The sequence below is a fragment of the Runella zeae DSM 19591 genome (assembly GCF_000423565.1).
Lineage (GTDB): Bacteria > Bacteroidota > Bacteroidia > Cytophagales > Spirosomataceae > Runella > Runella zeae.
In genome coordinates, this window is record NZ_AUIF01000058.1 from 1 (window position 1) to 47,874 (window position 47,874).

The following is a 47,874-nucleotide window of genomic DNA, read 5'->3' on the forward strand; positions in this document are numbered from 1 at the left end:
ACATGAATAGATATACATTTATACATGACTCAATATACATTTTTACATGAATGGATATACATTTATTATTTCATAAATAATTAAAAACCAACGAGTTATGCTTGTTTTTATGACTGCTAAAAAACTTAATAAAAAACTTTTTAAAAACATTCTTTAAAAAACTTATATAAAAAAGAGGTTTTTGATTTTTGTTCTTTTATTTTTTGAATCAATGGGGAAAAGAAAATTTATTGAAGAACACGATAAAAACTAATATTTTAGTTTTTATCTTTAACCAGCTTAAAATGTAAAAACACTTTTTATTTAAAAAATAAACAAAACTATTTATTGCTCGACATGAATGAACATACATTCCTAAAAGAGAATCAAATTGAACCGTCGATACGGGGCAATTTTGAATGATAATCAGAGGGATAAATAAGTGATTTTCAATAGTTTAAGTACTTTTTACAATCATAATTTGTCTGTATTTTTGAATCGTAAACAAACACTTAAACGCTTATCACAATGAAAACAGCATCAAAAAATGCCAGTAAAAACCTATTGTCTCATGCTACGACTTGGGACAAAATCTGCTTTCCAGTTGAAACCGTAGCCTTAGAAGGACTTTTGCCCGAAAACTATCATGTTGTAGCGACTGACCGCCAACGAGCAATTGTAGGCCAAAAGACAGACGGTAGCAGCCAAGTTTACGCTATCCAAAGCAAGAGTTACTCTTTAATTCCCAATTCTCTGATTAAATCTGTTGCCGACGAATGTTTAGGTATTGACTATGAACTTAGCGTTCGGTACAGCTTACAAGGTGAGTTTTCGATTGGGATTGTACTGCCCGATTCGCTGGTAATTGGTAAAACAGGGAATGATACCATCCGCAAACAATTGACCTTTACAAACTCCTATAATGGGAAAACACCTTTTACCATTCAGGGACATGAGATGAGAGGTATAAAAAGCGCCACTATGAGGGTTTCCTATTACCGACAAATATGCTCAAACGGAATGATGGGTTGGGCTGACGAGTTTATTTCATTAGATGAATACCTTAATTGGCTAACAAACGGGATGCCAGCTAATGTCAAAGTGAAAGGTTTGGAAGAACGGTTTGAGCAGAAAGATGAAGAACAATTCCTTCGGATTTTTTCACATAAGGGCATTAGTATAGATAAGTTTCAACAATTTTTAGTGGGCTTAGTCAACAACTTTTCTCAAATCAAGAAAGAAAGCAGTACTTCACAAGTGTATAACCTAATGACGGATTTACAAGTAACTGACTTGGAAGAAGCAACCGAAATTATTCGGAAAGTTGGAATTCCGAAGAAACTAATTTCGGCAGCCTTAGAACGAATGGAATTAGAGCAAGGAATGTTGGAAAGTTCTGCCAACGTTTGGTTACTCTACAATGCGGTCAATCACTCACTTTTTAATCAAGTTACCTCCATGAGCGTTCAAGACCGATTCTACGCTGATGAAAGGGTTTTTCATGGTTTGCTAACAGCGTATCTTAACTAATAGGATATTTTAATATTTATCTATTTTGATATAAAAATAATAGAGTTTTTTGTTCCCCAACACTTCAAAACGGTAGCTTGTAAAATCGAGCTACTAAAATCGGGAATCAGGGGGTAATTGAAAATGTAAAACAATAGGTGATTAAAAGTTTATACTAACTTTTTGATAATGAGGTAGATATTTTAGTATTTAACTATCTTTATAACAAGATATTAAATCACAATCCAATGAGAAAAACAAAACGTGTACCTACCCTTTTGAAAAGGGAATTCCAATTAGAACTGATTCACTTCGGTAAAAGTAAACTGGATGAATTTGCCACATCTATTGCTGAAAAGGTTGAAAGCGGTGAGATTAACCCTGTGCTTGCAGAGTCTTGGCTCTACCGAATTGAGTACATTGCTAAGCAAGCTCGGGAAAAAATTGCCCAAACTTTACATGACGAGTTAGATCGTTATCCCGAAAAAATCCCCGCTGCGTATGGATTGGCTTTTACTCGAAAAGCGACTTCGACACGCTACGATTATTCGGCAACACCTGATTATAAACGCTTGAAGGATGAGCTGGTGTTGATTGAGCAATTTGCCCAGAAAGCCGAAAAATCTAAAACACCTGTCCAGCTTTATGACGAAGATGGAACATTCAGATTCACCATTCATCCCGCCAGTAAATTTCAAAAATTTGGGTACAGCCGTGAAATCGTTGATTAAAACATCTTGCCCAAGCTCACAAACAGCCCGATACGGTCGGGCTGTTATTTGCCATACCATCGATATTGCTCTCAGAAAAGGGCTTGTTGGGAAGGTTATCCCGAATCAAAAACAAATACTGATCGATAACCAGAGTGCCACACCCGATTTTGAATTCGTACCAGACATTAATCCTGATTTATCCTTTTTGGTTTTTGAATCTGAAATTGAGTTTTTATAATATCCTATTTAGATATTTTTCTATTTTGATATTAAAATACTGGGCTACTCTTCAGTAACGTATAAAGGTATAAGTTCGCCAACTTTATACCCTGGTCAGTCAAGGAATCGAGGGGAAGCCTTCAAAATAAGTTCAGCTTTGCTTTGAACACATTTTGAAGGCAAATCGCACCAAAGACATTCAAGCCAGACACGCACATAGCCTCTACTCAACTCAGTTGTCTGGCTCGAAAGTCTTTGACCTAAGCGCAATCATGGGGAAAGCTATAATCACATAATCAAATGGCACTTAGAAGTTGCATAACTAATTGAATATCAATAGTAAAGTGTTTTTGGTATGCCTTAAAAATTGTACTTTTGGTAAGTAATCAATGACAAATCATTTATTCACTTTAATCATTTTAACCATGTCGGCAACTGCAATTTCTCTCGAAACAACCACAGTTTCAGCGGCTTTAACTGTAAACGGTACTCAAAAACCCCTTCAAGAGTTATTCCCTAACTTATTTGAAACGTTGGTAGATGAAGATACAGGCGAAGAAACCCTCGAACCGAAAATCATTTACATTGAAGGAAGACCCAAGATATACCGCTTTGACGGAAAAACGGGACGTTTTAATCTCGACGGGAAAGAAGATTTAGGGACTGAATTTTCTTTTCAACCTTTTGCATGGCGTCTTTTCAATGGCGGTTTATTTGACCGCAAAGAAAGTACACAGTGGGTTGAGTTTTTCTTTTTGGATGCTGATTTGTGTGTAAGCACAATCATGTTTAACAACACGAGCGCCATTAACTTCAAAGAAGCTCGTGAAAAAATAGTCTATCAACGTAAAAAATTTGAAGACTTGAAATTTGTTCTGAAAGCCGAAAAGAAGGATTATGAGATAACCCTACCCGATGGAAAAACGCAAAAGGGTAAATACTTTGCGGCTACTTTTCAATTTGAAGAAGGCAATTTAGCATTTCGGAAGTTGGGGCGAGACGTGGCACGAGCTTACAACGTGTATGGGGCTGTTACCCTGCAAAATACCGTTACTACTTTCGTATCTGATTGGTTTCCAAAACACCTTATCTATGGCTCACCTTTTATTGAACCGCCCAAAGAGGAAGCTGCAAGCGAACCTGTATCAGTAGTTGAGCCAATACCTGTCGATGAGGTACAAACCGTTTCAAAGCCCAGTTCTACGAAATCGTCAAGAAAGTAAACCAATACGAAGGCAAGGCTTCACTGCGTTGCTCTTCGTTGGTTGGGAATCAAGGGGTAGAATCTAATGTAAAACGGATGGTAGTAATAAGTTTTATGTAAGAGCCTGATTATCAAAGTAAATATAAAAATATCTAAATATATAAGTATCTTTATAGTAAGTTAATTACTCAAAATAGGGCAGTGATTAGCTCTTAGTTTCATCTTTAATCCATCTTCAAATGAAAAGTTTACTACTCAAAATTTCACTTATTTCTCTGACTTTTTCTTCTCCGATTCTGGCTCAAACGGATTCAACTAAGCGCTTTACTATATCAAATGTAGAAGCCACTGTGGGCTTGGGATTTCATCCTACTGGTAATATGTACGGCTTTCGATTAGGATTGAAAGACAACTTAAACCCTAACCGAGATATACGGGTGTGGTTCAACTCGACCAAATTGATTGGCAACAATACGACCCGTCAAATATTTGCTGGCATAGGAATGAGGAAAAAAGCCTTTGAATTGGAAAATGGCATATCTGGCTTTTGGGGATTGTCCGTTTTTGGTGGACATGAGAAAAAATTGAGCGAGTACCAGGTATTAGGTTTTGTGGTCGAAGGAAAGAAATCCCGTTTTGTTGCAGGATTAGAGGGAAAAGTAGAAGCTGAAAAAGGACTGATTTTTATGGGTTTTTGTTACCGAGTTAATCCCCTATCACTGTCGGAGAAAAGTTATGCGCTTGTTTCGTTGGGGTATCGTTTCGATGCTCGGTTATTTCGATTGAAAAAATAAGCCAAATTGAAGCTCTGAGCGATTTGGTTGAGCCTCTGGAAACGAGGCTCTTTGCAGTGGGAATCAGGGGGTAAACGCTAATAACCGAATAATAAAATAGAAAAATATCTAAATAGAAAACTACTCAACTGTTTTATCATCTTCTTCCATAGCCTCCAATAATTGCTCAAATTCAAATAACTCAGCTTTTCGTTCTTTACGCTTGGCTATAATTTCTTCCAAGTTTTGTTGAGCTTGACTTACCGAGGCTTGAATCTCCTCATTAGAAAATAGCGCAAAAGGCTGATCAGAATCATCACTTGCAAACTCAGAAGGCTCTTCAATAGGCAAAGGTGCTGTTTTTAATTTATTACCTATTAAGCTATTTTGATAGGTAACTATTTTAATATCTAAATCATCTAACCGTGAGCTAATGATTATATCGTCCGTGTTTTTGAAGGAGCCATCCTGTTTGGGCTGAAAAAAGGTGAAGGTCTCTGGAACAGGTCTTTTTTTCTTAGTCCGTTTTGAAACTTTGAAAAAAAATAAGAGTAGAGCCGCCCAGATTACAATCATTGATATGGCGCTGACTAAGTATAAACTCAACGAGATTTGTAACATCATTGGGTTTTAGCTTGAAAATAACCTGCCATTTCTGCCAAAAAATCATCAGATCCACTTTTTTCAACAGCCTTAGCATGAAGAAATTCTACATATTTTTGCATCGAAATCTCTACACCGTGCCGCAAAGCCAACGAGTATTTGAGTTGTAGCCACTCCGAACGGAATTGGTCATCTAATTTTAATCCGATGTGAAATACCTTTTGGGGTTTTACCTTTACAGTAAGCTGAGGTTTGGGTTTTATACTTGTTTGGTAAGTAGATACTCGCCGATTGAGAGTTTCCTCGTCAAAGTCCATTTCTGAAATGAAAGAAGGGTTTTGGCTTTCTGCTATCTTCTGTTTAGGTAATGTTGTTTTGAGTATTTCGGGTAGTTGTGGCATGAATATTTAAGTATTTTAATAATTAGATAGCTTAATAACTTCTTCGGTAAACCGTGCAATGCAATTGAGATATTGCCCACCTTTGAATAGGATAGGAGACGAAATGGTCGTCCACATCTTGGCACGGTCAAAGCCAGAGTCGGCATCATTTAGGCGAGTTTCGAGGAAATCAAAAGAAAGTCCCTTGGCAGCAAATTTGGTTTTCAATTGTGATTCGATGAGTTCCGCTTTTTTCTGGAATGTGAACTTGTATTTATTCCAAAAGCAATAAAATTGGGTTGAGTTCGAAAGATGTCCTTGCTTCACATGGTCGGCCAGGGTTAGACAATATTCAAGCGAAGCCATCACATCAATGTTTTGCGTGGTAAAAGGGACAAGTACCAAATCAGCAAAGCGGAGTGTACGAATAATACTTTCATCAAACCGCCCCCCTAAATCAAAGAAAACATAGTCGTAAGAATCACTGATTTTTTCAATGTCCAATTCGTCTAATTCTGACTGCTCAACGGTGTAGATTGGATAAAAATCAGTGATGCTATGTTGTTGATTATAGCGGTACCGTTCATAAATAGCTTGGTCAGCTACCGAAAGCTGCGAAGCAAAAAGCGCTTTTTTGACTTCATCAAAATCTTGACATTTTTGACTGATATGCTGGTAAATGGTTTGTTCCCGATGGCGTAAGCTGTCAATTGAAAACTGCGGAGCATCAGCATCAATGACCAAGACTCGTTTACTCAATTCGTAAGTTAAGTAAGACGCTAAAATGGTTGTAATGGTAGATTTTCCAGTTCCACCTTTGGAAGTGTGTACACATATTATTTGAGCCGACATAAATTATTAAATTATATTAAAGTTGCTAAAATAAATAAAATAGTTTATTTAATATTATTTTTGAATTGGAATGCCCCGAAAATAAGTTCGATGAAGAGGAAAGAATTTAGGAATGAAGGGGAAACTTTAAAGGTTAAAAATCAGAATAAGCAAGTTATGTTTTTGGCAGACAAAAAAGGAGGCGAGAGAATAGAGGAAGGGGCAAAATATAAACTCAAAAAATTGAAAATACCATCTAATGGTCGCCCTAAAAAAGACGAAAAGAAATTAAGGAACAAGCGGCTTACTGTACGGTTTACAGAGGCTGAATGGGACTTGTTGAGTAAAAAAAGTAAAGAAAGTAACCTTAGTAGGGCGGACTTTTTGAGGCAGTGTAGTAGTCAAAGTAAGCCTTACTTACCTACGCAAAAATCGTTACCAACGGATGTACTTGCTTTACTCAAAAACCTTGAAAAGTTATCAGGAACGATGTTGCAATTGAGTCACAAAGTCAGCCATGACAAGGCCATTTCGATCGAGATAAAACAGACGGCTTTGCAGGTATCTAATATCGTTCAGCGTACTTATGACTATTTGGAAGAAACCTTATGATTGGCAAAGTAGCTTCTATCGGAACAAGCTTCTTGGGAACTTTGGAATACTGTTATTACGCTACCCGCCCTAACCGAAGCCTTGACCGCTCACAAATAAGGGGTGAATTGGTTTATTTTCAGCACATACCTGTTTCAACGGTTACTGATTCAAAGCAGACAAAAGGGGGCAAGGAAACTCCCCTGAATCTGGAAAAAATGTCAGAGCGGATGCAGCGCATAGCTAATTTGAACCGTCGAGTTGAGAAACCCGTTTGGCACCAGGCTTTTTCGTTTCCAGTAGGTGAAAAAGTTGATACTGAAACAATGGCCGAGATTTGCCAGTTGTTTGCGCAGCGTTTTGGCATGGAAAACAACCAACTTGTTGCTTTTCGTCATGCTGATAAAGACCATGATCATTTTCACATCATTGCCAACAGAATCAATTTAGACGGGAAAAATACGGCAAAAACTCGCTTCAATTTTTTAGAAATGGGTCGTTTTTGTCGGGAAGTAGAGCAATTGTATAAGCTTACAACAACCACCCAAATGAAGCGAGTGATTTGGAAGGAGCAGCAAAAGACAGAGGATGCGCCAGAGGTGAAAGCAAGAAGACAGCTTCGAGTAGGTTAAGGTTTTACTCGAAGCTGTTCACGAAAGATTCCAGTAATTCTAAAATTTTCATACTGCGATGAGCAGCAAACCGAGGTTCAATATGTGCATAGATACCTTCTTTAATGTCTGGATGTTTTAGAAGATTGGTGAACTCAACTTTCAAATATTGACCCAAATCGTCAGAGATACTGGATAAATCATTACTTAAAGTGGGGCAATTGTCAAGCACAAAGACAATATCCTCAAAATCAGTACTGGTACGAAAGTCACTTCCACCTCGCATCCTGTGTGCTTCTAATTTTGTAGCAATAAAGTAAGCCGAATTAAAAATTTTCACAAAGAAGCCTTCAAAAAGCTCATGTTCGATGGCATTTTTGAAACCATCGGCATACCATCGGTTACTAAAACCAAGGACCTCAGTGGTGGTTGGCATCACATCAACAATAATTCCTTGGACTTTGTACCGACAGATTACACCTGATTCTATATCATTTTGGAAGCCGATTGAACGAAGCCGTTCATCCAAATTTCCATAATTTTTGTAAGAAGCGAGTTCAATAACCACGTCAACGTCATTTGTTGGCCTGATTTCTACTGATTTTTGAACGTCGGCATAGAGCGCAACAGTAGCTCCACCAACAAAGACCACATTTTCATTGAGTTCTTGTAAAGCCGTGGCCACAGCTTTAATTCGCAATAAATTAATATGCTGGTTGTACTGAGGCATCGAAAAGGGTTTTAAGTGCTTGATTTGCTAATTTGATTTCACGAGGTCTTCCAATTCTTAATATGTCAATAGAAGCTAATATTTCATACAAAATAGGGTCATTTTTAACCGCATTTGCTACTGAAACATATAAAGGTTCAATTACTTGTCCTCGGATACTTCCTTCAGGGTTAGGCCAAACAAACGCTTCATTTGAGATAAATTGGGCTTGGAAAAATGGGGCAGAGTGTGCCGTCGGCGTACCTATTGATAAGGGGCCAGGTATGGCAGGAAACACATATTTGACGCCATGTTGCAAAAAATCCAATAAGTTATTTCTAAATACTTTACGTTTTTCATTGTCTATTAAACCCGCAATCATGGAGCGATTGAGTGATTCGCTGATTTCGGATAAACTAATACCCAAATCATTCGACAAATTACGGGTTTTCCACTCGTCATGCCCGTAAGCGATAATTTTTGATAGAACCACTATATCAAGTGGTCGCATTCCATTGTGCTTTTTCATGTTCGTTGTTCGCAAATTGCGATATGCGAACAAAAATAGGTATTATTATCGTAACTCAATCATCTTCAAATAAAAAATGTTAATCCATTGGATAAAAAAATTAGGCATTAAACCCTCATTTTTGGTGAAATAGTTTACTATCTGTATATTTAGATATTAAAATAGCTAACTATTTCCAATGGAAACAACAACTTTACCCATTGAACAATCATCTAAACGACGAGCCGAAGCATTGGGGTTTCGATTGGTTCGAGTACAACAGCAATCGGCAGATGTGTATCAGATTTTTGATACAACAGGGTATTTGTGGCAAATCAGGCTTTGTGATGAATGGGACGAACTACCAAGTTGGCAGCGTAGGAGCGAGGCCGAAAAAGATGCCATGTTCACCTTGGCGATGGATGAATACTACGGCTCACCTTGGTGGGAAGAAGGTGGAAACTTAGGAATAATACCTTGTTAAAAATAGAATTGAAAATAGTCTGTACCCATTCGGGTATAAAAAGAAAATATTTTACTATATTCGTACCTGAACAGGTATAAAACACCTAAGTATTGGTAAAATAACCCCGAACAGGTATAAATGAAAAGACTTATTGCTCAATATGTAAAGGATAAACGCAAGTCGTTAAAATTGACCCAAGTGGATTTGGCCGAAAAATCGGGAGTAGGACTTCGCTTTGTTAGAGAGCTTGAACAAGGTAAAGAAACCTTACGACTCGACAAGGTAAATCAGGTCTTGGATTTGTTTGGATGTGAATTAGGCCCCGTTAAGAAGGAGGTTGACCATGAATAGGAGCGGAGAGGTTTATTACCAAGACCAATTAGCGGGCATCATTAGCGAAGAAGAAGATGGGTATGTATTCATGTATGAAGTGGGTTATTTGAAAAACAATTATCCACCCGTTAGCCTAACGTTACCGCTGAGGGAAGCACCCTATAAAAGCAAGGTGCTGTTTCCATTTTTTGACGGATTGATTCCAGAGGGTTGGTTATTAGATATTGCCATTCAAAATTGGAAGCTCAACCCACGAGACCGAATGGGCCTATTACTCACGGTTTGTCAAGATTGCCTTGGGGCAGTAAGTGTAAAGAACATTGAAAATAGTGAGCCATGAACCAACGCTGCCTTTATTGTTACGAGCCTTTGAGTGAGCAAGAGCAAGGCTTCCATACCAAGTGCTGTAAGAAGTTTTTTGGAACAACGATACCGCCAACCCTCAATTTGGGTACTGATGATTTGCGAGAAATGGCTCGACGGCTTATCATTCGTAGTGTAGCCGTAACGGGTGTGCAGCCCAAACTTTCGTTAGATTTAGAAAAAGTAAATGCCCAAACAAGCCGCCTTACAGTGGTAGGATTGTGGGGCAGTTACATTCTCAAACCACCAACCGACCTCTTTGAATTACTACCCGAAAATGAAGACTTGACAATGAAGTTGGCGGCTTTGTGTGGGCTCAAAACGGCAGAACATACACTGATTCGGTTGCAATCGGGTAAATTGGCATACCTAACCAAACGATTTGACCGACAAAAAAATGGAAAAATCCACGTAGAGGATTTATGTCAATTGACGGAGAATCTAACCGAACACAAATACCGAGGCTCTATTGAAAGAGTGGGTAAAACGATTCGTACCTATACAACCAACAAAGGGTTGGAAGCGTTGGCACTGTTTGAGTTGGTGGTTTTTTGTTTTATCACGAGTAATGCTGACATGCACCTAAAAAACTTCTCGCTGATTCGGTTTGACAACGGAGAAGTAGCTCTATCTCCTGCCTATGATTTGGTTTCTACTAAATTGGCTATGCCTGAAGACCTAGAAGAGTCAGCTTTAACAATAAACGGCAAGAAAAACCGACTCAAACGAGGTGATTTTGACGAATTAGCCACAAAGCTGGGTATTCCTGCCAAATCTTCCGAACGGGTTTATGCTAAGTTTGTCAAGAAACAAACGGCCATGTTAGGGCTGATTGAACAGAGTTTTCTGTCGGATGAGATGAAGGCAGAATATGCTAAGTTATTGATTAAGAGGATAGAAATGTTAAATGTTTGAGTATTTAAATACCTACATATGACAAAATGTGATAGATTTACTTTTTCAAGACTCCGTAAAAAGCAATGAACACCAAAAGCATAAAAGGATTTAGATTTAATTTTAAGACGAAAATTAAAATAGCAGATAGTGATACCCTTTATGACGAATCTTTTGTGGGTACTTATCATCGTGATTCACAGGGGAAAATCCTAAAAAAAGGCTTCTTTGAGCTGTATCATGGATATAAGCCAGAAGGAGAGGATAGGTTTATTAGAGGTTTTTTAGAAATGGCAGAAGATGATCAAGCCATTTACGAATTTATCCAAAATGCAGTTGATTGTGATTCGACAAATTTTTCAATTTTCTATAATGACGATTACTTTCTTGCAATCAATAATGGCAAACCATTTGAGCAAGATGAAATTTTGTCCATTCTGAATATTGGGCAAAGTAGTGGAAAACGAAGTAGTGATAAAATTGGACGTTTTGGTATTGGTTTTAAACTGGTTCATCGATTAGTGGGTAAGAATGAGGGCTTAAATGAGCTTTTTAATCAATATAAAGGGCCAATTTTATTTAGCTGGTCCCAAAAAGACCACTTTGAAGCATTACTGAAAGGTGAGCAAATAACTCCAATAAGATATAATATAAAGGGGGCGCAAACCAAATTGTCGCCTGTTTGTATTTGCTAACTTTGGTATTATTTTTACCATAAACCGAATAAATCAATGACAGAATCAGAATTCATCGAGATGGCTCGAGCCAAATATGCAGCCATAAACCGTCTCAACAGCAGCCCGAGCCTTTTGGAGTATGAGCAGGGTTTTGTAGAACTCTGGACGGAGTTAGGCCGAGCCGTAGCGGAGAAGAATCTGGGGGTTACGAGTAAAGATCGACGAAAAAAAAAAGATTAAAAGCACGCTTGGCCCCTTGGAATTAGCCAAAACGCATCGTTATGTTTCTCAGATGCAGCACAATTTTGGGGTGAGTCCCCTGTTGCAAAGTCATATGCTAGAATTTGGCAGTGAACTTCCCTTTGAACGAAGTGCTCAACTACTCAATACGGTTCTTCCAAGTGCTCAGGTTTGTGCTTCTCAAAGCCAACGTTTGACGGAGTACTTTGGCAAGTTGGAGCAAGTCGAAGAGGTGTTAACAAGTCCAGGCTTCGATTTTGATTTGTCACATCAGGCCAAAGCCAATGCGGCACCCGTAGCCCCAATCCTGTATGTAGAGACTGACGGGGGTCATATTCGGACCGATGAAGGCTTCCGCGAAACCAAGGTCGGAAGGCTGTTTGGGGCTCATCATTTGGTTAAAATATCCTCTGATAATGAGGGTGTTGAGCTTCGCATGGCTTTGACAAAATCAGATTATATCGCTCAATTGGGCAGTAGCACCGACTTTACCCAGCGCTTCGACAAACTAATCGCCGCACACCTAAAACAAACCCTCAATCTGCAATTGGTAGCCATTAGTGACGGGGCCGAATGGATTGCCCGCTGGCTGGCTACCAAACATACGGATGCGGTTATGATTCTTGATTTTTACCATGCCACCAAGCATCTGGCCGATTTTGCCAAAGCTGCTTTCAGCGATGATAAGGCCTGTTCGAGCTGGATTGAAACTTGGTCAAAACAGCTCTTGGAAGGCCAGCTCGACAGGGTCATTGAAGCCATAGTTGATAAAAAAAACACCTGCAAAAGTCAGCATGTCAAGCAGCAGGCAGACAGCCTCATAAAGTACTATGAACATAATCGATACCGAATGAAATACCATGAATATCTGGCCGCTGGATACTGTATTGGCAGTGGGGCTATTGAATCGGCCATTAGTACTCTGGTGCAGCAAAGATGCAAACTCGTGGGACAACGCTGGACAAAAGGATTAAACGCAGTGCTAAATATGCGCGCCGTTTTTAAAAGTCACAAAAGAGAGTCCTTAAGAAATGTCATCGCCCTAAAAATGGGCCTCGCTCGCGCCGCTTAAACGACAATTTGGTTTGCGCCCTATAAAGGAGCCAAAGACGTGGTGGAATTCTCCTTGGCTGCTTAAAATACTGCTAACTAATTTTCCAGTAGAAATAAATGAAAAAGTAAAAAACCTGAGATACGAGGAGTTTATACCGTTCAAAAAGAATGAAATTGTAAAGCTAAAAGAGTTTCTAAATGAATGTATCAATAAACATAGAGGCAAATTGGATCTTTCGGAATTCAACCAAGGGTCGCTTTTCTTTCTTGAACTGGGAGAAGGAAAAAGGTCTTTTTTTGATGAGAGCAGTCAAAATCTAAAAAGCGGTATCAAGTTTTCGATTAATATGCTCGGTAAGTTGAAAAAGATGTTTATCAACGAAGATGCTATTACACAACAAGAATTAAACTTAGAGCACTTTGAAATAGAAAAAGAGTCAGAGGTATTTCAGCGTATTGAACCAGACTACCCAGACTTCAATATCAAAATATCCGTAGGATTCCCTAAAATAACCGAAAGCTATTTATTAAAGGAAGCCCCAAATTTCTACAAATATTTTCCACTTGGCTCAGAGGTTCACGGTTTTAGGTTTATTGTTCACTCTGATGCTTTCAATATAGAATCTAATCGTCGAGAGCTTCATAATAGTTACAAGAACCGAATTTTACTACCCGAAGTAGCGAATTGCCTTATTAAAAAGCTTGATTCATATCAATCAGGGGAAAATAGGAAATATTTTCTAAATATTTATGCTAATCTCCTACTATCGGACAAGCCCAAAGGGCAAGATAAAAAGTGGTTAAATGAATATTTTTGGGATTTTTTGGAGAACTACATACGAACCAACATACCCACCTTCGGTAATGGTTTTTCAGTAGAGCCTCGAAATGTCAAGATTATAAAGACAAAAATCAAATTTCACTTAGGCCTTTTAGGCTTCAACAATATTCAATGGTTCTGGTATGATTCGCAAGAGCCGCTCCCATTTTTAGTAAATGTTGTAGATGAAATAGTTTCAAAAGCGAGTGATAAACTGGGCTTAGAATCATGGGATGTGACCCATATCATCGAAAAAGCAGAAATTGATGAGCTTAACACTTGGATAGAGAAGACGACTGATGAAAATTATCAACTGTTTTTAAAAGAGTTAGGTGCTAAGTCTTATCTGCGGGAACAAACCATAACAAAGCTTCAAAAATTAAAATTTTTACATTTTTCAGGCAACAAATTTTATTCTGTTGAAGATGTTGCAGTCTCTGACAATTTATTGGTATGTGTTGATAAAGTGCAGAGCATTAAGCTAATTTTGGTTCATTTAGGGTTTTCTGTATCTTCTCTTAATATCAGTTCCTATAAAGAACTACATACAAAACTTAAAGATAGCCTTGAATCTGAAGTTCGAATTTATAAGAAAATAGCGGCGTTCTCAGCTCAAAATGCAAACCTGTTACAACCTAAACAAAAGCAGCGACTTTTTGAAAACCTCATAAATGAAGCCACAAAGTTTGATGGTGTTGGGAAAGAAACCTTGAAAGAGTTGATTCTTTTTACAAACAATTTAGGGGAGACATTGCCAATAGAGAAGCTACTTTCACCTAAGTTAGTATTGACATCATGGTTAGTACCATATCAGATTGATGGTACAGAATACTTTTCTGCACTTGAAAGTTACTTTATGCCAAAAAGCTCTATTTATCAAGAGATTATCTATCCAGAGGGAAACTTTAAGGCAATTATTGGGCATATTGAACCAGAACAAGTAGAACTGTTTTACAAGCAAATTATTGAGTATTATAGCCTGACTGATAACGCAAAAGGTTTCAACGGTCACCCATTTATCTTTACGGATACTGAATTCGTCGGTATAGATGAAATATTTTATAGCCCAAAACTCAAAGACGTTAAGAATTACTCAGATTTTCAAGCGGTTATACAGAAAATTGCCCAAAAGAAACTTCCTAAGAAAACGCTTTTGTCACACTTCAGGGATGACAAAACACCTTTTCATATCAATGTTGGAGAGAATATTACCGACTTACCATTAGAAGGATGTTATACACAAGTGGAAGTTCTGGAGATTTTAAATTTCTGTGTACTCAACAAAGAATCATTTTTAAAAGAGTATTGGATTGAACAGGAGAATGATTCATACAAAATACACAAGGAGACAAAGGTACAGTTCTACACTTCAAATCAGGATTTGGCTGTCATTCTGTCAGAAATAGATGATTTTAGGCAGCTTCCGAAAGGTTTATACATCCCAGAATTAAATACCATCGGACTCCAAACGGAAACAGAAGCCCTTCTGAAACAAGCTGTTATGTCTGGTTTTTCTGATGTCCGCTTGATGCGACTATTGAAAAAAAGTGATTCCGCAGACTTAAAAAAGTACGCTATATCACAAATAAAACGACTTGATATTCAGCCAGGTACAGAATATGGAGAAACTGCTTTTGAGCATTTAGCGATTGAAGTATTTATTGACCAATACAAGGAGGATAAGGAACAAATAGAATTTTTTCGAGATAAAATCTTCATTAACGAAATAAATGTCAAGGAATTTTCTTTTAGTGATGAAGTAATATTTAGAGTTGGTGAGGGTGATGATGCTAAAAAGTATGAATTTGCTCTTTCGGCTATATTGCCTGATTATGAGGGAAGTAGTGATCTAGTATCAAGTATTATTGATACTAAATCAGAATAGGGAAGTCGTATATTTGGATTATGGATTATAAAATTTTAATTAGAGATGAGATTCAAGAGTTACAATCACTTGAAAAACAACAGTCCAAGGGTCAGTTTCGGGACTATGTACGCTTTCTTCGGTTGTTGAAATCCGGGGAGTGTAGCTCACAGGCCAAAGCCGCTCAGCAGGTTAATCTTGGTGTGCGACAAGCGCAGCGCGTTTGGAAAACCTATCGTCAACATGGACTTGAAGGTCTTTTACAATCCAAAAACAAGGGTTATTTTGGTAAAATTTCCTTTGTTGAAGTTAGCCATTTGCGCCGTTACTTATTGGATGATCAGGCCTATACATTAGCTGATATCCAGGCGTATTTGTCGGGTAGTTTAGGCCTTGAGTACACTATTGGAGGCGTTTTTGACCTCTGTAAACGCTTAGGCATAAAACTGAAAACAGGCAGGCCCGTCCCTTGCAAACAGAATAGGGATGATCTGGAATTCTTTAAAAAAAATTTGCCGAGTTAAGAAAAGATTTTCCCGATCAGGCCATTTTGTGTCACGACGAATTACGGGCTGGGACACGTACAGATTCAGGCTGCAAGTGGGCTCCTACGGGATACCGTCCGTATACCCCGGTTCAAATAGGGTATAAGTCTCTATACTTATATCTAAGTTTATGCCCTTTTACTGGTCAGGGATACGCTGCTTTTTTGCCAAAACTAAATGCTAAGTGGTTTCAATGGTTTGTACACCAAGTTGATTCCTGTTTAGATACCAAATCACTCTTTATAATGGATGGCGCTAAGGCGCATAAAGCTCATTTACAGAAAGTTCCCAATTTGGTTTTTCAAAAGCTGCCTCCTTACTGCCCCGAGTTAAACCCGGCAGAAAGGCTATTTAAAGAGATAAGACGTCGATTGAAAAACAGGGTTTTCAGTTGTTTGCAACAAGCTCAAAGCCGTATTCAGGATATTTTGGAAACGTTATTTGAGGACACAGATACAATTATTTCCTTGTGTTGTTTCCCTTATATAAAAAATACGTCATATCAAATCTGAATTAGTATGAGCAGTTTAAAGATAAAGACTTACGAAAACATCTTCGGTTAATTTTTAAAACCGAAAGAAAACAACTTGCGCGTGTGTATGATGAATTGAGAAGAGGTTATCCTAAAATTATCAATCCTATGCAAGGTGCATTTCTAATGATTCAGGCAAACCTTCGGAATGATTCAGCAATCCTAAATGGTTTTGATTTTTCAGCAGTTCAGGCTTCTGAAATACTGAATGAACTGTTTGAGAAAGGGTTCGGAAATGTATTAAAACAAAGCGTTTTACCTGATTTTAAAGTTAGAGAATGGATTCATCCCGATGACTATGCCTATGGCTCAGAAATAATCCCAAAGTGGGTTACAGATTGGTTTGAAAATGATAAAACTATCGAAAAATTAGCCTATTTAAGTAGCACAGGTTTACGTTCTGAAAACTCAGACGTTGTTAAACTTCGGAAAGCATTGATATTAGAGTCTGATATTGACACGGAAATTTTATTGGCAAACTTAAAAACTGACACAGTTACACTTTCAAATACTTTGTTTTGGTTTTTTGGTAAGAATTCGACAGTTCCAATGGATACTAAGCAAGTAGGCATTTTGAAAAATCTATACTCTAAACTGCCCTATCATGCTCAATTACCAATTCCGATTATAAAAAACGTCCGAAAGTCGGAGATAGAGCTAATTCTCAACAACAACTACCAATTTTATGCTGGCGAGGTTGATACTGTTTTTTTTGAGAAAATTTTTGACATATTGACCCAAAAGAGCCACTTTTATTTGAGTGATATTATATCAGAAGCTTGGCTAAAAAGCCTTAACCCAACGAAAATAAGTCTTGAAGAAACCGTAAATATAGAAAAGCTAAGAATTTCGGAGAAATGGGAAATGCCTCATTTAAAGCGTTGGGAAGAAATACACAACAAATCCGTTTTTCTGTATGATGGTCAAATCCCGTACCAGACAAAATTTTTAGGTGAAATTATTGGTGAATTTGAAAGTGGAGATATTTATCCGCTTGAAAATCAGGTTTTCATAAATAAGAATTCTGATTATGAGAACATTTTTTTGGCTGAGTTAAATAGCCAAGAACGAGCGAGTTATCTTGAATTTTATTATTCAGAGAACTTAGGTTCTCAGTCAGGCATCCATTTTTCGGAAGAAAAAAAGGCAATTCAAAAGTTTATGGAGGGGCGTTCCATAGAGGAACTAAAAGAATTAATCTCTCTTGGCTTAATGGTCAAAAACTATTCAAAGCCAGAAGAAGCAGAAGATAGGAGTATTAATACTGTGTTTAGGACAGAAATAAATTCAGGTTTGAAAGCTGAAATAATTGTAAATGAGTACCTAATTGGAAGTTTTGGTAAAGAGCGGGTAAGATGGGTTAGCGAAAAAAACACTGGTGAAAAGTATGGAACTAAATACGATTTTGAAGTTTTAACACAAGACTTGCAAAATGTCATGTATTACATTGATGCAAAATCTACTACTACCAGTAATGAATCTGATGAAATTGATGTTATACTCCGAAATTCTGAGTGGAAATTTATGATTGCATCTGAAAAGGATAAGTATTTGATAGCCAAAGTTTTCAATGCTAATAACCCAACTTTTGATGACATTGTTTTCTTAAAAATGGGAATTGAGGACCTTTGAGGGGCTCACCTTCCATGCCACCTCACCCCCACAAACACCGTTGAATGAAAAGCCTGCACCGACGATGTAGGGTTCCACCGTTGGCGGAAACCGAAGATAACGGGGTTTATTTCTACTTCGATGCCAGCGTCCAGGCCTACCAGAAACTTGGAATGTTGTGTTGCAGTTTCGGAAATAGCTTGGTCATGGTTGACGGATTCATAACCTGCAAAGGGTTGAGCCAATCCCCGTACAAAAAAAGTACGGGTGGCATTGCGATGTAAAATAAATTCGTAGCCATATCCCAAGGTAAATTGTTCTTGTGGGATGTTGGTTGAATCAACGAGTTCAGAGGTTTTGCGTTGGTAACTGGCAGTGGCTTTCCAGGCGTTGTAATGGCGGTTGTATTTTCCTGTTGAAAGTAGTATTTGGAAGCCACTAAGCGGGCGAAAACCGCCCACTGTACCTAAATAACCTTCAAAGAAATGTTGCCCTTTTAAGTGGTTTTGGGCATTTACCGCAACTCCGAAGACTAACCAAACAGCGGCTATTTGAATAGAAAAATATTTTGATAGTTTAGTATTCTTCATTGTTAACTCAAAATCAAAGGATTAAAGATTTTTTGCTTGCAGCATGATGTCGCTTTCCACTTGGAAACGCAAATGGCGACCACCGTCTTTTTCGTATAGCTCTACTTCAATTACCTTGTCTTCAGGAAAAGTTCGCAAGGGAAGGGCATACACTGTGGTGTATTCGGTATTACTGCGGATGGTAGTCAATGTTTTGGGATAATTGGTAAAAGGTTTTACTTCTACTTCTTGGGCCGCCATGCGTTTGAGTACGTCTTTGTCTCGCAGGTAAAACTTGAAGAAATCAATTTCGTATTCAATCTCTGAGTCATTTTTGATGCTCATTTGAAAGTAAATCGTTTTGTTTTTCACATATAAGCTGGTGAGTAAACAAGTCATTTTCATTTTAGAAGCACCGATATTCCGAACGTATGAAGTCAACTTTTGAACCTTTTGACATTCGGTTAGCATCTCGTTTTCATTTTTCTCACTGGATAATGAAATAGTAGGACTGTGGTTTATCCCTTTTTGGTCAGACGTAAAATTGTCTGCCAACAGATTATTAGCGATGTTGATGTTTAGTATCTCTGGATCTTCCTGAAACCGAACCAAGAAACTGTAAAAGCTACCTTCTTCGGTGATAACCGTCATGTTGGTTTCGCAGAAATCGGCTTTTTCTTTGGCTTTTACTCGCAGGATATTCGGAACTGTTTCGGGTATTTGGGTAATTACATCGCCTGTGCCAGCGTCAAATTCTCTGATTTTGGCGGGAAAAATAATATGAGTTGTTTTTCGATTAGAAACCCCAATGGGGTAACTGCCTTTTACTGAGCCTTTGTCAATGGGTAAAATGTAAGGAGTGCTGTTTATTGATTGAGTCAATATTGGGTTAGCTACTGAAACTCCTTCTTTTTGAGCATAACCTGAAAGCGACAAGATGAGCCCGACCAAAGCAGTCGGATAGAAAAATAGTTTCATATTAAGATAGTTTATTATTCGTTGATTGTTCCAAACGAACTCCCCCGTTCGGTGGGTTTGAGTAAGATTTTGTAATTGGGTTTTACCGTTACTTTCACATTCGCAATTTTCGCTTGGGCGTATGCTCTCACGCCCGAAAAAATCGAATTCCCAGCTTGTAAGGCCATTTGTGTACCTACCTGTTGTCCTAAACTGCCTTGCTGAATAAAGAAAGAAGGTGAAGCTACTGCTGTTTGTGCTGATTGCCCCAAACTATTGGCGATGATGTTTTTCTCTCGAATTTTAGGAACATAAAGCCCTGCACGGCCATCCAAGTCATATACCGTGAGATTGGTTTGATAGAGGGTGACGCCGAGTCTAATGCTACTGATTGTAACACTAATCCTTTCTCCGTTAATCTGACAAGTTCCTGCCAGAAGTGTGTGAACAGGTAAAGTTACTCGTTCACTATTTAACAGCAATTGTACGGTTTCAGTCAATCGAATTTTTAGGGTACTTCCATTTTCTACTACCACTTTGTCACCGTCGCCATGTATTACTGCTTCAATAGCCGTGTTGTTCGTTCGGGCTGATTTGGAGTTGGTTTTTGCACTGTTAGCGCCGTAGAAACCATTAGTAGTTCTCTTTTCGGATTCTGTCAAAATTAGGGTTGTTGGTCCTTCGGCTTCATTTTTAAGCAGGCCCTTGTTCTCTGCCTCAATTTCCTTTTTGAACAACGTGCGGTACTCCGTGGGCAATTGACCTCCGTAGGCTTTTTTGAGAGTCAAATATTCTTTGCTCATCAATGGCTCGGCAGACAGGGCAGGGGAAGCTCCACCTCCGGTTTGGCCACCCACGTTCCTTTGATTGGCCATTTCGATTTGCCGTAAAACAGTTTCGGTCGCATGGCGATTAAAATCACGGTCGGCTTGGTCTTGGCGTTCCTCAGTTAATTGCTCCTTACTTTTCGGGCTGTGGTACATCGTATTCAACACCCGTTGCTGTTCTCGCAATTGACGTTGGTTTTGCTTGGCAAATTGACGTTTTTGAAACTGCTTTTGCTCAGTGGGCGAAACGTATTTTAGTTTATTGTTTCGCTGTTCAATTTCTTGCAAATCATTTTCAGTCAAGTATTCATTCGTGCCCATGCGTTGCGTTGGGTTCTGACCCGTGAGCATTTCGGTATTTTGAGCAGCGTGTTGATCAAGGGCATTTGTACCTGAACGATTAGGGCTAAGGTCGGAAGGGGTAAAGTCTTTGTCATACTTGTCGTCATCCTTCACATTTTTTAGTTTTGCTTCGGGTGGGGCTAAGTCGAGGTGAGTACTATCAGCAGAATTACTTTGACCAGTTGAGATAAATCCACCCATCACTCCAAAAATTCCTATTCCGATTAAACAAGCAATTGGGATTAGAAACATGGCTAACTGTTTTTTATTAAAACTCAATTTTTTAGCCGTTTCAGCCCCTGCCGTCATGGGCACATGGTGCGGATTTGAGTTGTTATTCATGTGCATTGGTAGTGAAAAATTTAATTAAAAACATTCCGTATTTGCCAAATGAACCATGCGAAAAGTAAAAGCAAAATGGTTAGAATCAGTACGTTTCTTAATAGAAAGCCTACTCGGTGTTGCCAGCTATTTAGATAGTTTGCTATTTCAATAGTCAGTTCCGAAAACCATTTGCCTACTTGTTCTCCCACTTGAAAGGCAGGATGCTCTTCCTCTTTTTTGGTTTTTCTGAATATTGAGCGCATGGCTATTTTGAACGTTCCCGCACGATTTTGGAAGTAAGAATTTGGAAATCACGCATCAAAAAACCGTTGGGTGAATTATCGGAACGATTGATGTCCACCAAATACGTTTGCGTAATAAGTTGCCTTTCTGAAATGGCAGTGGCTCGTTCTTGAATAAGTGTTGCGTAGGTGATGGTTCGGTAAGGATACATTCGTAAATCCGTTAAAACAGAATCTACTTTAACCCGTTGAGTTACGTTCCCCTGTATCATTTCACGGTAAAAATTCTGCTCACTGAGGTTATCATGTAACTTCTTGGCAGACTCATCACATAGAAACAATGCCTTTTTCATGTTGTCGTCAATGGATTTTGGGTCAGGCGAAACATTAAAGAATAGTTCGTGAAAACGGCTTACATGATGACGAGCTTCGGCAGGACGGTTGTCAGTAACGTCTCCGCAGGTTACTTCGATGGCCTCACCTCGATTGACCAGATAGATGCGTTTTGAGAAATCGTTACTGTATTTGAACGCCAGCACCACTGCCGCAATAGAGATGAGAAACGAACAAGCAAACGCCACGATGACCAGCAATCTACCTCGCTGGAAGTCCTTTTCTAATTGCAATAATTCTTTCATTTTTTATCGTCGTAAATTTCTATGGATGCCCCTTTTTGATGAAAAACATAGGTTTTAGCCGTGTTGCGTTGGTATTTTTTAAATGACCAAATTACTATTACAATCGTCATGAAGGCCAATAGCCCCAACGCTACAAGATTGAAATTGAGCGTTTTTCGGTGGCGGTACAATAGATTATTTCGGTATTGAAATGATTTTAAAAGCATGGGTTTACAGACGGTTAATTTTACGATTCAAACGATTCTTTTGGCGTTTACCTTCCTGTTTTGTCGCATTTAAGGCTCCGAGGGCTGTTGCTCCAACCGTAGATTTTGCCAAGCCACCCACTCCGCCAATTACCCCACCAACTACTTTCCCTTGTGAACCATAGCTTGCACCTTTGTTAGAGCCTTGTTGGACACCTGTTGAAACGTTCTTGGGAATGTTTACTAAACCATCCAATGAAGCTTTGCTCGTATCTCTCAATATTCGAGTACCAGCACCAGCCGTTCCTTTGGCCACTGATGAGGCTGCACTACCAAGCGTTTGATTAACCATGCGAGTAGCTCCTTGTACCATTGCCCCGACCCCGCCTACGGTTACTAGCATATTGGTCATAGAAGGAACTTGAAAATAGCCCATCAGAAACATGACGAGTAAGGCGATGTAGGCCAATCCTAAATACTCAGGTTGCTGAGCCTCAGCTCCTCCCGATTGTACGGCAGCCGCAGGGTCGTAGGCATTTAGGTAGGCATCAGAAGCGGCAAAGGCAATGCTGCTGTACAAAGCCGCAACGGTGGGCATAAGTGTGTAGTTGATGTAACTACCAAACCAACTGGCTATATTTTGAGTAAAGCCAGGAAATATCGCTAATACAAACGCAATGGGGGCGCCCATTCTTAGTACGAGGCGGTAACAGATGGAAATCAAGAATAAAATGGCTTCGGCCAAGTGCATAATGGCCATTAAAATATCTTGAAGAGCAGACAAAATTTGAAACTTAAATTCCTCTGAAAAACGTTGGAATCCAATTTTGAAATCAACGCCGACACTACCCAAACCCATAAATGCTTCACGGTCTTCGTTTAAGTCACCACCGAAAATTTCTTTGTAACGTTGTGGGTTGGTACCAATTTCGTCCCACTTCTCCCGAATTTTCTTTTGTACCATTTCGGTGTTCTTCTTGACCTTTTCGTATAAATCTCCGTTTGATGCGTTGACCAAACTTACTGTTTTCTTGCCAAAAGCGTCCATCACGTCACACATTTTGGGAGCGGAAGCAATGAGTAAGACCATAAGAAACGGACGTAGATACGGGAAGAAGTCAATCGGTTCGTTACGGGAAATTTGCCCAATTAATCTCGAAAAGATATAGACCAACGCACCAATCCCCGCCACTGCCCGTATGCTGACTTCTATTTTCTCCGCAGCACCATTAGAACTGGTGAGTGTACTTTGATAGACGTATTCGAGCGTTTTTAGAATATCGAAATTCATGCTATTTCAGTTTGATACCTTCGTCAATTCGGTATTTTTTGGTCAGTTCTTCTCGCATCGGAACCAGTAATTCCCGTCCGAGTATCTTGACAATCACCTCAAATTCTTCTTTGGAAATCTCTTTACTGTCAGGGGTTGCCCAACCTACCGTTTTTGTCCCAGCCCAGTTTTCAATCGGTCGGTAACCTTCTGCGATCTTCATGGATAAAGCTATACGCTGTGCCTTCATTTCGGCGATTTGTAGTTCATCTTGATAATTCAAAAGACGTTTGTTAAAATCCTCTTGTGCCTGACGCATTTTGAGTGCATCCTCGGTTTCGGTGTAGTTGTCCAAAACAGAAGTTCCTTCTGGGTAAAAAGCATCATAAGCTTGTTCGTTGCCATTGTTAAAGTTAAAATTCCCCCCTAATGGGTTGCTTGTAACGTTTGCTAAGGCAATGTCATAGAGCTTGGCCGTAGCCTGTCGATCTCGTAAATTTCCAGCTCTCCTCATGGACATAGCTCGGATTCGATTGTAGTATGCTTGTACCAGATTTTGAAATTTTCCCGCTCGTTCGTGCGCCATGTTGAGCCAATTCATTCGTTCGGAATCATTCATTTCAAGGATATTTTGTGAGGTAGATTGCCTCATATCTTTCAAAATATCCGTTCCTGCTTTGGTTAAACCTTGAAAATCCTGAATAATTAGCTGGTACTCGGCAGGATAAATATGCCCATCCTTTCCAATTGAATTAGCCATTTGATTGAGCATCGAAGTCGTTTGGGTAATGGTTGAAACCAACTGGGTTCCCCTGTGAAATTGTTGTACTCCACTGGCTACTTTTTTCAACTTTTCGACATTCTTGACCAAGGTTTTAAACGAAGGGTCTTGCAATAATTTGATGAGCTGAGTAACTGCCGTATGCAAAGGGTCGGATACGACAAACTGTGCGTTGGCTTTCAATTGAAAAAAGGCCAATAAGCCTATCAGAGCCAGTAATTTTAAGGGTTTTAAGCGTAACATGAGAGTAAGTATTAAGGTTGAAAAACAGTTGTGCGTTCACCGTTTGCCCACGCTTTTACGGCACTTTCAAGGTTGCCGTTGTACTTGTTTTGGGCTAAATCTTGAATTTCCTCCACTTCTCGCCGTTCAGTGGTAAAAGTTCCATAGGCCGTTTTGGAAACTTCAACCCCATAAACTTTGCAATAGTCCCCCAGTAACAAAGCTAATTCTTTGTATGGTGGACGGTTTGGGTTTTTGCCTTTGTTGATACTCAAAATAATGTTCGCTTGCTTTTCGGAGAGTGCCAGTGTCTGCATGATTTCACCAAAACGTTTCTCATAATTACTCTGGTCGAGCAGAAATTTAATGGGTGAATTGTTGATAATGGCATCTTTGACGATAGCATTTCCAACCAAATCATCTACTTCTTGTGTAACAACCCCCAATGAGCCGTAATGCTTCCTAACGGTCTTTGAACACCAGCGTAAGAAATCAGAAAAACTGTCTTTTGCCAAAGCTTTCCACGCTTCTTCGATGACCAACATTTTCAATACTCCTTTTACACTGAATAGTTTACGAACGTAGGTGTTCATAATCATAATAGTTGTCACGGGAAAAAGTACTGGGTGGTCTTTAATGTTGTCTAACTCATAAATTACGAAAGGTAAATCCATGAGGTCAATATTTTGCCGAGAATTGAGCAGGTAATCATACTGCCCCCCTTTATAATATGGACGCAAGACATATAGGAAGTTTTGCAAGTCAAATTCTTTTTCCGAGCGCCCCTGGTTTTGCTTAAAGATGTCAGGATAGTCATTTTGAGTGAACTCATAAAAGCTATCAAAACATGGAAAAATATCATTTCCATCATTTCGATTGCGACGTAGAGCCACGTAGTATTCGTGAACAATGCTCGAAATTGTTACTTCTTCGGATTTGGACGACCGTTCCCCGTCTTTTTTCCAAAGGGCCATCAACAAATTTGCCAAAGCATCCTTGGTTTCTTCGTCGGGGTTCAAGTCCTTCATGTAGAAGGGATTGAAATTAATGGGGTTATCTGTTTCGTAGGTAATGTACCTTCCGCCCATGAGTTTGCACAGTCGTTTGTACGAGTGCCCCACATCCACCATGCTGATGTGTACACCATGGGAAAGCAAGTAGTAAATGATATTGTTCATTGTAAACGACTTACCTGACCCCGATGGGCCAATGACCATAAAATTTCGATTGGAAATCAACCCTTTTTCCAACGGGGCAAAGAATGGGTCAACCATACACGGACGACCAAAGCGGTCAGTAAGTAAAATACCGTTTTTGTAGAAAAAACCGTCTTGGTAGTTGGTTTCTACGTTCCAAATGCTCGTAGCTTCTTCCAAAAAACAGGTAGCCAAGTTATCCGTTCCGATTTCAGAAATATTTCCAGGGATACAAGCCCAGAACAGCGTTTCAGCATCCCAGGTAGTCAACTTTGGCTTGAATCCTAACTTTGAAATGGCCGCCGCAGCCAATGAACGATAATGGTCGGCGATTTCGGAATCTCGGTGAAAAACCATCACATTGAAGTGTGCTTTTACGACTTTGCGGTTGTTGGCTTTCACTTCTGCCATAAAGGCATCTTTGGCTGAAATACTCACTTCGTTTTCCTTTGACCATGCCGAAAAAGAATAGTGTCGGCGTACTTCTCCGACCATTTCGTTTACCATTGTATCACCATCACAAATTACTAACGCTTGGTTATATACGTGATTGCAAGATAACATCATTCCCAGCGTCGAACCCGTTGAAATGGGAAAATGACTGCTGTCGGTGGAGAACTGTTCGAGCCGAGCCGAATTTTGTAAATCGTTCGGAAAATCGTTGAGTTCGGTAATGGCGTAGGTGTAAGTTGTATTACCTGCCACTTTCAACCCGTCTTTTGTTTCGAGGTCATATAACACTTCGTCATCGAATGAAAGCGAAAAGTATTTTTGAAAAAGGCCTGTTTCAGTTTTTGTGCCGAGAATTTCATCTTTGTTTAGCCTGTTCAGCGTTACCTTTCCCGAATCGTTGAAGATTGCCTCGAATTGATTTACAATGTCCGTAAATTCAATCCATGTTTTTGGGTCTTGGATTTCCTTGGGTACTAAATGACGTTTGAGGAACGAGGACTGTTGACTGGTTCGTTTCAAAGGTGAAGAAGCAGGACGAGTAATGTACAAATAACACCGATGCCGTAGGTAGGGACGCTCTGCAAAGTGCCGTTCGTTTTCCCACGCCACATAATTGTTAGATTGCAAGTAGGCACTCTCAAAATTTGGATGGTATTCGTCCTCAATAAACATATCCTGCTTATGAATCATGTATCCGATGGGTAAAATCTTGATTGCTCGAACCAACACATCGTGCAGCGTATCGTATTCGCCATCAGATATGGCGAAGATTTCAGGCACCTTCATTTCAAAAGCTACCGTCAAATCTGCATTTTTGGAAACAATGATGTCTGTTTCGGCATCCACCGCCAAAATTGGAAACAGCGTTTCAAGGTTTTTTGCCTTGTTTTGGTTGATACTTTTCACTTGCGTTTGGATAAAGTTTGTACTTCAATCAGTCGAGCAAACGAACGGTTTTGGTAAACAAAAAAGGGTTTGTGATTTTTGATCGCTAATTTGATTTCGCCCCAGCGTCCGTGTCGTTTATTGGCATCATAGGTATAAAAAAGCGTGCTGCCTGCACTCATCAACAATACCGAAATAGCAATCAATGTATTCAACCCGATGATGTACAAAAACAACGTCAGGAAAATACTGGCAATGATGCCGACAGTGGCGTAATAGAAATATTTGCCTCGTAATCCTCGAAACTCAATTTCATTGTCAACGCCCCTAAAAACAGGAAAAGACTTCATAGAATTGCACTGATTAAATAACCCATACTGAACAAAAACAACAATGACCCGAACCATTTGAGCATATATTCATAAAGATCTTCTTCTCCATTTTGAAATTTTCGGTAGATTTTGATGATTCCCACAATTGTAATGACAATACCGAGTAATAGTGAAGCATGATAGAGTTCAATAGAAAGTCCCTCTGCTGTTCCCGAAATACCAGTGAAAAAGACATAAGCTCCACCCACAATAAAATTATCTACCATGACTACGATACCACCCGCAAACAGGATTCCGATTAACCAAATAAAAATCATGCCTTCCACTTCTTCACCTCGATTCCATTTTTGGAACAGTCGCAGTCCAGCTATCACCGCAGCGGCAGCCGCCAGTGATAGGCATGTATTTCGGGCTATGGCGTAGAATGAATCCATCGTTAAGGGTTAATGCCAAAATCTTGTTGAGTAATCCGCGCAGAACCAACTTCCATTTCTGAAACATAAGCACTCAGCCCCGTAGTGATAGCAATCACAGCAAGTATTGCGGCTGCCCACCGCCAAATTTCAGTGGTAATGCGTTCGCTTTCACCTAATTGCCAGCGAGTATAAATCCGAAGCCCTCCAATCAAACCCATGAATCCACAAACCAAATAAGTAAAAGTGACGAACATAGAAAGATTATTGTGTAGTGGTTCAGTAAACTGTTCACCAATTCCCACCCTCGAAAATCCACTTTTCTTTGTCAAATCTACTGATTGAGCAAATGTATATTCATTCATTAGTGTAGCCAGCAAAAATGAAGAAACGATATAGTGAAGTCGTTTCATTGGCTTAAAAGAACACAGCTTGTAGCGTAGCTGCAATGGCCAAAATGAACAAAATGGCACCCATCCAACCCACAGCAGCTTTTTGGGTATCTTGGTCGCCGTTTTGCCACTTACTGTAAATTCTAAACCCACCAACTAACCCCACAATGGCGGCTATAACATAAATAATGGTGGTTACTGGTGTAAAATAGGCTTGTAAGGCGGTGGCTTGTTGCTCAATAACCTGTGCGCCTCGTTGAATTCCTGCGTTCTGTGCCTTGGATTGGGTTAAAGCCGTTATTGTCAAAGCAATTCCCCATAGGTAGTGAACTTTCCTTTTCATCAATACGTGTTTATTGTGGTTTGTAATTAAATTTCAAACGCAAAATAAATAAATTTATTTTTTATTATGTGATTTTAAATAATAAAAATTATTTATTTTAAATTGTGATGTATCTTTAATCATGTATAAACCAATGAATTGTGTACTCCTAAAATTTTACAGGTTTTGATTGAGATATTTTAATATTTTTCTATTCAGATACACTTTTATTTTGATATTTTACTATTTATAGGTTGCTTTGTAGCTGAAAAATAGCTGACAATAACCAATGAAAGTAATAACCGTGGCGCACCAGAAGGGGGGAGTAGGCAAGACTACTTTGGCACTAAACCTTTCTTTTCTATTTAAGGATACACTCAGAGTAGGCATTCTTGATACTGACTTACAAGGTAGCGTAGTAGGCTTGGGTGATTTGCTTGAAGGGATTACCCTCGTACCGCAGGAAGTACTCACCACAGGGAATGTACCCGAGTTGGATATTTTGATTATTGATACCCCGCCTTACTTGACCGACCAACTTTCAACGTTATTCGAGATTTCGGATTTTGTGTTAGTACCTACCAAAGTGAGTTACTTAGACGTGATGGCAATTAAAGCAACCATTGCGTTGATTGCAGAAGCTCAAAAACAAAATCCAGCCATGAAGGCAGGCATTGTGCTGAATATGGTAAAGCATCGGACAAGTGTGAATGCAGATATTAAAAATATTTTAGATAGTTATCCTATACCAACGCTCAAAACCAGAGTGATGGAACGAGTGAGCTATATTCGATCGGTAGTGGCCAATGGCGTGGGAAATATCGAAGACGAAAAAGCACGTGAGGAGATGATGGCCTTAGCCGAAGAAATAGTTGAACAACTTTAAACCAATAAATCAGTATGGCAGTAAGTGACGAATTTAAAAACCGCTTGGGGAAGTTAAGTACAAAATTAGTAGAAGAACCTGCTACTTTACCCATGCAAAAAGTAGAGCCTGTTCAACAGGTTCAGAAAAAAAGTGTGGAAGAACCAGAAGAGGAAATTACCCAGTTTAACGTGAAAATCCCTGCTACTTTGATGAAAAAAATCAAACTCAAAGCAGTGGAGCAGGATATCAACATCAAAGACATGGTGGCGCAGATTTTGATTGACCACTTTAAGAATTTGTAAACAATGAGATTGGAGTACGGAAAACACCATTCAGAAATTGATTATCCAATCGGGATTTTAGACTACGAAGCACTTGCCATTGGTATTTTTGCTGGGTACAAAGTCTGTAAAGTATATGATTTGCATTGGTCGTATGGCTTGCTGACATTCTTCGTTGCGGCGGTGACCTTTTGGGCATTGATTCAGGTGAGGTTTGTTCGTCTAATCTTAATTTGGAGCTTGACACTCATCATTGGATTTTTGACCTACTACATGGTACAAGACTCAGTGGATAATTTCATGGGAATTGTGGCTGGCTCATTGGTGGGAGCGTTGATTTATTACAAACATACAAACGATTACAAAGTATATCTCTATTATCAACACCTTAAAGAACGAATGAAGGAAGACGAGGAAAAAGATTCCCAAGTCTTAGAGTTAAGAAGGGCATTTGAGAACAAATAGTAAAAATACAGCCGCTCATCTACTCAAATAACATAAAAGTATAATTTAATGTTATATAATTAAATGTTTTTATTATTTTAAGCCCCTAATTAAATGAATATTCAAAATGTCGGGGCTGACGAGCAAAGAGAAAGAAGGATATGCTCAGGGGGTTGAGCTATTACTGATCATTGCCATACTTCTGTTAGTGTTTCATTTTTTGTGGTTTTGCCATGAGATTTTAGCTGAAAGTCTGCCCATTCGAGGCTTTATTTATACGTTTTTGACCAAGCTCCATCGACAATTTGGATTGTTTAACACGCCTATTCTGTCCAAAATTCTGACCTACTTTTTGATTTTTTTATATTCACTTGGCTCAAAAGGAAAGATTGACCCCAACGTGAAAAGGCAGAAAATAATGACTGATGCTGCAATGGGAACAGCTTTATTCATGGGTTCAATTTTTCTACTTTATCTAAAACCTACTTTTTCTCCTATTCTGATTGATACATTATATATTATCTTAACATTGATAGGTACACTGTTTTTGGTCAAGTCAGGTCAATATCTTTCTCGTTTGCTTTTTGTTCAGCCTGAAAATGATATTTTCAATGAATCAAATGAGGAATTTCCTCAAAATGAGGCGTTTGTATCTAACGAGTTTTCAATTCATTTTAAAACAACTTATCACTACCGTGGCAAATGGCGGGAAGGGTTGGTTAATATTGTAAACCCGTTCCGTTCCACAATGGTATTGGGAGTACCTGGGTCGGGTAAATCGTATGCAATTTTGATACCTGCGCTTTGGCAGTCTATATATAAAGGATATACTGCTTACGTTTATGACTTTAAGTTTCCTGACCTAACCGAAGAAGCCTATAATGCGTATTTGAAAATCTTACGGGAAAACAAATTTGCATGGGGTAAAAAAGCGAACGGTGAGCCAATTATCCCCAAATTTTACGTTATCAACTTTGATGATATTGAATATTCGCACCGTTGTAACCCACTGTTACCTGAATTGATGACGGACGTGATGGATGCTTATGAGTCGGCGCAGACCATTATGTTGAACCTTAACCGCACTTGGGCGCAGAAGCAAGGTGAGTTTTTTCCCGAGTCAGCAATTAACTTTCTTACCTCAGTGATTTGGTATTTACGTACGGTCAGCATGAAATATCGGGAATTGTACGAGCAGGAAAAACAAAAGAATGAAGGCGAGCAAAGTCCTAAACTTTTAGAGGATTTTAAGCGATTAGGCCAAATCTGCACGTTTCCGCACACGCTCGAATTTACCAACCGTCGTTATGACGAAACGTTTCAGATAATGGAGCAGTACCCTGAGGTCGAGATCTACGTCCGTCCGTTTATTGATGCCAAAGCAGGTGGTGCAATGGAGCAGTTGGAAGGACAGATTTCATCAGTACGCATTCCCATGGCTCGACTTTCATCGCCGACATTGTATTGGGTAATGACGGGCAATGATTTTAGTTTAGACATTAATAATCCAGACGACCCCAAAATACTTTGCACAGGTAACAACCCCGAACGGATTAGTGTCTATGGCACGGCGTTTTCACTTTATACCTCTCGAATGATGAAGCTTGTGAACAAAAAAGGAAAGCTAAAATCGGCTCTTTTTTGGGACGAGTTGCCGACCATGTTTATCAAGGGGATAGATATGCTCATTGCCACTGCCCGAAGCAATAAAGTAGCGACTTGGTTAGGAGTGCAAGACTTTGAGCAGTTGGTTCGAGATTATGGCGAGCGAGAAGCAAAGGTAATTATCAACATCATTGGCAATCTGTTCTCGGGAACGGTAGTCTTTGAAACCGCTGAGAAACTATCCCGTCGTTTTGGTAAGACCAATCAGGAAAAGGAATCAATCACATATTCTAAAAATGATACTACCATCAACGTTTCGACGCAGCAGGCTGACGTAATTCCTGCCTCTAAAATCTCAACTTTGAAGCAAGGTGAGTTTGTTGGGCAGTTTGTAGATAATTTTGGCGAGGAATTTGATTTGAAAACGTTCAAAGCTTTTGTGAGTGTTGAAAAAGAGCAACTCAAAAAGACACAAAAACTGCCTAAAATCAATGATTTGGCAGTTATGGTTGAAAAAAAGTACAAGGTTGATTATCAAAAATTAACTGAGTCCGAGAAACATTCTTTTAGAAATAAGCTCTTACAAGAACATTACCACCGTGTGAAGCAAGATATTTCACTACTAATTGAGTACGAAATGGCAGAATACGGAGTTACCACCACTAAATAATCTAACCACCGCATCGGCGCTTCGACGCTTCGGCGGACCACTTTGAAAATTTGTAACCAATGAACCCACGAGGAAGACCTAAGTTAGCAGCCGATGAGAAAGGTAGCTACAATCCTATTTTGGTAGGAGAAGATATACTGAAAACCTTGCAAATATCTTCGGAAAAGCCCGAAGAACAAGCCGAATTGCAAGCGAAATTATCAACTGTGAAAGAACACCCCGAAGCGAGTGAATACTACTGGAAGTTGGTATTTACGTACTCGTTTTTTGTGTATAAGAACCGACGCATGACCGACGCTATTTTTGAACGGGCTGACACGAGTACGCTCGAAAACATCAAGAAAATGAATCTCAAACAATTAGCCGAAATAGTGGGTATTGAGTATCATAATTTTAAAAACATGTACTCAGGTCGTGGAAATGCCAAGAATTTATTGCAGTATCAGTCATTTTTGTACGAAAATGGAGTTAATTTCATTTCGTTACAATATACCGATACGCTCATCAATAAGGCGTATTCCTACTATCAACTCTTGCAAAGTGATAAATATACAAGCGAAGAATTGAAGGATTTGTTTTTCTGATTTTCCTACTTGTTCATCTTGAAAGCGTAATTTAATCGTTGCAACCGAGATTCGTAACAAGCTAAGTACGTGGCTTTGGCGGCATCGCTCAACCAGGAATTTTGTGTCATGGCCCGTACTTTCTCGTAGTCTTTCTGAAAAAAAATCAATTGTTGACGTACCCGTTTTTCAGTAATACCGATACGAGAACCAAATATCAGGAAATCAGGGAAAGCGTAAAAAGCATTGGCGGTGTAGCTATCGGTTTCGTAATCATTACTAAAAAGTCCATCTTTTAACGCCATATCCGAATCAGTGAGATGTAAACGGGTACAAATCAAGTCGTAAGCAGGACTCAATACAAAATCACCGTCAAGGGTTTCGATAATAGAGAAGTTTTTGAGGTGAGCATCGCCGTTCGAGAACAAATAATTGAACAAGACCAATTGAAAAAATTTCTCTGTTTCTACCCGATAAGCGGGCAAATGTTGTTTAATCAATAGAGCCATTTCTTCGTAGCTTCCTTCGTATTTATAATCCAGGCCTGCGGTTTGCTTGGTTCTTCCTGATAAGGAGGCAAAATCTTCTTGCCGCCATTTCGCGCCATCAGGACGAAAATCAAAGCGTTTAATGAGCAAAGCAGGTTCTTCGTCGGCAAAAAAAATCAAACCATTGACCGCCGTTGGAATACCATACACTTGCTGGGCAATTTGCATAGTCAAGTGTTCATTAGCAGGAATTTCGTCAGCGTTGGGCAAATCGGGCGGAATGGGTTTTAGAATGTACTTCGTTTTCTCATTTGGTTCTGGTAGCCTCAATGTACTGCCATCGAGCACTAAGCCATATTTTTCCTGTACGCCCGAAATAGAAAGTTGTCGAAACGCTTGGCCAAAACCCTGAAAGGCGGTAGTTCTGATGTCTTGGTGTTTAAATGGTAAGATGTGCGAAACCCGCTTCCCGTCGAAAAGAAATTTTCGGGCTTTGGGGCTATAAGTATCAAAGCCTGATTGCAGGGTAGAAGGGCAAAAGATTGTTTTCATGCTTCAAAAGGCAGGTTTTCAACTTGCTCTACCACTCGCACGGCTCCAACTGTATCTGTGTGGGCTATGGCCAGCAGCAGCCCAAAGTCGTCGTTTTCGTCAATTTTAAGCAATCGGCATTGCACGACCCGATTGTAGCCCTCCGATAGTAGTCCATAGAAAAAGGGAAATAAATAAGCCGACTTGAATTCTTGCTGAGAAATTGGCATGGTCAAACTCAACGCATGGGCGTTGGGGCGAGCCATGTAATGGTCGTCATATCGAAAAACTAAACCGTCGGCCGTTTCAGCGAGTGTTCCAACAGCTTCCGAGTTGAGATATACAAAGGCTTTTCTCATGATTTAATAGTCAAAGTAAGTTCTAAACCCAGCACATCAACAATTTTAGTAAGGGTTTCAAACGATGGATTGCCTGTCCCGTTTTCAATGGCAATCAGAGTACGGAGCCCTACCTCCGATAATTCGGCTAAGTCGTTTTGCCGAATATTAAGCCGTTGTCGTCGTTGCTTGATAGTTTCGCCTACTTGAACAAGGTTCATAAATTTTGATTTGAATGTGCAATATAATGCCTTTTCGATGATATTGCAAGCAATTGTTATGGATTTTTTATTAAAAGGTGTAATATATTGCATATTATTGTTTATGCAAATAGCCTTCCAAAAACCTAATTCCGAGCGTCAAGTTTTCCGCAGGATTTACATAAATACTGTTTTTCTTGATGGCATAATGTAAGTGTTTCCCCGTAGAGTGGCCTGTATTCCCTAATATTCCAATCTTTTCGCCAATGTTTAAAAATTGATTTTTTTTCACCTTAATATCGGCCAGATGACCATAAATGGTCTGATATGAGTTGCCATGATTGACAATAACGAATAAACCAAGGGCGTTATCATAACCCACTTGCTCTACTAAACCTGTTGCTGTCGTTCGGATATATTGATAGTTTCCAGCAATGTCAATTCCGCTGTGGTGCTGAAATTTTCCCTTTAATGGGTGTTTACGCCAGCCGAATCCCGAAGAAATTCGGTTTCCTTCCCAAAAACCGACAGGAGGGAGACAAGGAATGGTGAAAGCTACGACTGGATTTGTTTCAAAAAAACAAGGAAATAGACGGATAATCTCGACATGAGATAATCGTTGTAATTCGCTTATTAGCGACCTTTCCGAGTGCAGAATACTATCTGAAGCAACTTGGGCGTTGATTATTATTGGAAATAAAAACAATATAATTTTCAATATATGTTTAATCATAAAGGCAAAAATAAATAATTTGTTTTATTAAATTGACTTGACTTACTTTGTGATTGAAAAATAAGTTGAGCCATTTTTCAACTGCTAATCCATAAAAATTGATGATGTTATCTCTTAATGACCTAACAAAAAGGTACGGGGCCGAACGAATCAACGTAGCTATTCAGCCGCTTTACATTGCTGAGGGTGAAGAACCGCTCGACCCAAGTAAATATGTGATAAATGCTTCTATCAATGACCCTGAATTATGGGAATTACTGTCTAATGACGAGCAAAATCTACTCTATACAGCTCATTTGGATACCCTTTTCGATACCAAAGACTTGTTAAACTCACTGTTCGATGTCAATGAACCCGAAGGTGGTTTTGAAATCCCCGACTAACATCTAAGCCCGAAAAGACCATGCAAGATGTCAAAAACCGAGCTTCGAGAGAGCAATTAGCCATCCTTCGACATTTAAACAAAGAAGCTGTACGCTACATAGCATTTGGTGATTTTGCCTTAAATGGCATTGATAATACCCGTACGATTGGAAATGTTCAACTCTGGATTGAACCTACACCCGATAATGTTGAAAGGTGCAATAAGGCCATCAAAAATATGTACGGGGCAAGGAGTGTTACCCAATTGCCTCAGAGCGTCGTTACCAATCCAGAAGCCAAACGTACTTTAACGCTTGGTAGTGGCGAGGTTAGAGTTGCTGTTTACCCTGCAATCAGTGGTTTTCATCCTGCCGAGTTTAAAGAAGTGTATCAACGAAGCGAGAAGGGTCGAGCGTATTTGCCAAGCCAAACGGGAAAATTAGATGGTTCTGTTGGGTACAAGCAGTTAAATATGAACGACTTGTATCATAATATTCAAGAATCGAAGTCAGTTCATAAGGCTTGGAATCTGGAAACCATTGAGCGATTTGCGGCGAAAAATGATGTGACTTTAAGAAAGCCTGATGGTAGTGAAATTACGGAACGAGATAAAATAGCCATATCATCCCAAACCCAACGAAAAGGCGGACGTATGACCCGAGATTTGAGCCAAATAAAGCAAGAGTTAGATTTAGAAATTGTACTACAACATTATGGTTATCAGTTGGATAAAAAGAAGTCTCGTCCCAACGATGCTTGGAGGCTGTACGAAACGGGAATTAAAGGTGACAAGCAACGCTTGGCAGTAGCAGCCGTAAAAGATTACGGGACGAAGTTTTTTGTGGACTTAAACGATCCGCAATTTAAAGGCGATATTTTTAAGTTCATGGAACGGATGGAACACGGAAACTATCGCCATATTTTTCAGACGATTGACTCAATCATGATGCAAGACGGATTTGCTGAAAAGAAGCGCATAGTTGAGCCAATGATTGAAGTCCCTGCCAATTATTTCTTGAAAGATACGCTCCTCCGAGAGCAGGATTTGTACAGCAAATATCAGATTGCCCCGTTGACTGATACCGAATATTTGGAAGGACGGGCTATTGAAAAACAGACACTTTTTGCCAAAGAATTTGAGGGACGAATCAAAAACGTGGCGTTTGACACGGGTGTGATTCGACACGTAAATACAGCCTTCCCTATGTACGCCCGTGATGGAAACATTGCATCAATGGATATTCGGAATGAGGCTTATAAAGCATTTCCCGAAGGGGAACGAGGAGAGGCATTATGGCACTCAAATCGTTTTTTTGAGGCAAGAGAGGCTATGAAAGATGAAAAAGGACAAGAAATTTTACAGGGGACTATTGGTACAATTTACCGTCAAGATGCTAAAAACGTAGTATTTTTATATGGAGACTTAGGCGAAGAAAAACGTGCTGTTTTGTCTATTGAGCAAGCCAAAACGGGTTTTTATGAAGTCCCCGTTCAACGAATTGTCATTTCTGAATCGGCCATTGATGCGATTTCGTTAAAACAATTGAACCCCGAACAAGCTGATGAACGACGTTTTTACGTCGCTACGGGTGGGCAACCTGGCGGGAAACAAGTGGCTTTTTTGCAAGAAATCCTCAATAGAAATCCGCAAGCGCAATTAGTGATTGCACAAGATGGTGATAATGCTGGGCTACGGTTTGCCGTGAATTACTTGGCCTTGGACCACCCCTCCGAAAACCCTGAAATGAAGGTTAAACCCTACCTGACCTATTCATCACCTACTAATCAGCAAACAAAAAAAACGGATGAAAATACCGAGAACCAAGACTCCGTCGGAACAAATCGGTTGAACTTGGAGCTTCGCTACCCCTTAGCGTTGGGAGCAAGAAAAGCGCAGGAACTAAACGAGGGCTTCATAAAAGATTTGGTCGAAGACATGAATTTGTTTGTGAAACGATATAGCACGGATTTGAACGATAAAGAAAAGAAAATCAATGAGTTTCAACGAGAAACCATGTTGGATGAAAACATGAAATACATGATAACCCGTACTACGATTCACTTTCCGAATGATACTAAATTATTGACCAAGGCATTGAATCGTATTAGTGATGAAATCGAAAAACGGCAAGAACAAAAACTATTTCAAGTCGTGCGTCCAACTCGTCAGCAAAAAGATTTGAACGATGTGTTGAGAGAACGTAACGGTCAAGCCTTACCTCTTTCTCATAACCTTAAATTGCCCGCACCGCCCGCAATTAAACCTTACCAAGAGATTCAAAAATCAAAACAGGAGGAAATGAAAAATTCTGAATCACAGGGGTTTGGGCAAGGGAAGAATAAAATTAGTTTTTGATGCAACTATGGAGCAGAATTACTTTACCCTATACTTACAGAGTTATTTGCAAAGCGATTTTCCTGATTTGCTGGCTCAACTCGCCCCAGAAGAAATAGAGAATCTTGTATTAGAGCGAGCAAATCAGGCTGCTTCTATTTTTGAAAAGGAACGATTAGCAGGTAAGGACATTTTACAATCCCAAGAGGTAGCCATTGCTGAACTCACCAATGGCCTATCTTTTTCGACCTATTCGTTTTTGAATCATTTGCTCGAAACCGAGTTTCTGCCTGATTATCAAAGACTAATCGCATCAGAGAAACGGCAAACCTTTCTCATTGCTATTTGCCCATTGCTCGAAAAACTTGTACACAAGTACGAATCTGAATCGGGCGAGAATCAGCGACTCTGCTACCATTTAATTATCGGTCAACTTGAAAATTTGATTCAAGTTCATGGCGTTTAATCCTAAACAACACTTGGTAACCAATACCGAGGCGATAGCTCTTGCATTGCAATTGCAAAAACAAGGAGCTAGTCCAACGTCGGAGCAAGCCGATTTAATTCGTCGCTATGCAGGTTTTGGTGGAATAAAAGCGATTTTACTGCCATTGGAAGACGACAGTGCTTGGCAAACGAAAGCAGACGTTGAACTACGTCCCCTTATTCAAACACTGTGGGAAACAATAAAAAATGCGGCAGGTGAACAACGGGCCGAGGAATACTGGCAAAGCCTTAAAAATAGTGTATTGACCAGTTTTTATACTCCTCCAGAAGTGATTGAAGCGCTCGGAGAAGCTATCCAACAAATGGGGTTTGAAGTGAATAACTTTTTAGACCCTTCGGCGGGGTTGGGGCAGTTCTCGGATGGTTTTCAGCGAGTTGGTTTGCCACTTTCTAATCCCCTTTTGATTGAAAAAGATTTACTGACGGCGACACTGTTACAAACGCTCCACGGCAAAAACCAAGTTAAACAACAAGGATTTGAAGACATCAGCAGTCGCTACTTGAATTCCTTCGACTTGGTAGCCTCCAACATTCCTTTTGGAGATGTGGCGGTATGGGATGCAACCTTTGCCAACAGCAAAGACAAAACCAAACGCCAGGCTTGCCGAAGTTTGCATAGCTATTTTTTTGCCAAAGCCGTGGATGTCGTCAAAGAGGGTGGGGTAGTGGCCTTCTTGACAACTGATGCGTTGATGAATAGCCCAAGTAATGAGCCTATTCGGCACTACCTGATGCGGAATACAAATCTGATAAGCTCCGTTCGCTTACCTCACAATCTATTTACTGATTTTGCGGGCACAAGTGTTGGCAGTGATTTGATTATTCTCCAAAAAGATACCCAAAAAACAAACCTTAGCCACCGCGAACGGCTCTTTACCCAAAGTCCACGGGGAGAGTATCCGAGCAACCGCTATTACGAAAACTTGGGTCGTATTGTCCATACCCAACTTCAATTTGATACTGACCAGTATGGTAAACCCGCCCGAATTTTCATTCATCAAGGGGGAAGCGAAGCCATTGGTCAAGAATTGAAACGAATGCTGGACGAGGATTTGGGTCAACACCTCAAAATAGCTATACCAACCGAAAAAGCGCGGGTTGTCATTAGTAAAGCCCCACCTACGCCTCAACTTGACCTTTTTGCGACGCTTCAGCCAACGTTGGTGATTGAACCTCAGCTTTTTGAAGGCATAAAATACCCACACTTAAAAGAAGGTTCGTTGGTAGAACAAAATGGGCTTGTGGGTAAGGTGTACGAGTTGGTCGAGGCAAAACCTTCTTTTCGCCCTCTGGAAATCTCGAAGACCCAACAGGAAAAAGTGAAAAGCCTGATTCAGCTTCGAGATAACTACAACTTGCTTTATAATGTTGAGCAGGAATTTCAAGCCGAAAATGCAGGATTACGCCAGCTGCTCAATGAATCGTATGAGCGCTTTATTGCCCAATACGGTCAGCTAAACCGCAAAGAAAACGTTGGAACCGTCTTGCTCGACCCGCAAGGGAAAGAACTGTTGGCCTTGGAGCGGGTCAAAGAGGGGCAATTTATTAAAGCCGATATTTTTGAACAGCCTGTTTCATTTTCTATAAAACAACGCATTGAGACGGCTGAAGATGCCTTGCTTACGTCGTTGAATTGGTTCGGGAAAGTCAATCTTGACTACATGCAAGAAGTGAGTGGTTTAAGCGACGAAAAATTGCTGAATCAGTTGCAAGACCGCCTGCTTTTTGACCCGATTCAAGACGAATACAAAACCAGAGAGATGTTGCTTTCGGGCAATGTTTTTGAAAAATTGAGGACGATTGAAGAATACCTCGAACAAAATACGACGGAGCGGCATCAGGCACAGGTTGAAAAAACGTTGGAAGCACTACGTGAAAGCCAGCCAGAAAAAGTACCTTTTGAATTGTTGGAATTTAATTTTGGCGAACGTTGGATTCCGACGCAAGTATATCAAGATTATTTGAGTCATTTGTTTGACCTACCCATTCGGATTCAGTACGCCCAATCTACGGATACGTTTACGGTAAGACCCTTGCGAAGTACCCAAAGTAATGCCAAAATCACCACTGAATTTGCCGTAAATGCCCAAACCCGCACCTACGATGGACTGGATTTAGCCGAATATGCGTTGCTGAATACCAATCCTCACATTACCAAAAAGTTGTATGATGGCGGACAAGAAGTTACAGTCAAAGACCAAGAGAAAACCCAATTGGCGGCCAGTAAAATTGAACAAATCCGTCATCAGTTTCCTGTTTGGCTAAATGAGCAGTCAAAAGACCTCAAAACAGAGATAGAACAACGTTATAATCAATTGTTTAACTGCTACGTCAAACCACAATACAATGGTCAGCATCAACAATTTCCGCACCTCAATTACAAAAACTTGGGGATAACGAGTTTGTACCAAAGTCAAAAAGATGCCGTGTGGATGTTGCTTCAAAACGAGGGAGGCGTTGCTGACCACGAAGTAGGTTCGGGTAAAACCCTGATTATGTGCGTAGCTGCCTATGAAATGAAACGATTGGGTATTGTCAATAAACCCATGATTATTGGACTCAAAGCCAATGTTCACCAAATTGCCGAAACCTTTCAATCGGCTTACCCAGATGCGAAGCTGTTATACCCCCAAGCTAGTGATTTTAGTCCCGAAAACCGTGTCAAGCTATTTAATGACATCAAAAACAACCATTGGGATTGTCTCATTCTGACCCACGACCAATTTGGGAAAATCCCTCAGTCGTACCAAATCCAGCAAAAGACGGTTCAAGCGGAATTGAACAACGTAGAATTGGATTTGGAAGTAATGCGTCGCCAGAACAACGAAGTATCCAAGGCTGCTTTGAAAGGACTCGAAAAGCGCAAAGCAAACCTGACGGTTGAGATGGCTCGTATCAACCACCAACTCAAAGAAAAAAGAGACGATGTTCCTGATTTTCAGCAAATGGGCATTGACCACCTGTTTATTGACGAAAGTCACCGCTTCAAAAACCTGATGTTTACCACTCGCCACAACCGAGTGGCGGGTTTGGGCAACCAAGAAGGTAGCCAAAAGGCCATTAATTTGCTGTACGCGATTAGAACGATGCAGCAACGCAAGAACAAGGATTTGTGTGCTACTTTTCTTTCAGGGACAACTATCAGTAATTCATTAACCGAATTGTACCTGATTTTCAAGTACCTCCGCCCCAAAGAACTCCAAAAGCAGAATATCGTCAACTTTGACGCTTGGGCCGCAGTATATGCCAAGAAAACCACCGATTTTGAGTTTTCGGTCACCAATAACCTGATTCAGAAAGAGCGCTTTCGATACTTTATCAAAGTGCCTGAGTTAGCCATGTTTTACAATCAAATAACCGATTTTAGAACGGCCGACATGATTGGCATTGAGCGCCCGCAGTTGAACCAAAAGCTCATACACGTATCGCCCACACCGCAGCAAGAGGATTTTATCCAAAAACTGATGAAGTTTGCCGAAACGGGTGATGCGACCTTGCTCGGCCGTCCCAAACTAAGCGAAGGAGAAGAGGCGGCGAAGATGCTAATTGCGACCAATTATGCCAAGAAAATGGCCTTGGATATGCGTTTGCTCAATCCAAATTACGACGATCATCCCAACAATAAAGTAAGCCAATGTGCCAAGAAAATAGCTGAACACTATCAGCAAACCCAATCCCACAAAGGGACACAACTGGTTTTCTCGGATTTGGGAACGTACAAACCTCAGCAGTGGAATGTCTATAGCGAATTGAAACGAAAGTTAGTAGAAGAGTACCAGATTCCACCCAATGAAATCAGGTTTATCCAAGAATGTAAAAATGAAGCGCAACGAACCAAGCTCTTTGCCGACACTAACGCAGGCAATGTCAGAATCCTGTTGGGCTCGACCGAAATGTTGGGGACGGGCGTGAATGTACAGCAGCGTATTGTAGCCTTGCACCATTTGGATATCCCTTGGAAACCTTCGGAACTCGACCAACGTATAGGGAGAGGAGTTCGTAAAGGAAACGAGATTGCAAAATTGTACGGTAACCAAGTCCACAACTACGTGTATGCCGTTGAAAAGACCTTGGACAACTACAAGTTCAACCTGTTGCAGAACAAATCGTTGTTTATCAGCCAAATCAAGAACTCCAATCTGGCCACTCGACGAATTGATGAAGGTAGCTTAGACGAAAAAAACGGCATGAATTTTAGCGAATACATTGCTATTTTGTCGGGAAACACCGATTTACTGGAAAAGGCTAAGATTGAAAAGTGGTTGGGGAGATTAGAGTCAGATTTGTTGATTTACAACAAGGATGTGGTGCAGGGAAAACAGCGTTTGGAAGGCAAAGAACAACAGGCCGATAAATCAGAAACCCAATTGAAAAAGGTAGAAGCAGACCAAACTTATCTCAAAAGAATAAACACCTATGACGAAAATGGGAAGCTGCAAGGACAGCTCATTATCCCCGATTTGGACAGTAAAGACCCCAAAGAAATCGGTAAAAAACTCATCATTATTGACAAAAACTATCGCAACTCCGAACCGAAAGTGGTAGGAGCGTTTCACGGTTTTAAGTTAGAAGTAACGACGGTGACTAATTTTGTGGAAGGCTATGTCCAGCAAGAAAACTATTTTTCGGTGGTATCACCCAATGGCATCAAGTATCAACACAACGGCGGCCAAATGCCCCGCACTCCCGAAATAGCAGCACAGTTTGTTCATAACGCCCTCGAAAAAATCCCCAAATTGATAGAAGATCAGCGCAAGCGAGTAGGGGATTTTAAACGTGACATCGAGCAATTACGAGATTTTATATCGAAGCCGTGGCCTTACAAACAAGAGCTTACGCAGCTTCGCCAAGATTTGCAAAGCATAGAGCGTAAAATTCAAGATTCGCTGACGGAGAAGGTTTCGGAGAAAAAAGAAGAGAAAAGGGTGGGAGTGAGGGTGGGGTGATAGTGCTTTTTAATACTATCCATGCGTTAAGCCTGTTAATTCCTGCCGAAACTCCGCTAACTTCTGGTTATTCAAAGCCGCTGCTTTCGACATAGATATGATTTCTTCAGCTGCTGCTCGGTAGAGTAGTTGCTTGAAACGCAGGGCTTTTTCTTGTCCAAGGTATCGTCCAGGTTCATTTTTTCGATAACCTAATTTACTGAATAGAATACTAAAATCCTGATAGCCAGTGTCGCTGATGATACCCAATGCCTTAGCTCGTGCCATAATGGCCTGAATAGATACACCATATTGTTCTTTCACTTGTACCAGTTCTGCCAAGGAGATATAGCGACGCCGTACGGTCATTTCTTCAATAAAAGTCTCTTTTGGCAACAAAAATGCTCCTGCAAAAGCGTGGCAGAGTTTTTCAACCTGTTTTTCGGGTATGTCTGGGTTAAACCTCAATACGCAGTGGGCCAATTCGTGCAAAGTGGTAAACCGTTGCCTCACCACATCAAAAATGGTATTAACTACGATAATAAGGCTATCATTGCCCATAGCAGACAATCCATCAAAACTTTCGTTTGCTGACACCTGAAATACTTTAATGCCACGATCTTCAAGGGTTTCAATGACGTTTCCAATAGAATCCCGTCCTAACTTCCAAGCATCTCGTAAACGTTCGGCAGCAGGGTCAATGTCTTCAAAAGAGTTAATAACAGTACCTTCTATTGGATTCTCGAACTTGATTTGGGCATCCAACAACGATTCTAATTCATGGTATCTTTCCAGAAAATCAATGCTCTGCTCTCGTACTTTTTCTTCTTCGGTTTTGGTAAGTTTTACTCGTTTTCTGAATTCAACATTTTGGAGGGTTACCCGTTCAGGTCGAAAGAAATAATTGACTCGAACGCCTAATAGTTGGGCGATTCGTATTAACCGTTCGCTATCGGGTCGGGCTTTTCCTTGTTCGTACTGATGAAGCGCTTGTTTGGAAACATCTCCTAAACTATCTGCGAGTTCTTGTAGCGACATTCCAGCCATTTTTCGAGCCGAAATAAACCTATCGGCAAAAGTAGATTCCATGATTAGCGAGTTTTATATTGACAAAATAAGTGAAAATATATATATTTGTCAATACGATTATTGTTTTTACTTTTGTTGTGTCAACAAATAAAATGCATAATTTCTATCATTTGGTTATTTTAACACCTATTTTTTCTACAAAAAATTTTATTACATTAAAATAAAACAAAAAATATTTAATATATTTGAACTGCTTTTTCAAAAAGTAGGTTAATGTGATTTATGGAAACAATTGGAAATATTGCAGAGATACTTTTTGGAGTCAATATCCAAAATCGTCATTCGGCGGGCGAGATACGTTATTTGCAGATGAGTGACTTTGATGATAGCGGGTTGATAATCAACAGCCAACCAACCGTTTTTGTGGATACTGCTGACCTCAATACCGAGCGGCAACTCCTGCAAGCGGGCGATATTCTGTTACCTGCTAAGGGAGGGCGTAATATGGCTTTTTATATCGAGGAAAGCTATTTGCCTGCTGTGGCCTCATCGTCGTTTTTTGTCGTGAGACTCCAAACTACTTTGATTGATGCTCGGTTTTTGATGCTTTACCTCAACCAACCCAGTACCCAAGTGAAAATCAAATCTATGATTAGTACCACGGCTACCGTACCCGTACTCAACAAAAAAGATTTTCTGAACCTGCCTGTGCCGATTGTTCCCATGGCTCAACAACACAAAATCATTCACCTACACCGCCTGCACCAACAAGAACGACAGCTTACAATGCAAGCGTTGGCTCAGAAAGAATTACGTTTTCAAGGAATTTTTACACATATCATTCAAAATCATGTCTAAGCTCATCTCACAAGCTGAAATTAACAATACCGTCTGGAAAGCCTGCGATACATTCAGAGGCGTAATAGACCCCAGTCAGTACAAAGATTATATTTTGACTTTCCTGTTTGTGAAGTACCTTTCTGATCTCTGGAAAGACCGCTACAATTATCATCTGAACCGCTACGATGGCAACACCGAACGAACCGAACGGGCCATGCGAAACGAGCGTTTCCAATTGCCCGAGCATTGCCAATACGATTACCTTTATAGCAACCGCAATGAACCCAACATCGGCGAATTGATCAACGAAGCCCTCGAAGAGTTACAAGACTCGAACCGTGTTAAGTTAGAGGGCGTGTTCAGGAATATTGACTTCAATTCTGAGGCTAATTTGGGGCAGACCAAAGACCGCAACCGCCGTCTGAAAAACCTCATTGAAGATTTTAAAAATGTGGATTTATCACCTTCTCATTTAGAATCAGCCGATGTCATTGGCGATGTGTATGAGTACCTGATTGAACGCTTTGCCTCTGATGCGGGCAAAAAAGCAGGGGAGTTTTATACGCCCTCGCCCGTGGCTACGCTTTTGGCTGAACTCATGAACCCGCAGCCAGGTAGCCGCATTTGCGACCCCACCTGTGGATCTGGTTCATTGCTAATTAAAGTGGCTCAAAAAATTGGCAACAACAATTTTTCGGTCTATGGCCAAGAAGTAAACGGCTCTACCTACGCCCTGGCTCGTATGAACATGTTTTTGCACGGCATGGACGATGCCACGATTCGTTGGGGTGATACCATCAATAACCCCCTGTTATTGGAAGGCGACCACCTCATGAAGTTTGACATTGTAGTGGCCAATCCGCCCTTTTCGCTTGATAAATGGGGCGCAGAAGAAGCTCCCCACGATCGCTACAACCGTTTTTGGCGGGGAGTTCCGCCCAAATCAAAGGGAGATTTTGCCTTTATCAGCCACATGATAGAAACAGCCTACGAAGGCCGTGGCAAGGTGGGAGTAGTGGTGCCGCATGGGGTATTGTTTAGAGGAGCAGCCGAAGGCAAGGTTCGCCAACAACTCATCGAAAACAACCTCCTCGAAGCAGTGATTGGTTTGCCTGCCAATCTATTTTTCGGAACGGGTATCCCTACCGCCATTTTGGTGTTCAATCGGGGTAAGCAGCACCAAAACGTGTTGTTTATTGATGCCTCCCGTGAATACACCGAAGGTAAAAACCAAAATACCCTCAGCCCCGACCACATTCAGCACATCGTAAGTACCTACCGTCAAGCTTCCTCATCGGGGGCTGTTGAACCTAAATACGCCTATTGGGCCACGCTCGACGAAATCCGCCAAAACGACTACAACCTCAATATACCTCGCTACGTGGATACCTTTGAGGAAGAACCCGACATAGACCTGAAAGCCACCCAAAACGAGATTGATAATCTTGAAAACCAACTGACTGCCATCAAGCAGCAAATGAAGGTTTACTTGAAGGAATTGGGTATCTAACTAAATAATTGCAGCTATGAAAGACGAAGTACAAAAAAAGAAAAAAAATAGGAAAGAAATACCAGAGAAAGTAGTAAATCTGCTTTGGGCAAGATCCGCAGGTAGGTGTCAGTATGAAGGATGTAATGAGATGCTTTCACGTGACATACTCACAAAAAGAAACTATAATGCTGCTTACATCGCTCATATTATAGCAGCAGAACCCGATGGGCCACGAGGAGATGAAATTTTATCTCCTAAACACTGCCAAGATTTTGATAACCTGATGTTAATGTGTGATAAGCATCATCGTTTGATTGATAAAATTGAAGTTGTAAGTCATCCCGTAGAAAGGCTTGTAGCAATGAAACGGCGGCATGAGACACTCATAGAGCGTTTAACTGATTTCAAGGATAAAACTGAGTCTGAAATTTTACTTTTTGGGGCTAATATCGGTAATCAGAAAGTATTGCTAACGTATAATGATGCTTTTGACACAATTTCGGAAAAGTATTATCCCTCAAGTAATTACGGAGTGGAATTGGGGCTGCTAAATAGCGGTGTAATTGATTATCGAGAAGAGTTCTGGGGAATGGAAGAAGCTAACCTAAGAGCAAATTTTGGTGATAAAATAAAGCAAAAGCTGGAAAAAGGTACAATCAAACACCTATCCGTCTTTGGATTAGCTCCCCAACCATTATTGATTCTTTTGGGTAGTTTATTGGGTGATTTACACCCAACGGAGGTTTATCAGCTTCATCGAGAGCCGAAAACATGGAAGTGGTTAAATGAACCAGATGAGGTAACTTTTGAGGTATTCAAACCTCAAAATTCGTATCCAACCGTTGCTTTGGTATTTGCGTTGAGCGCTACCATTACGGAAGATCGTATCGTGAGCGTTTTAGGTGAAGAATGTTCGATTTGGACATTTACAGTGAACAAACCCAACAATGACTTTCTAAGAAACAGAGAGCAATTGGCACGGTTTAGAACGGAGTTGCGTTTGCTCTTGAATGAAATAAAGGCTTACCATGGTCAAAATAACCTCATTCACGTATTCCCTGCGATGCCCAATGCCATGGCCATTGAATTGGGAAGAGTAAGAATGCCGAAGGCAGACTTACCAATGCTCGTTTACGACCAAAATTTTCAAAACCCAGCTCGTGGGTTTTATCCAACAATTAAAATTGACTAAAAATGACGCCAGAAATAGACAGAGAGTACAGTAAGATTCTTGATAAAATTGCCGAAAAATTAGACCTTACAGATACCCAGTATGAAATTGCT

General features: G+C 40.1%; 52 protein-coding genes. 30 read left to right on the forward strand and 22 right to left on the reverse strand.

The features are described from left to right. The first annotated feature begins 507 nt into the window (after positions 1–507). From G563_RS0115595 to G563_RS0115615, 5 genes are all read left to right on the forward strand, one after another. Entirely contained in the window at positions 508–1,509 is a 1,002-nt protein-coding gene (locus tag G563_RS0115595; protein WP_028666139.1) for a hypothetical protein, read from the forward strand. 227 nt (positions 1,510–1,736) lie between these two features. Continuing rightward, positions 1,737–2,219 carry a hypothetical protein gene (locus G563_RS0115600; protein ID WP_028666140.1) on the forward strand — a complete coding sequence of 161 codons (483 nt, stop codon included), beginning with the start codon at positions 1,737–1,739 and terminating at the stop codon, positions 2,217–2,219. Next, positions 2,203–2,439 carry a hypothetical protein gene (locus G563_RS0115605; protein WP_157585368.1) on the forward strand — a complete coding sequence of 79 codons (237 nt, stop codon included), beginning with the start codon at positions 2,203–2,205 and terminating at the stop codon, positions 2,437–2,439. The genes G563_RS0115600 and G563_RS0115605 overlap by 17 nt, the downstream gene beginning before the upstream one ends. A 406-nt stretch (positions 2,440–2,845) precedes the next feature. Continuing rightward, positions 2,846–3,643 carry a hypothetical protein gene (locus G563_RS37045; RefSeq protein ID WP_051211003.1) on the forward strand — a complete coding sequence of 266 codons (798 nt, stop codon included), beginning with the start codon at positions 2,846–2,848 and terminating at the stop codon, positions 3,641–3,643. Positions 3,644–3,863: 220 nt separating this feature from the next. Further along, a complete protein-coding gene (locus G563_RS0115615) occupies positions 3,864–4,418 on the forward strand; it encodes a hypothetical protein (RefSeq protein ID WP_028666142.1) in 555 nt (184 codons plus the stop codon). Between the two features lie 120 nt (positions 4,419–4,538). Here G563_RS0115615 and G563_RS0115620 read toward each other — a convergent pair whose 3' ends face one another. The 3 genes from G563_RS0115620 to G563_RS34885 are packed head-to-tail and all read right to left on the reverse strand — an operon-like array spanning position 4,539 to position 6,232. After that, positions 4,539–5,021: a hypothetical protein gene (locus G563_RS0115620; protein ID WP_028666143.1), complete on the reverse strand. Its 483-nt coding sequence runs from the start codon at positions 5,019–5,021 to the stop codon at positions 4,539–4,541. Continuing rightward, positions 5,018–5,401 carry a hypothetical protein gene (locus G563_RS0115625; protein WP_028666144.1) on the reverse strand — a complete coding sequence of 128 codons (384 nt, stop codon included), beginning with the start codon at positions 5,399–5,401 and terminating at the stop codon, positions 5,018–5,020. Before G563_RS0115625 ends, G563_RS0115620 begins: the two co-directional genes overlap by 4 nt. A 15-nt stretch (positions 5,402–5,416) precedes the next feature. Then, positions 5,417–6,232, reverse strand: a complete 816-nt coding sequence (locus G563_RS34885; RefSeq protein WP_051211004.1) for a ParA family protein — start codon at positions 6,230–6,232, stop codon at positions 5,417–5,419. Between G563_RS34885 and G563_RS0115635 the strand changes: the two genes are divergently transcribed. Together G563_RS0115635 and G563_RS34890 are read left to right on the forward strand one after the other, a co-directional pair. Further along, positions 6,221–6,823, forward strand: a complete 603-nt coding sequence (locus tag G563_RS0115635) for a plasmid mobilization protein (protein ID WP_229598516.1) — start codon at positions 6,221–6,223, stop codon at positions 6,821–6,823. The two genes, G563_RS34885 and G563_RS0115635, sit on opposite strands and share 12 nt — an antisense overlap. Beyond that, complete coding sequence (locus G563_RS34890) at positions 6,820–7,434, forward strand: relaxase/mobilization nuclease domain-containing protein (protein WP_051211005.1); 615 nt, start codon at positions 6,820–6,822, stop codon at positions 7,432–7,434. Before G563_RS0115635 ends, G563_RS34890 begins: the two co-directional genes overlap by 4 nt. 4 nt (positions 7,435–7,438) lie before the next feature. Here G563_RS34890 and G563_RS0115645 read toward each other — a convergent pair whose 3' ends face one another. Together G563_RS0115645 and G563_RS0115650 are read right to left on the reverse strand one after the other, a co-directional pair. Further along, positions 7,439–8,143, reverse strand: coding sequence for a hypothetical protein (locus G563_RS0115645; RefSeq protein ID WP_037327079.1), 705 nt, complete (start codon positions 8,141–8,143; stop codon positions 7,439–7,441). After that, positions 8,118–8,651, reverse strand: coding sequence for a hypothetical protein (locus tag G563_RS0115650; protein ID WP_028666147.1), 534 nt, complete (start codon positions 8,649–8,651; stop codon positions 8,118–8,120). Before G563_RS0115650 ends, G563_RS0115645 begins: the two co-directional genes overlap by 26 nt. A gap of 178 nt (positions 8,652–8,829) precedes the next feature. Here G563_RS0115650 and G563_RS34895 point away from each other — a divergent pair, with 178 nt between their 5' ends. The 11 genes from G563_RS34895 (at position 8,830) to G563_RS0115705 (ending at position 18,049) form a co-directional block, all read left to right on the forward strand. Beyond that, a complete protein-coding gene (locus G563_RS34895) occupies positions 8,830–9,114 on the forward strand; it encodes a hypothetical protein (RefSeq protein ID WP_051211006.1) in 285 nt (94 codons plus the stop codon). A gap of 120 nt (positions 9,115–9,234) precedes the next feature. Beyond that, entirely contained in the window at positions 9,235–9,447 is a 213-nt protein-coding gene (locus G563_RS0115660; protein ID WP_028666148.1) for a helix-turn-helix transcriptional regulator, read from the forward strand. Next, entirely contained in the window at positions 9,440–9,769 is a 330-nt protein-coding gene (locus G563_RS0115665; protein WP_028666149.1) for a HipA N-terminal domain-containing protein, read from the forward strand. The genes G563_RS0115660 and G563_RS0115665 overlap by 8 nt, the downstream gene beginning before the upstream one ends. Next, the gene (locus G563_RS0115670; RefSeq protein ID WP_028666150.1) at positions 9,766–10,707 is read left to right on the forward strand and encodes a HipA domain-containing protein; all 942 of its coding nucleotides are present in this window, start codon (positions 9,766–9,768) and stop codon (positions 10,705–10,707) included. The genes G563_RS0115665 and G563_RS0115670 overlap by 4 nt, the downstream gene beginning before the upstream one ends. A 65-nt stretch (positions 10,708–10,772) precedes the next feature. Further along, a complete protein-coding gene (locus tag G563_RS0115675; protein ID WP_028666151.1) occupies positions 10,773–11,381 on the forward strand; it encodes a sacsin N-terminal ATP-binding-like domain-containing protein in 609 nt (202 codons plus the stop codon). A 36-nt stretch (positions 11,382–11,417) separates the two neighbouring features. Beyond that, a complete protein-coding gene (locus G563_RS0115680; RefSeq protein ID WP_028666152.1) occupies positions 11,418–11,603 on the forward strand; it encodes a hypothetical protein in 186 nt (61 codons plus the stop codon). A gap of 16 nt (positions 11,604–11,619) precedes the next feature. Further along, on the forward strand, positions 11,620–12,675 hold the full coding sequence (locus G563_RS0115685; protein WP_157585370.1) for a hypothetical protein: 1,056 nt from the start codon (positions 11,620–11,622) through the stop codon (positions 12,673–12,675). 13 nt (positions 12,676–12,688) lie between these two features. After that, positions 12,689–15,361 (forward strand): hypothetical protein, encoded by a 2,673-nt coding sequence (locus G563_RS0115690; RefSeq protein ID WP_028666154.1) that lies wholly within the window; start codon positions 12,689–12,691, stop codon positions 15,359–15,361. Positions 15,362–15,381: 20 nt separating this feature from the next. Then, positions 15,382–15,864: a helix-turn-helix domain-containing protein gene (locus G563_RS0115695; RefSeq protein WP_028666155.1), complete on the forward strand. Its 483-nt coding sequence runs from the start codon at positions 15,382–15,384 to the stop codon at positions 15,862–15,864. A 26-nt stretch (positions 15,865–15,890) separates the two neighbouring features. After that, positions 15,891–16,397 carry a transposase gene (locus G563_RS39210; protein WP_169579767.1) on the forward strand — a complete coding sequence of 169 codons (507 nt, stop codon included), beginning with the start codon at positions 15,891–15,893 and terminating at the stop codon, positions 16,395–16,397. Positions 16,398–16,480: 83 nt separating this feature from the next. After that, positions 16,481–18,049, forward strand: coding sequence for a protein NO VEIN domain-containing protein (locus G563_RS0115705; RefSeq protein ID WP_028666157.1), 1,569 nt, complete (start codon positions 16,481–16,483; stop codon positions 18,047–18,049). A 5-nt stretch (positions 18,050–18,054) separates the two neighbouring features. Here G563_RS0115705 and G563_RS34905 read toward each other — a convergent pair whose 3' ends face one another. The 12 genes from G563_RS34905 to G563_RS0115770 all read right to left on the reverse strand — a co-directional run bounded on the left by G563_RS34905 (position 18,055) and on the right by G563_RS0115770 (position 28,399). Further along, complete coding sequence (locus G563_RS34905; RefSeq protein WP_051211007.1) at positions 18,055–18,618, reverse strand: conjugal transfer protein TraO; 564 nt, start codon at positions 18,616–18,618, stop codon at positions 18,055–18,057. A gap of 21 nt (positions 18,619–18,639) precedes the next feature. After that, positions 18,640–19,575 carry a conjugative transposon protein TraN gene (gene traN / locus G563_RS0115715; RefSeq protein ID WP_028666158.1) on the reverse strand — a complete coding sequence of 312 codons (936 nt, stop codon included), beginning with the start codon at positions 19,573–19,575 and terminating at the stop codon, positions 18,640–18,642. Between the two features lie 14 nt (positions 19,576–19,589). Continuing rightward, entirely contained in the window at positions 19,590–21,065 is a 1,476-nt protein-coding gene (gene traM / locus G563_RS34910; protein ID WP_051211008.1) for a conjugative transposon protein TraM, read from the reverse strand. 247 nt (positions 21,066–21,312) lie between these two features. Beyond that, positions 21,313–21,927, reverse strand: coding sequence for a conjugative transposon protein TraK (gene traK, locus G563_RS0115730; RefSeq protein ID WP_028666160.1), 615 nt, complete (start codon positions 21,925–21,927; stop codon positions 21,313–21,315). Next, a complete protein-coding gene (locus G563_RS34915; RefSeq protein ID WP_051211009.1) occupies positions 21,924–22,133 on the reverse strand; it encodes a hypothetical protein in 210 nt (69 codons plus the stop codon). Before G563_RS34915 ends, traK begins: the two co-directional genes overlap by 4 nt. A 4-nt stretch (positions 22,134–22,137) precedes the next feature. Further along, the gene (locus G563_RS0115740; protein WP_028666161.1) at positions 22,138–23,403 is read right to left on the reverse strand and encodes a TraJ family protein; all 1,266 of its coding nucleotides are present in this window, start codon (positions 23,401–23,403) and stop codon (positions 22,138–22,140) included. A gap of 1 nt (position 23,404) precedes the next feature. Then, complete coding sequence (locus G563_RS34920) at positions 23,405–24,406, reverse strand: hypothetical protein (protein WP_051211010.1); 1,002 nt, start codon at positions 24,404–24,406, stop codon at positions 23,405–23,407. Between the two features lie 11 nt (positions 24,407–24,417). Then, the gene (locus tag G563_RS0115750) at positions 24,418–26,940 is read right to left on the reverse strand and encodes a TraG family conjugative transposon ATPase (protein ID WP_028666162.1); all 2,523 of its coding nucleotides are present in this window, start codon (positions 26,938–26,940) and stop codon (positions 24,418–24,420) included. Beyond that, positions 26,937–27,269, reverse strand: coding sequence for a DUF4133 domain-containing protein (locus G563_RS0115755; RefSeq protein ID WP_028666163.1), 333 nt, complete (start codon positions 27,267–27,269; stop codon positions 26,937–26,939). Before G563_RS0115755 ends, G563_RS0115750 begins: the two co-directional genes overlap by 4 nt. Further along, positions 27,266–27,685 carry a DUF4134 family protein gene (locus G563_RS0115760; protein ID WP_028666164.1) on the reverse strand — a complete coding sequence of 140 codons (420 nt, stop codon included), beginning with the start codon at positions 27,683–27,685 and terminating at the stop codon, positions 27,266–27,268. Before G563_RS0115760 ends, G563_RS0115755 begins: the two co-directional genes overlap by 4 nt. Before the next feature lie 2 nt (positions 27,686–27,687). Further along, positions 27,688–28,077 carry a DUF4134 family protein gene (locus G563_RS37050; protein ID WP_084650877.1) on the reverse strand — a complete coding sequence of 130 codons (390 nt, stop codon included), beginning with the start codon at positions 28,075–28,077 and terminating at the stop codon, positions 27,688–27,690. Positions 28,078–28,081: 4 nt separating this feature from the next. Continuing rightward, positions 28,082–28,399: a DUF4134 family protein gene (locus G563_RS0115770; protein ID WP_028666166.1), complete on the reverse strand. Its 318-nt coding sequence runs from the start codon at positions 28,397–28,399 to the stop codon at positions 28,082–28,084. 268 nt (positions 28,400–28,667) lie between these two features. Between G563_RS0115770 and G563_RS0115775 the strand changes: the two genes are divergently transcribed. The 5 genes from G563_RS0115775 (at position 28,668) to G563_RS0115795 (ending at position 32,830) form a co-directional block, all read left to right on the forward strand. Further along, positions 28,668–29,264, forward strand: coding sequence for a nucleotide-binding protein (locus G563_RS0115775; RefSeq protein WP_028666167.1), 597 nt, complete (start codon positions 28,668–28,670; stop codon positions 29,262–29,264). 14 nt (positions 29,265–29,278) lie between these two features. After that, positions 29,279–29,548, forward strand: coding sequence for a hypothetical protein (locus G563_RS0115780; protein WP_028666168.1), 270 nt, complete (start codon positions 29,279–29,281; stop codon positions 29,546–29,548). A gap of 3 nt (positions 29,549–29,551) precedes the next feature. Then, complete coding sequence (locus G563_RS0115785) at positions 29,552–29,992, forward strand: hypothetical protein (RefSeq protein WP_028666169.1); 441 nt, start codon at positions 29,552–29,554, stop codon at positions 29,990–29,992. A 106-nt stretch (positions 29,993–30,098) separates the two neighbouring features. Next, the gene (locus tag G563_RS0115790) at positions 30,099–32,246 is read left to right on the forward strand and encodes a YWFCY domain-containing protein (protein ID WP_028666170.1); all 2,148 of its coding nucleotides are present in this window, start codon (positions 30,099–30,101) and stop codon (positions 32,244–32,246) included. Between the two features lie 59 nt (positions 32,247–32,305). Further along, entirely contained in the window at positions 32,306–32,830 is a 525-nt protein-coding gene (locus tag G563_RS0115795; RefSeq protein WP_028666171.1) for a hypothetical protein, read from the forward strand. 5 nt (positions 32,831–32,835) lie between these two features. On the opposite strand, the gene G563_RS0115800 is transcribed toward G563_RS0115795, so the two are convergent. From G563_RS0115800 to G563_RS0115815, 4 genes are all read right to left on the reverse strand, one after another. Further along, on the reverse strand, positions 32,836–33,849 hold the full coding sequence (locus tag G563_RS0115800) for a HipA domain-containing protein (protein ID WP_028666172.1): 1,014 nt from the start codon (positions 33,847–33,849) through the stop codon (positions 32,836–32,838). Then, a complete protein-coding gene (locus G563_RS0115805; RefSeq protein ID WP_028666173.1) occupies positions 33,846–34,187 on the reverse strand; it encodes a HipA N-terminal domain-containing protein in 342 nt (113 codons plus the stop codon). The genes G563_RS0115800 and G563_RS0115805 overlap by 4 nt, the downstream gene beginning before the upstream one ends. Further along, the gene (locus G563_RS0115810) at positions 34,184–34,387 is read right to left on the reverse strand and encodes a helix-turn-helix transcriptional regulator (RefSeq protein ID WP_028666174.1); all 204 of its coding nucleotides are present in this window, start codon (positions 34,385–34,387) and stop codon (positions 34,184–34,186) included. Before G563_RS0115810 ends, G563_RS0115805 begins: the two co-directional genes overlap by 4 nt. Before the next feature lie 94 nt (positions 34,388–34,481). Then, the gene (locus tag G563_RS0115815; RefSeq protein ID WP_028666175.1) at positions 34,482–35,099 is read right to left on the reverse strand and encodes a M23 family metallopeptidase; all 618 of its coding nucleotides are present in this window, start codon (positions 35,097–35,099) and stop codon (positions 34,482–34,484) included. 101 nt (positions 35,100–35,200) lie between these two features. Here G563_RS0115815 and G563_RS0115820 point away from each other — a divergent pair, with 101 nt between their 5' ends. From G563_RS0115820 to G563_RS0115835, 4 genes are read left to right on the forward strand one after another with little or no spacing between them, the layout of a single operon-like run. Continuing rightward, positions 35,201–35,482, forward strand: coding sequence for a hypothetical protein (locus G563_RS0115820; RefSeq protein WP_051211011.1), 282 nt, complete (start codon positions 35,201–35,203; stop codon positions 35,480–35,482). Positions 35,483–35,502: 20 nt separating this feature from the next. Continuing rightward, positions 35,503–37,818 carry a toprim domain-containing protein gene (locus G563_RS34930; protein WP_051211012.1) on the forward strand — a complete coding sequence of 772 codons (2,316 nt, stop codon included), beginning with the start codon at positions 35,503–35,505 and terminating at the stop codon, positions 37,816–37,818. Between the two features lie 7 nt (positions 37,819–37,825). Further along, positions 37,826–38,263, forward strand: coding sequence for a DUF1896 family protein (locus G563_RS0115830; RefSeq protein WP_028666177.1), 438 nt, complete (start codon positions 37,826–37,828; stop codon positions 38,261–38,263). Beyond that, complete coding sequence (locus G563_RS0115835) at positions 38,253–43,250, forward strand: helicase-like domain-containing protein (RefSeq protein ID WP_028666178.1); 4,998 nt, start codon at positions 38,253–38,255, stop codon at positions 43,248–43,250. Before G563_RS0115830 ends, G563_RS0115835 begins: the two co-directional genes overlap by 11 nt. 15 nt (positions 43,251–43,265) lie before the next feature. On the opposite strand, the gene G563_RS0115840 is transcribed toward G563_RS0115835, so the two are convergent. After that, positions 43,266–44,318 (reverse strand): helix-turn-helix domain-containing protein, encoded by a 1,053-nt coding sequence (locus tag G563_RS0115840; RefSeq protein WP_037327085.1) that lies wholly within the window; start codon positions 44,316–44,318, stop codon positions 43,266–43,268. Between the two features lie 222 nt (positions 44,319–44,540). Between G563_RS0115840 and G563_RS0115845 the strand changes: the two genes are divergently transcribed. From G563_RS0115845 to G563_RS34935, 3 genes are read left to right on the forward strand one after another with little or no spacing between them, the layout of a single operon-like run. Further along, positions 44,541–45,116: a restriction endonuclease subunit S gene (locus G563_RS0115845; RefSeq protein ID WP_028666180.1), complete on the forward strand. Its 576-nt coding sequence runs from the start codon at positions 44,541–44,543 to the stop codon at positions 45,114–45,116. Then, entirely contained in the window at positions 45,109–46,608 is a 1,500-nt protein-coding gene (locus G563_RS0115850; RefSeq protein ID WP_028666181.1) for a type I restriction-modification system subunit M, read from the forward strand. The genes G563_RS0115845 and G563_RS0115850 overlap by 8 nt, the downstream gene beginning before the upstream one ends. Before the next feature lie 16 nt (positions 46,609–46,624). After that, positions 46,625–47,782 (forward strand): SAVED domain-containing protein, encoded by a 1,158-nt coding sequence (locus G563_RS34935; RefSeq protein WP_037327088.1) that lies wholly within the window; start codon positions 46,625–46,627, stop codon positions 47,780–47,782. The last annotated feature ends 92 nt before the right edge of the window (positions 47,783–47,874 follow it).

What these genes read in the sequence shown, in the direction of transcription:
- G563_RS0115805 (WP_028666173.1), bottom strand. Translation starts at nt 34,187, where the DNA reads ATGAGAAAAGCCTTTGTATATCTCAACTCGGAAGCTGTTGGAACACTC.
- G563_RS0115760 (WP_028666164.1), bottom strand. Translation starts at nt 27,685, where the DNA reads ATGGATTCATTCTACGCCATAGCCCGAAATACATGCCTATCACTGGCG.
- G563_RS0115680 (WP_028666152.1), top strand. Translation starts at nt 11,418, where the DNA reads ATGACAGAATCAGAATTCATCGAGATGGCTCGAGCCAAATATGCAGCC.
- G563_RS34920 (WP_051211010.1), bottom strand. Translation starts at nt 24,406, where the DNA reads ATGTTACGCTTAAAACCCTTAAAATTACTGGCTCTGATAGGCTTATTG.
- G563_RS34890 (WP_051211005.1), top strand. Translation starts at nt 6,820, where the DNA reads ATGATTGGCAAAGTAGCTTCTATCGGAACAAGCTTCTTGGGAACTTTG.
- G563_RS0115830 (WP_028666177.1), top strand. Translation starts at nt 37,826, where the DNA reads ATGGAGCAGAATTACTTTACCCTATACTTACAGAGTTATTTGCAAAGC.
- G563_RS0115615 (WP_028666142.1), top strand. Translation starts at nt 3,864, where the DNA reads ATGAAAAGTTTACTACTCAAAATTTCACTTATTTCTCTGACTTTTTCT.
- G563_RS0115795 (WP_028666171.1), top strand. Translation starts at nt 32,306, where the DNA reads ATGAACCCACGAGGAAGACCTAAGTTAGCAGCCGATGAGAAAGGTAGC.
- G563_RS0115625 (WP_028666144.1), bottom strand. Translation starts at nt 5,401, where the DNA reads ATGCCACAACTACCCGAAATACTCAAAACAACATTACCTAAACAGAAG.
- G563_RS34935 (WP_037327088.1), top strand. Translation starts at nt 46,625, where the DNA reads ATGAAAGACGAAGTACAAAAAAAGAAAAAAAATAGGAAAGAAATACCA.
- G563_RS0115595 (WP_028666139.1), top strand. Translation starts at nt 508, where the DNA reads ATGAAAACAGCATCAAAAAATGCCAGTAAAAACCTATTGTCTCATGCT.
- G563_RS34930 (WP_051211012.1), top strand. Translation starts at nt 35,503, where the DNA reads ATGCAAGATGTCAAAAACCGAGCTTCGAGAGAGCAATTAGCCATCCTT.
- G563_RS34895 (WP_051211006.1), top strand. Translation starts at nt 8,830, where the DNA reads ATGGAAACAACAACTTTACCCATTGAACAATCATCTAAACGACGAGCC.
- G563_RS0115755 (WP_028666163.1), bottom strand. Translation starts at nt 27,269, where the DNA reads ATGAAGTCTTTTCCTGTTTTTAGGGGCGTTGACAATGAAATTGAGTTT.
- G563_RS0115810 (WP_028666174.1), bottom strand. Translation starts at nt 34,387, where the DNA reads ATGAACCTTGTTCAAGTAGGCGAAACTATCAAGCAACGACGACAACGG.
- G563_RS0115660 (WP_028666148.1), top strand. Translation starts at nt 9,235, where the DNA reads ATGAAAAGACTTATTGCTCAATATGTAAAGGATAAACGCAAGTCGTTA.
- traN (WP_028666158.1), bottom strand. Translation starts at nt 19,575, where the DNA reads ATGAAACTATTTTTCTATCCGACTGCTTTGGTCGGGCTCATCTTGTCG.
- G563_RS0115815 (WP_028666175.1), bottom strand. Translation starts at nt 35,099, where the DNA reads ATGATTAAACATATATTGAAAATTATATTGTTTTTATTTCCAATAATA.
- G563_RS0115600 (WP_028666140.1), top strand. Translation starts at nt 1,737, where the DNA reads ATGAGAAAAACAAAACGTGTACCTACCCTTTTGAAAAGGGAATTCCAA.
- G563_RS0115800 (WP_028666172.1), bottom strand. Translation starts at nt 33,849, where the DNA reads ATGAAAACAATCTTTTGCCCTTCTACCCTGCAATCAGGCTTTGATACT.
- G563_RS0115820 (WP_051211011.1), top strand. Translation starts at nt 35,201, where the DNA reads ATGATGTTATCTCTTAATGACCTAACAAAAAGGTACGGGGCCGAACGA.
- G563_RS34915 (WP_051211009.1), bottom strand. Translation starts at nt 22,133, where the DNA reads ATGCTTTTAAAATCATTTCAATACCGAAATAATCTATTGTACCGCCAC.
- G563_RS0115845 (WP_028666180.1), top strand. Translation starts at nt 44,541, where the DNA reads ATGGAAACAATTGGAAATATTGCAGAGATACTTTTTGGAGTCAATATC.
- G563_RS0115695 (WP_028666155.1), top strand. Translation starts at nt 15,382, where the DNA reads ATGGATTATAAAATTTTAATTAGAGATGAGATTCAAGAGTTACAATCA.
- G563_RS0115740 (WP_028666161.1), bottom strand. Translation starts at nt 23,403, where the DNA reads ATGAATTTCGATATTCTAAAAACGCTCGAATACGTCTATCAAAGTACA.
- G563_RS0115620 (WP_028666143.1), bottom strand. Translation starts at nt 5,021, where the DNA reads ATGATGTTACAAATCTCGTTGAGTTTATACTTAGTCAGCGCCATATCA.
- G563_RS0115650 (WP_028666147.1), bottom strand. Translation starts at nt 8,651, where the DNA reads ATGAAAAAGCACAATGGAATGCGACCACTTGATATAGTGGTTCTATCA.
- G563_RS37050 (WP_084650877.1), bottom strand. Translation starts at nt 28,077, where the DNA reads ATGAAACGACTTCACTATATCGTTTCTTCATTTTTGCTGGCTACACTA.
- G563_RS0115780 (WP_028666168.1), top strand. Translation starts at nt 29,279, where the DNA reads ATGGCAGTAAGTGACGAATTTAAAAACCGCTTGGGGAAGTTAAGTACA.
- G563_RS0115675 (WP_028666151.1), top strand. Translation starts at nt 10,773, where the DNA reads ATGAACACCAAAAGCATAAAAGGATTTAGATTTAATTTTAAGACGAAA.
- traM (WP_051211008.1), bottom strand. Translation starts at nt 21,065, where the DNA reads ATGAATAACAACTCAAATCCGCACCATGTGCCCATGACGGCAGGGGCT.
- G563_RS0115850 (WP_028666181.1), top strand. Translation starts at nt 45,109, where the DNA reads ATGTCTAAGCTCATCTCACAAGCTGAAATTAACAATACCGTCTGGAAA.
- G563_RS0115785 (WP_028666169.1), top strand. Translation starts at nt 29,552, where the DNA reads ATGAGATTGGAGTACGGAAAACACCATTCAGAAATTGATTATCCAATC.
- G563_RS0115790 (WP_028666170.1), top strand. Translation starts at nt 30,099, where the DNA reads ATGTCGGGGCTGACGAGCAAAGAGAAAGAAGGATATGCTCAGGGGGTT.
- G563_RS0115840 (WP_037327085.1), bottom strand. Translation starts at nt 44,318, where the DNA reads ATGGAATCTACTTTTGCCGATAGGTTTATTTCGGCTCGAAAAATGGCT.
- G563_RS0115770 (WP_028666166.1), bottom strand. Translation starts at nt 28,399, where the DNA reads ATGAAAAGGAAAGTTCACTACCTATGGGGAATTGCTTTGACAATAACG.
- G563_RS0115645 (WP_037327079.1), bottom strand. Translation starts at nt 8,143, where the DNA reads ATGCCTCAGTACAACCAGCATATTAATTTATTGCGAATTAAAGCTGTG.
- G563_RS0115775 (WP_028666167.1), top strand. Translation starts at nt 28,668, where the DNA reads ATGAAAGTAATAACCGTGGCGCACCAGAAGGGGGGAGTAGGCAAGACT.
- G563_RS34885 (WP_051211004.1), bottom strand. Translation starts at nt 6,232, where the DNA reads ATGTCGGCTCAAATAATATGTGTACACACTTCCAAAGGTGGAACTGGA.
- G563_RS0115670 (WP_028666150.1), top strand. Translation starts at nt 9,766, where the DNA reads ATGAACCAACGCTGCCTTTATTGTTACGAGCCTTTGAGTGAGCAAGAG.
- G563_RS37045 (WP_051211003.1), top strand. Translation starts at nt 2,846, where the DNA reads ATGTCGGCAACTGCAATTTCTCTCGAAACAACCACAGTTTCAGCGGCT.
- G563_RS0115665 (WP_028666149.1), top strand. Translation starts at nt 9,440, where the DNA reads ATGAATAGGAGCGGAGAGGTTTATTACCAAGACCAATTAGCGGGCATC.
- G563_RS34905 (WP_051211007.1), bottom strand. Translation starts at nt 18,618, where the DNA reads ATGAAGAATACTAAACTATCAAAATATTTTTCTATTCAAATAGCCGCT.
- traK (WP_028666160.1), bottom strand. Translation starts at nt 21,927, where the DNA reads ATGAAAGAATTATTGCAATTAGAAAAGGACTTCCAGCGAGGTAGATTG.
- G563_RS0115835 (WP_028666178.1), top strand. Translation starts at nt 38,253, where the DNA reads ATGGCGTTTAATCCTAAACAACACTTGGTAACCAATACCGAGGCGATA.